This is a genomic window from Hydrogenophaga sp. (assembly GCF_019635465.1).
In the GTDB taxonomy this organism is placed as follows: Bacteria; Pseudomonadota; Gammaproteobacteria; order Burkholderiales; family Burkholderiaceae_C; genus Hydrogenophaga.
This window is the reverse complement of record NZ_JAHBZK010000021.1, coordinates 1-54,106: the sequence shown is the minus strand read 5'-3', so window position 1 is coordinate 54,106 and position 54,106 is coordinate 1. Positions and strand designations below refer to the sequence as shown.

At 68.3% G+C, this 54,106-nt stretch carries 59 protein-coding genes (1 of these 59 cut by a window edge); 29 read left to right on the top strand and 30 right to left on the bottom strand.

Going from position 1 to position 54,106, the window contains the following annotated elements; all coding sequences use genetic code 11:
* The 13 genes from KF871_RS17320 to KF871_RS17260 all read right to left on the bottom strand — a co-directional run.
* Window positions 1-803, bottom strand: the 5' portion of a protein-coding gene (locus tag KF871_RS17320; RefSeq protein ID WP_291145431.1) for a DegT/DnrJ/EryC1/StrS aminotransferase family protein. It extends 286 nt beyond the left edge of the window; 803 of the gene's 1,089 nt are visible here — the first part of the coding sequence; the start codon lies at window positions 801-803; the stop codon falls past the left edge of the window.
* A complete protein-coding gene (locus KF871_RS17315) occupies window positions 800-1,180 on the bottom strand; it encodes an FdtA/QdtA family cupin domain-containing protein (RefSeq protein WP_291145428.1) in 381 nt (126 codons plus the stop codon). The genes KF871_RS17320 and KF871_RS17315 overlap by 4 nt, the downstream gene beginning before the upstream one ends.
* Window positions 1,181-1,182: 2 nt before the next feature.
* Window positions 1,183-2,310, bottom strand: coding sequence for a GDP-mannose 4,6-dehydratase (gmd, locus tag KF871_RS17310; RefSeq protein WP_291145425.1), 1,128 nt, complete (start codon window positions 2,308-2,310; stop codon window positions 1,183-1,185).
* On the bottom strand, window positions 2,307-3,302 hold the full coding sequence (locus KF871_RS17305; RefSeq protein WP_291145423.1) for a GDP-L-fucose synthase: 996 nt from the start codon (window positions 3,300-3,302) through the stop codon (window positions 2,307-2,309). Before KF871_RS17305 ends, gmd begins: the two co-directional genes overlap by 4 nt.
* Window positions 3,299-3,856 carry a dTDP-4-dehydrorhamnose 3,5-epimerase gene (rfbC, locus tag KF871_RS17300; RefSeq protein ID WP_291145538.1) on the bottom strand — a complete coding sequence of 186 codons (558 nt, stop codon included), beginning with the start codon at window positions 3,854-3,856 and terminating at the stop codon, window positions 3,299-3,301. Before rfbC ends, KF871_RS17305 begins: the two co-directional genes overlap by 4 nt.
* A 4-nt stretch (window positions 3,857-3,860) precedes the next feature.
* Complete coding sequence (rfbA, locus tag KF871_RS17295; protein ID WP_291145421.1) at window positions 3,861-4,769, bottom strand: glucose-1-phosphate thymidylyltransferase RfbA; 909 nt, start codon at window positions 4,767-4,769, stop codon at window positions 3,861-3,863.
* A complete protein-coding gene (gene rfbD / locus KF871_RS17290; RefSeq protein WP_291145418.1) occupies window positions 4,766-5,662 on the bottom strand; it encodes a dTDP-4-dehydrorhamnose reductase in 897 nt (298 codons plus the stop codon). Before rfbD ends, rfbA begins: the two co-directional genes overlap by 4 nt.
* Entirely contained in the window at window positions 5,659-6,720 is a 1,062-nt protein-coding gene (rfbB, locus tag KF871_RS17285; RefSeq protein WP_291145415.1) for a dTDP-glucose 4,6-dehydratase, read from the bottom strand. The genes rfbD and rfbB overlap by 4 nt, the downstream gene beginning before the upstream one ends.
* 54 nt (window positions 6,721-6,774) lie before the next feature.
* On the bottom strand, window positions 6,775-6,981 hold the full coding sequence (locus tag KF871_RS17280) for a zinc-finger domain-containing protein (protein ID WP_291145412.1): 207 nt from the start codon (window positions 6,979-6,981) through the stop codon (window positions 6,775-6,777).
* Window positions 6,982-7,099: 118 nt separating this feature from the next.
* Window positions 7,100-8,038: a branched-chain amino acid transaminase gene (locus KF871_RS17275; RefSeq protein WP_291145409.1), complete on the bottom strand. Its 939-nt coding sequence runs from the start codon at window positions 8,036-8,038 to the stop codon at window positions 7,100-7,102.
* Window positions 8,039-8,081: 43 nt separating this feature from the next.
* Complete coding sequence (locus tag KF871_RS17270) at window positions 8,082-8,516, bottom strand: glycerate kinase (protein ID WP_291145406.1); 435 nt, start codon at window positions 8,514-8,516, stop codon at window positions 8,082-8,084.
* 13 nt (window positions 8,517-8,529) lie between these two features.
* Complete coding sequence (gene radA / locus KF871_RS17265; RefSeq protein ID WP_291145403.1) at window positions 8,530-9,909, bottom strand: DNA repair protein RadA; 1,380 nt, start codon at window positions 9,907-9,909, stop codon at window positions 8,530-8,532.
* A gap of 33 nt (window positions 9,910-9,942) precedes the next feature.
* Window positions 9,943-10,986 (bottom strand): nitronate monooxygenase, encoded by a 1,044-nt coding sequence (locus KF871_RS17260; protein ID WP_291145400.1) that lies wholly within the window; start codon window positions 10,984-10,986, stop codon window positions 9,943-9,945.
* Between the two features lie 100 nt (window positions 10,987-11,086).
* Between KF871_RS17260 and hpaR the strand changes: the two genes are divergently transcribed.
* The 13 genes from hpaR to KF871_RS17195 all read left to right on the top strand — a co-directional run bounded on the left by hpaR (window position 11,087) and on the right by KF871_RS17195 (window position 22,538).
* On the top strand, window positions 11,087-11,566 hold the full coding sequence (hpaR, locus tag KF871_RS17255; RefSeq protein WP_291145397.1) for a homoprotocatechuate degradation operon regulator HpaR: 480 nt from the start codon (window positions 11,087-11,089) through the stop codon (window positions 11,564-11,566).
* Entirely contained in the window at window positions 11,563-12,222 is a 660-nt protein-coding gene (locus KF871_RS17250; RefSeq protein WP_291145395.1) for a fumarylacetoacetate hydrolase family protein, read from the top strand. Before hpaR ends, KF871_RS17250 begins: the two co-directional genes overlap by 4 nt.
* Window positions 12,219-12,995, top strand: a complete 777-nt coding sequence (locus KF871_RS17245; protein WP_291145392.1) for a fumarylacetoacetate hydrolase family protein — start codon at window positions 12,219-12,221, stop codon at window positions 12,993-12,995. Before KF871_RS17250 ends, KF871_RS17245 begins: the two co-directional genes overlap by 4 nt.
* Complete coding sequence (gene hpaE / locus KF871_RS17240; protein ID WP_291145389.1) at window positions 12,992-14,464, top strand: 5-carboxymethyl-2-hydroxymuconate semialdehyde dehydrogenase; 1,473 nt, start codon at window positions 12,992-12,994, stop codon at window positions 14,462-14,464. Before KF871_RS17245 ends, hpaE begins: the two co-directional genes overlap by 4 nt.
* A 28-nt stretch (window positions 14,465-14,492) precedes the next feature.
* The gene (gene hpaD / locus KF871_RS17235) at window positions 14,493-15,416 is read left to right on the top strand and encodes a 3,4-dihydroxyphenylacetate 2,3-dioxygenase (protein WP_291145386.1); all 924 of its coding nucleotides are present in this window, start codon (window positions 14,493-14,495) and stop codon (window positions 15,414-15,416) included.
* 9 nt (window positions 15,417-15,425) lie between these two features.
* Entirely contained in the window at window positions 15,426-15,878 is a 453-nt protein-coding gene (locus KF871_RS17230) for a 5-carboxymethyl-2-hydroxymuconate isomerase (protein ID WP_291145383.1), read from the top strand.
* A 1-nt stretch (window position 15,879) separates the two neighbouring features.
* Window positions 15,880-16,704, top strand: a complete 825-nt coding sequence (gene hpaH, locus KF871_RS17225; RefSeq protein ID WP_291145380.1) for a 2-oxo-hept-4-ene-1,7-dioate hydratase — start codon at window positions 15,880-15,882, stop codon at window positions 16,702-16,704.
* A 19-nt stretch (window positions 16,705-16,723) separates the two neighbouring features.
* Window positions 16,724-17,551: an HpcH/HpaI aldolase/citrate lyase family protein gene (locus KF871_RS17220; protein ID WP_291145377.1), complete on the top strand. Its 828-nt coding sequence runs from the start codon at window positions 16,724-16,726 to the stop codon at window positions 17,549-17,551.
* Window positions 17,552-17,573: 22 nt separating this feature from the next.
* The gene (locus KF871_RS17215; protein WP_291145374.1) at window positions 17,574-18,368 is read left to right on the top strand and encodes a class II aldolase/adducin family protein; all 795 of its coding nucleotides are present in this window, start codon (window positions 17,574-17,576) and stop codon (window positions 18,366-18,368) included.
* Between the two features lie 42 nt (window positions 18,369-18,410).
* Window positions 18,411-19,418, top strand: a complete 1,008-nt coding sequence (locus KF871_RS17210) for a 2-dehydropantoate 2-reductase (RefSeq protein WP_291145370.1) — start codon at window positions 18,411-18,413, stop codon at window positions 19,416-19,418.
* Between the two features lie 41 nt (window positions 19,419-19,459).
* Complete coding sequence (locus tag KF871_RS17205) at window positions 19,460-20,281, top strand: LuxR C-terminal-related transcriptional regulator (RefSeq protein ID WP_291145367.1); 822 nt, start codon at window positions 19,460-19,462, stop codon at window positions 20,279-20,281.
* Window positions 20,282-20,398: 117 nt separating this feature from the next.
* The gene (locus tag KF871_RS17200) at window positions 20,399-21,484 is read left to right on the top strand and encodes an aromatic ring-hydroxylating dioxygenase subunit alpha (protein ID WP_291145364.1); all 1,086 of its coding nucleotides are present in this window, start codon (window positions 20,399-20,401) and stop codon (window positions 21,482-21,484) included.
* Between the two features lie 49 nt (window positions 21,485-21,533).
* On the top strand, window positions 21,534-22,538 hold the full coding sequence (locus tag KF871_RS17195; RefSeq protein ID WP_291145361.1) for a TRAP transporter substrate-binding protein: 1,005 nt from the start codon (window positions 21,534-21,536) through the stop codon (window positions 22,536-22,538).
* 9 nt (window positions 22,539-22,547) lie between these two features.
* Here the strand turns inward: KF871_RS17195 and KF871_RS17190 are convergent, their stop codons facing one another.
* From KF871_RS17190 to KF871_RS17180, 3 genes are all read right to left on the bottom strand, one after another.
* A complete protein-coding gene (locus KF871_RS17190; RefSeq protein ID WP_291145357.1) occupies window positions 22,548-23,168 on the bottom strand; it encodes a MarC family protein in 621 nt (206 codons plus the stop codon).
* Between the two features lie 139 nt (window positions 23,169-23,307).
* Window positions 23,308-23,787 carry a MaoC family dehydratase gene (locus KF871_RS17185; protein WP_291145354.1) on the bottom strand — a complete coding sequence of 160 codons (480 nt, stop codon included), beginning with the start codon at window positions 23,785-23,787 and terminating at the stop codon, window positions 23,308-23,310.
* Window positions 23,787-24,536: an SDR family oxidoreductase gene (locus KF871_RS17180; RefSeq protein ID WP_291145352.1), complete on the bottom strand. Its 750-nt coding sequence runs from the start codon at window positions 24,534-24,536 to the stop codon at window positions 23,787-23,789. The genes KF871_RS17185 and KF871_RS17180 overlap by 1 nt, the downstream gene beginning before the upstream one ends.
* A 106-nt stretch (window positions 24,537-24,642) precedes the next feature.
* Here KF871_RS17180 and KF871_RS17175 point away from each other — a divergent pair, with 106 nt between their 5' ends.
* The 4 genes from KF871_RS17175 to KF871_RS17160 are packed head-to-tail and all read left to right on the top strand — an operon-like array spanning window position 24,643 to window position 27,548.
* The gene (locus KF871_RS17175; protein WP_291145350.1) at window positions 24,643-25,245 is read left to right on the top strand and encodes a 2-hydroxychromene-2-carboxylate isomerase; all 603 of its coding nucleotides are present in this window, start codon (window positions 24,643-24,645) and stop codon (window positions 25,243-25,245) included.
* A gap of 41 nt (window positions 25,246-25,286) precedes the next feature.
* Window positions 25,287-25,973: a dienelactone hydrolase family protein gene (locus KF871_RS17170; RefSeq protein ID WP_291145346.1), complete on the top strand. Its 687-nt coding sequence runs from the start codon at window positions 25,287-25,289 to the stop codon at window positions 25,971-25,973.
* A gap of 4 nt (window positions 25,974-25,977) precedes the next feature.
* Window positions 25,978-26,901: an amidohydrolase gene (locus tag KF871_RS17165; RefSeq protein ID WP_291145343.1), complete on the top strand. Its 924-nt coding sequence runs from the start codon at window positions 25,978-25,980 to the stop codon at window positions 26,899-26,901.
* Window positions 26,898-27,548, top strand: coding sequence for a glutathione S-transferase family protein (locus KF871_RS17160; protein WP_291145340.1), 651 nt, complete (start codon window positions 26,898-26,900; stop codon window positions 27,546-27,548). The genes KF871_RS17165 and KF871_RS17160 overlap by 4 nt, the downstream gene beginning before the upstream one ends.
* Window positions 27,549-27,552: 4 nt before the next feature.
* Here KF871_RS17160 and KF871_RS17155 read toward each other — a convergent pair whose 3' ends face one another.
* The gene (locus KF871_RS17155; protein WP_291145337.1) at window positions 27,553-28,662 is read right to left on the bottom strand and encodes a magnesium transporter CorA family protein; all 1,110 of its coding nucleotides are present in this window, start codon (window positions 28,660-28,662) and stop codon (window positions 27,553-27,555) included.
* Window positions 28,663-28,678: 16 nt separating this feature from the next.
* A complete protein-coding gene (gene hemB / locus KF871_RS17150; protein ID WP_291145335.1) occupies window positions 28,679-29,680 on the bottom strand; it encodes a porphobilinogen synthase in 1,002 nt (333 codons plus the stop codon).
* A gap of 227 nt (window positions 29,681-29,907) precedes the next feature.
* Here hemB and KF871_RS17145 point away from each other — a divergent pair, with 227 nt between their 5' ends.
* Entirely contained in the window at window positions 29,908-31,032 is a 1,125-nt protein-coding gene (locus KF871_RS17145) for a hypothetical protein (protein ID WP_291145333.1), read from the top strand.
* A gap of 78 nt (window positions 31,033-31,110) precedes the next feature.
* Here the strand turns inward: KF871_RS17145 and KF871_RS17140 are convergent, their stop codons facing one another.
* From KF871_RS17140 to KF871_RS17130, 3 genes are all read right to left on the bottom strand, one after another.
* Window positions 31,111-31,404: a hypothetical protein gene (locus tag KF871_RS17140; RefSeq protein ID WP_291145330.1), complete on the bottom strand. Its 294-nt coding sequence runs from the start codon at window positions 31,402-31,404 to the stop codon at window positions 31,111-31,113.
* 80 nt (window positions 31,405-31,484) lie between these two features.
* A complete protein-coding gene (locus KF871_RS17135; RefSeq protein ID WP_291145327.1) occupies window positions 31,485-33,692 on the bottom strand; it encodes a malate synthase G in 2,208 nt (735 codons plus the stop codon).
* 38 nt (window positions 33,693-33,730) lie between these two features.
* On the bottom strand, window positions 33,731-34,426 hold the full coding sequence (locus KF871_RS17130; RefSeq protein WP_291145324.1) for a haloacid dehalogenase type II: 696 nt from the start codon (window positions 34,424-34,426) through the stop codon (window positions 33,731-33,733).
* A 121-nt stretch (window positions 34,427-34,547) separates the two neighbouring features.
* Here KF871_RS17130 and KF871_RS17125 point away from each other — a divergent pair, with 121 nt between their 5' ends.
* A complete protein-coding gene (locus KF871_RS17125; RefSeq protein ID WP_291145322.1) occupies window positions 34,548-35,753 on the top strand; it encodes a CaiB/BaiF CoA-transferase family protein in 1,206 nt (401 codons plus the stop codon).
* A gap of 15 nt (window positions 35,754-35,768) precedes the next feature.
* On the opposite strand, the gene KF871_RS17120 is transcribed toward KF871_RS17125, so the two are convergent.
* From KF871_RS17120 to KF871_RS17100, 5 genes are all read right to left on the bottom strand, one after another.
* The gene (locus KF871_RS17120) at window positions 35,769-37,319 is read right to left on the bottom strand and encodes a hypothetical protein (protein ID WP_291145319.1); all 1,551 of its coding nucleotides are present in this window, start codon (window positions 37,317-37,319) and stop codon (window positions 35,769-35,771) included.
* Window positions 37,320-37,332: 13 nt separating this feature from the next.
* Window positions 37,333-38,271, bottom strand: a complete 939-nt coding sequence (locus KF871_RS17115) for an OmpA family protein (protein ID WP_291145316.1) — start codon at window positions 38,269-38,271, stop codon at window positions 37,333-37,335.
* A complete protein-coding gene (locus tag KF871_RS17110) occupies window positions 38,268-39,323 on the bottom strand; it encodes a hypothetical protein (RefSeq protein WP_291145313.1) in 1,056 nt (351 codons plus the stop codon). The genes KF871_RS17115 and KF871_RS17110 overlap by 4 nt, the downstream gene beginning before the upstream one ends.
* Window positions 39,324-39,330: 7 nt before the next feature.
* A complete protein-coding gene (locus tag KF871_RS17105) occupies window positions 39,331-40,071 on the bottom strand; it encodes a hemerythrin domain-containing protein (RefSeq protein ID WP_291145311.1) in 741 nt (246 codons plus the stop codon).
* Window positions 40,072-40,180: 109 nt separating this feature from the next.
* The gene (locus tag KF871_RS17100) at window positions 40,181-41,161 is read right to left on the bottom strand and encodes a hypothetical protein (RefSeq protein ID WP_291145308.1); all 981 of its coding nucleotides are present in this window, start codon (window positions 41,159-41,161) and stop codon (window positions 40,181-40,183) included.
* A 101-nt stretch (window positions 41,162-41,262) separates the two neighbouring features.
* Here KF871_RS17100 and KF871_RS17095 point away from each other — a divergent pair, with 101 nt between their 5' ends.
* Window positions 41,263-41,700 carry an Lrp/AsnC family transcriptional regulator gene (locus tag KF871_RS17095; RefSeq protein ID WP_291145305.1) on the top strand — a complete coding sequence of 146 codons (438 nt, stop codon included), beginning with the start codon at window positions 41,263-41,265 and terminating at the stop codon, window positions 41,698-41,700.
* A 101-nt stretch (window positions 41,701-41,801) separates the two neighbouring features.
* The gene (locus KF871_RS17090; protein ID WP_291145302.1) at window positions 41,802-42,731 is read left to right on the top strand and encodes a LysR family transcriptional regulator; all 930 of its coding nucleotides are present in this window, start codon (window positions 41,802-41,804) and stop codon (window positions 42,729-42,731) included.
* Between the two features lie 41 nt (window positions 42,732-42,772).
* Here KF871_RS17090 and KF871_RS17085 read toward each other — a convergent pair whose 3' ends face one another.
* The 3 genes from KF871_RS17085 to KF871_RS17075 form a co-directional block, all read right to left on the bottom strand.
* Window positions 42,773-43,510 (bottom strand): nitrilase-related carbon-nitrogen hydrolase, encoded by a 738-nt coding sequence (locus tag KF871_RS17085; protein ID WP_291145299.1) that lies wholly within the window; start codon window positions 43,508-43,510, stop codon window positions 42,773-42,775.
* A gap of 5 nt (window positions 43,511-43,515) precedes the next feature.
* Window positions 43,516-45,177 (bottom strand): NAD(P)/FAD-dependent oxidoreductase, encoded by a 1,662-nt coding sequence (locus KF871_RS17080; RefSeq protein WP_291145296.1) that lies wholly within the window; start codon window positions 45,175-45,177, stop codon window positions 43,516-43,518.
* Window positions 45,178-45,355: 178 nt separating this feature from the next.
* On the bottom strand, window positions 45,356-45,985 hold the full coding sequence (locus KF871_RS17075; protein WP_291145293.1) for a LysE family transporter: 630 nt from the start codon (window positions 45,983-45,985) through the stop codon (window positions 45,356-45,358).
* Between the two features lie 152 nt (window positions 45,986-46,137).
* Here KF871_RS17075 and KF871_RS17070 point away from each other — a divergent pair, with 152 nt between their 5' ends.
* Window positions 46,138-47,046, top strand: coding sequence for an HTH-type transcriptional regulator ArgP (locus KF871_RS17070; protein ID WP_291145290.1), 909 nt, complete (start codon window positions 46,138-46,140; stop codon window positions 47,044-47,046).
* On the opposite strand, the gene KF871_RS17065 is transcribed toward KF871_RS17070, so the two are convergent.
* Window positions 47,043-47,258 (bottom strand): hypothetical protein, encoded by a 216-nt coding sequence (locus KF871_RS17065; protein ID WP_291145287.1) that lies wholly within the window; start codon window positions 47,256-47,258, stop codon window positions 47,043-47,045. The two genes, KF871_RS17070 and KF871_RS17065, sit on opposite strands and share 4 nt — an antisense overlap.
* 113 nt (window positions 47,259-47,371) lie before the next feature.
* Between KF871_RS17065 and KF871_RS17060 the strand changes: the two genes are divergently transcribed.
* The 7 genes from KF871_RS17060 to KF871_RS17030 all read left to right on the top strand — a co-directional run.
* Window positions 47,372-48,286 (top strand): LysR family transcriptional regulator, encoded by a 915-nt coding sequence (locus KF871_RS17060; RefSeq protein ID WP_291145284.1) that lies wholly within the window; start codon window positions 47,372-47,374, stop codon window positions 48,284-48,286.
* Between the two features lie 9 nt (window positions 48,287-48,295).
* Window positions 48,296-49,969 (top strand): arginine--tRNA ligase, encoded by a 1,674-nt coding sequence (gene argS, locus KF871_RS17055; protein ID WP_291145282.1) that lies wholly within the window; start codon window positions 48,296-48,298, stop codon window positions 49,967-49,969.
* A 23-nt stretch (window positions 49,970-49,992) separates the two neighbouring features.
* Window positions 49,993-50,682, top strand: coding sequence for an SPOR domain-containing protein (locus KF871_RS17050; RefSeq protein ID WP_291145279.1), 690 nt, complete (start codon window positions 49,993-49,995; stop codon window positions 50,680-50,682).
* A gap of 74 nt (window positions 50,683-50,756) precedes the next feature.
* Complete coding sequence (locus tag KF871_RS17045) at window positions 50,757-51,377, top strand: thiol:disulfide interchange protein DsbA/DsbL (RefSeq protein WP_291145276.1); 621 nt, start codon at window positions 50,757-50,759, stop codon at window positions 51,375-51,377.
* A 108-nt stretch (window positions 51,378-51,485) separates the two neighbouring features.
* Window positions 51,486-52,094, top strand: a complete 609-nt coding sequence (lptA, locus tag KF871_RS17040) for a lipopolysaccharide transport periplasmic protein LptA (protein WP_291145273.1) — start codon at window positions 51,486-51,488, stop codon at window positions 52,092-52,094.
* Window positions 52,095-52,135: 41 nt separating this feature from the next.
* Window positions 52,136-52,882 carry an LPS export ABC transporter ATP-binding protein gene (gene lptB, locus KF871_RS17035; RefSeq protein ID WP_291145535.1) on the top strand — a complete coding sequence of 249 codons (747 nt, stop codon included), beginning with the start codon at window positions 52,136-52,138 and terminating at the stop codon, window positions 52,880-52,882.
* Between the two features lie 15 nt (window positions 52,883-52,897).
* Window positions 52,898-54,106: RNA polymerase factor sigma-54 (locus KF871_RS17030; protein ID WP_291145271.1), on the top strand; the 1,209-nt coding region annotated here is incomplete at its 3' end.

The window sequence follows — 54,106 nt, the reverse complement described above, 5'->3', positions numbered from 1 at the left end:
TCCACCCAGTCGGGCAGTCTATCGAAGTAGATCTGCGCCAGCGCGCGCTTGTGCGAGGTCATGGCATCGAGATGGCGCAGCTTCACGCGCAACAGTGCGGCCTGCATCTCGTGCAGGCGTGAGTTCACCCCCACATACTTGAAGACGTATTTGCGCTCGGAACCGTAGTTTCGCGTCATGCGAAGCCGCTCGGCAAGCGAGTCGTCGTTAGTAACAATGGCGCCGCCTTCGCCGATGGCACCCAGGTTCTTGGTGGGATAAAAGCTGAAGCAGCCGGCGTCACCAAATGTGCCTGTGGTCTGACCGCCCAGGCGGGCACCGTGGGACTGGGCGCAATCCTCGATCAGGCTCAGTCCATGCTCTCGGGCAAATGCACCAATGGCATCCATGCGGCATGCCTTGCCGAACAGGTGCGTGACGCAGATGGCCCGGGTGTGGGGTGTGATGGCCGCTGCCAGGCGGCTTGGATCCATGTTGAAGGTCTCGAGCTCGGGCTCGACCAGCACTGGCCGATGGCCTGCGCGAACGATGGCGATGATGGTGGCGATGTAAGTGTTGGAGGCGACCAATATGTCGCTGCGAGCAGGGAGGTCCAGCGCCTCGATGGACAGGATGAGCGCGTCCAGTCCGTTGGCCACGCCGATGCAGTGACGTGCTCCCACCCAGGCAGCGAACTCCTCTTCGAACGCATTCACTTCGTTACCCAGCACATACCAGCCCGAGCGCAGGACGCGCGATGCGGCGGCCTCCAGCTCGCTCATGAAGGCAGCGTTGGATCGGGCCAGACTTTCGTACTCGATCACGACACTCTCCGGTCGTAGGGGTCGTCGATATAGTCACTGCGGTTGTAGGGATGCGACGACATCACCAACAGCACCGAGCCCGGGCCAAATGTCATGGTGTGCCAGTCCTTGGGCTCCACCAGCAGGCAGCGCGACGGGTGATCCAGCGCGATGTGCTCTTCGGTGATTCCGTCGTTCATATAGATGACGACCGTGCCGGCGACAGCGATGAGCGCCTGGCGGGTTTGGTGGTGACGGTGTCCGCCCCGAACCTGCCCGTCCGCACCACTGATCCAGTAGGTACGCACCGGCGCAAACGGCAGTGAGTTCTCCATCACCGTGAGCGACCCTCTCGGGTCGCTGAACGTCGGCAGCTCGATCAGGCTGAAGTGGGCCATGCTCATTCCCGGTTCAAGGTGACTGCAAACCCATGGCGCTGGAGCAGCGCCTTCTTTCGCGCTTGCGCGAGATCGTGCTCCACCATCTCGCGGCACATGGCCTGCGCACTGATCTCGGGCACCCAGCCCAGACGTTCCCTGGCTTTGGTCGGGTCTCCCAGCAAGGTCTCGACTTCGGTCGGCCTGAAATAGCGCGCATCGACACTCACCAGCACGTCGCCCGGCTTGACTGCCGGCGCGCGATCACCGTCGACCGAGGTCACGATCCCCCGCTCATCCACGCCATGTCCCTCGAAACGCAACCGAATGCCCAGTTCGGACGCAGACCATTCAATGAACTGCCGCACGCTGTACTGCTGACCGGTGGCAATGACGAAGTCTTCAGGTTGCTCCTGTTGCAGCATCAGCCACTGCATGCGGACGTAGTCCTTGGCATGACCCCAGTCGCGCAGCGCGTCCATGTTGCCCATATAGAGGCATTTCTCCAGCCCCAGCGCAATATTGGCAAGACCGCGGGTGATCTTGCGGGTGACGAAGGTCTCGCCTCGGCGCGGGCTCTCGTGGTTGAACAGGATGCCGTTGCATGCGTACATGCCATAGGCCTCGCGGTAGTTCACCGTGATCCAGTAGGCGTACAGCTTGGCTACTGCGTAGGGTGAGCGCGGGTAGAACGGCGTGGTCTCCTTCTGAGGAATCTCCTGGACCAAGCCGTAGAGCTCGCTGGTGCTGGCCTGATAGAAGCGCGTCTTCTTCTCAAGGCCAAGAATGCGGATGGCCTCAAGAATACGCAACGTGCCCACCGCGTCCACGTCGGCGGTGTACTCCGGGCTCTCGAAGCTCACGGCCACATGGCTCTGCGCGCCGAGGTTGTAAATCTCGTCGGGCTGCACTTGCTGGATGATGCGCACGAGATTGCTGGTGTCGGACAGATCGCCGTAGTGCAATACGAAGCGCTGATTGTCGACGTGGGGATCCTGGTAGATGTGATCCACCCTGTCGGTATTGAACAGACTGGCCCGGCGTTTGATGCCGTGGACGACATATCCCTTTTCAAGCAGAAACTCGGCAAGGTACGAGCCATCCTGCCCGGTGATGCCTGTGATGAGGGCGACCTTGGCTGTATGGGTCATTGGATCGACTTTCCGCGTACGTTGTGGTGCAGGAAGTCCTGGTAGGCCTTCACCAGGCCCTGCTCCAAGTCGACGGCCGGGCGCCATCCCATGTCACGCAGGCGCTGGCTGTCCATCAGCTTGCGCGGCGTGCCGTCGGGCTTGGTCGTGTCGAACTCGATGCGGCCGTTGTAGCCGGTGACCCGGGCAACCAGGTGGCCCAGGTCACCGATCGACACGTCGCTGCCATAGCCCACGTTGATGTGGTTCTGCATGGGGGAGGTCAGGCTGTCGTACGTGGACTTTGGCAGGTTCATCACGTGCACCGACGCAGCTGCCATGTCGTCCACATACAGGAATTCCCGCCGGGGTAGGCCGGTGCCCCAGATCTTCACTTCCGGCAATTGTTCCTCCTTTGCCCGGTGAAAGCGCTGGATCAGGCCCGGGATCACGTGGGAGTTGTCCGGGTGGTAGTTGTCACCGGGTCCGTACAGGTTGGTCGGCATGACGCTTCGGAAGTCGACCCCCTCTGCTGCGTACTGGCGGTTGTAGCTCTCGCAGAGCTTGATGCCGGCAATTTTGGCGATTGCGTAGGGTTCATTGGTGGCCTCGAGCGGGCCGGTCAGCAAGGCGTCTTCCCGCATGGGCTGGGGCGCCATGCGCGGGTAGATGCAACTTGAACCCAGGAACAGAAGCCGCTTAACGCCCCCGCGGTAGGCCTCGTGAATCACGTTGGCCTCGATCATCAAGTTCTCGTAGATGAACTGCGCCGGCTCCGTATTGTTGGCGTGAATGCCACCCACACGGGCCGCCGCCAAGTAGACCTCGTCCACCGGGGTGTCGGCAAAGAATGAGCGCACCGCCTGCTGGTTGGTGAGGTCGAGCTCGGCGTGGGTACGCGTGACGATCCGCTCCTGCGGGTGGCCGTTGGCCAGCAGAGCTCGCACGATGGCGGAGCCCACCATGCCGCGGTGGCCGGCCACATAGATCAAAGGCGGCATCGAAGATTTCATTGGGGTACTTGGCGCCCGGTAGCTGCATGAAAAGACCGTCCGGCGCGGTCTTTCGCGGACAAGACGGGCTCGATGCCGGCGGGCCAGCCGATGGCGAGATCGGGGTCGTTCCAGGCGATGCAGCGCTCGTGCGCCGCGTTGTAGTACTCGGTGGTCTTGTACTGGAAATCGGCGCTTTCGCTGGTGACGCAGAAACCATGCGCCAGTCCGGGTGGGATCCAGGCCTGCAACTGGTTGGATTCGGAGAGTTCCACGCCAATCCACTGGCCGAAGCTTGGCGAACGGGGACGAATGTCGACCACCACGTCAAACACGGCGCCTCGCGTGACACGCACCAGCTTGCCCTGGGCGTATGGCTCGTCCTGGTAGTGAAGCCCGCGCAGCACACCCTGGGCGCTGCGGCTATGGTTGTCTTGAACGAACTGGACGACTTGGCCTGTGGCCTCTTCAAATGTGCGCTGGTTGTAGCTCTCGAGAAAGAAGCCGCGTTCGTCGCCAAACACTCGAGGCTCCAGCAGGAGAACTCCGTCGATGGCGGTGGTTGTGACTTTCAGTTGGTTATTCATGTTCGCGATAGTCAATCAACCGATCCTTGAGCAACCGCATCAAATACTGCCCATACCCATTCTTCTTCATCGGCTCGGCCAATCGCTCAAGCTGCGCGCTGTCGATCCAGGCGCTGCGCCAGGCGATCTCTTCCGGGCAGGCGATCTTCAAGCCTTGCCGGTGCTCCAGCGTGGCGATGAACTGGCTGGCGTCAAGCAGGCTGTCGTGGGTGCCGGTGTCGAGCCAGGCGTAGCCGCGCTGCATGATCTGCACGTCGAGCTGACCGCGGTCGAGGTAGGCCTGGTTGACGGCGGTGATCTCGAGCTCACCGCGGGCGCTGGGCTTGATCGACTTCGCGATGTCGACCACCTGGGCGTCGTAGAAGTACAGACCGGTGACCGCGTAGTTGCTCTTGGGCAGTGTCGGCTTCTCTTCGATGCTGAGCGCCTTGCCGGTGGCGTCGAAGGCGACCACGCCGTAGCGCTCCGGGTCGGTCACGTGGTAGGCGAACACCGTGGCGCCGTCGCTTTTGCGGTCGGCCTGGCCCAGCAGGCTGGCGAAGTCGTGCCCGTAGTAGATGTTGTCGCCCAGCACCAGCGCGCTGGGCCCGTTGCCCACGAAGTCGGCGCCGATGATGAAGGCCTGCGCCAGGCCGTCGGGGCTGGGCTGCACCGCGTATTGCAGGTTCATGCCCCACTGGCTGCCGTCACCCAGCAGTTGCTGAAAGCGCGGGGTGTCTTGCGGGGTGCTGATGATCAGCACGTCGCGGATGCCAGCCAGCATCAGGGTGCTGAGCGGGTAGTAGACCATGGGCTTGTCGTAGACCGGCAGCAACTGTTTGCTGATGGCCAGCGTGGCCGGGTGCAGGCGTGTGCCCGATCCGCCGGCCAGGACGATGCCTTTGCGTTGCGTGGTGCTCATGATGGGGTGAGGAACTCCGCGAGCATACGCCGCACGCCGGGCTCCCAGCGCGGCAGCGCCAGGCCGAAAGCGGCTTGCAATCTGGCTGTGTTCAGGCGCGAGTTGAGCGGCCGGCGCGCCGGCGTCGGGTAGTCGGTGCTGGGGATGGCGTCCAGGCGCTGCAGCTGCCAACGCAAGTCCGGGCGCAGCTCGCGGGCCGTATCGATGCAATACCGTGCGAAGCCGTGCCAGCTCACCTCGCCCTGCGGGGCCACGTGGTAGGTGCCGCCCAGGCGGGCATCGCCCAGTGTGGCGCGCACCGTGTGCGCGGTTACGTCGGCCAGCAGGTCGGCGCCGGTCGGGGCGCCCACCTGGTCGTCGACGATGCGCAGCACCTCGCGCTCTTGCGCCAGGCGCAGCATGGTCTTGGGGAAGTTCTGGCCGCGCGTGCCGTAGACCCAGCTGGTGCGCAGGATGAGGTGGCGCCCGCCGCTGGCCCGGATGGCCTGCTCGCCAGCGAGCTTGGTGCGGCCGTACACGCTCAGCGGGCCGGTGGGTGCGTCTTCGCTGCGCGCTTGCTCACCGCTGCCATCGAACACGTAGTCGGTCGAGTAATGCACCAGCAGCGCGCCGCGCCCGGCGGCCGCCTGTGCCAGCATGCCGGGCGCAGTGGCGTTGAGGGTGTGGGCGAGCTCGGGCTCGCTCTCGGCCTTGTCGACGGCGGTGTGGGCGGCCGCGTTGACGATCACGTCCGGCGCGTGCCGCGCGACCAACGCGGGCAAGGTGTCCGGGCGCGAGAAATCGGCCGTCTCGGCGGTGTCGCGGTCGAGCGCCACCACCTCACCCAGCGGCGCCAGGCTGCGCTGCAGCTCCCAACCCACCTGCCCCATGGCGCCCAGCAGCAGGATCTTCATGCCGCGGCCCCGTACTGCGTCTGTACCCAGTCGCGGTAGCTGCCGCTCTGCACCTCGGCCACCCAGTCGGCATGGTCCAGGTACCACTGCACCGTCTTGCGGATGCCGGTCTCGAAGGTCTCTGCCGGGCGCCATCCCAGTTCGCGCTCGATCTTGCGCGCGTCGATGGCGTAGCGTCGGTCGTGGCCGGGGCGGTCTTTCACGTGCGTGACCAGGCGCGCGTACGAACCCTCGGCGCTGGGCCGCAGCTCGTCGAGCAGCCGGCAGATGGTGTGCACGATGGCCAGGTTGGGCTGCTCGTTCCAGCCGCCGACGTTGTAGGTCTCGCCCACGCGACCTGCCTCGAGCACGCGGCGGATGGCGCTGCAGTGGTCGCCCACGTAGAGCCAGTCACGCACCTGTTGACCATCGCCATAGACCGGCAGCGGCTTGCCGGCCAGCGCGTTGACGATCATCAGCGGGATGAGCTTCTCGGGAAAGTGGTACGGCCCGTAGTTGTTGCTGCAGTTGGTGGTCAGTACCGGCAGGCCGTGGGTGTGGTGCCAGGCGCGCACCAGGTGGTCGCTGGCGGCCTTGCTGGCGCTGTACGGGCTGTTGGGCTCGTAGACGTGGTCTTCGGTGAAGGCCGGCGCGTCGGGTGCCAGGCTGCCGTAGACCTCGTCGGTGCTCACGTGCAGGAAGCGAAATGACGCCCGTTCGGCTGCGGGCAGGTGCCCCCAATGGGCCCGCACCGCTTCGAGCAGGTGGAAGGTGCCGACCACGTTGGTCTGGATGAAATCGTCGGCGCCGTGGATGGAGCGGTCCACATGGCTCTCGGCCGCGAAGTTGATCACCGCGCGCGGGCGGTACTCGGCCAACAGCCGCGCCACCAGCGCAGAGTCGCCGATGTCGCCCTGCACGAACACGTGGCGCGCATCGCCGTCCAGGCTGGCCAGGTTGCGGCGGTTGCCGGCGTAGGTCAGTTTGTCGAGGTTGACCACCGGCTCGTTGCTTTGCGCGAGCCAGTCCAGCACGAAGTTGCTGCCGATGAAGCCGGCGCCGCCGGTGACCAGGATCATTCGAATCGTCTCCCTCTGCGGTGTCGGTTCATGGCCGCCCGCCTCACTGCGCGTTCAGTGGCCGTGGGCCACGTGCTCGCCCGCAGCGAGCTTGTAGACCGTGCCGCAGTACGGGCACATGGCTTCGCCGGTCTTGGCCACGTCCAGGTAGACCTTGGGGTGGCTGTTCCAGAGTTTCATGTCGGCCAGCGGGCTGGGGCAGAACACACCGCCCTGGGCGTTGAGGTCCTTGGCCTTGAGTTCGATCGCTGCGTTCTTCAATCGGATTCTCCTGATCGCTCTGCCTGCACGGGCCTGATCCAGGGACACCGCGGAACCGGCTTTGCCGGGCCGCTGGTGTTGCCCCCTGGGGGGTGGCGCCGAAGGCGACGCGGGGGGGTCAAACTTTGGTGAGCCAGTGGGCGTACTTGGGATTGCGGCCATTGACGATGTCAAAGAAGGCCGTCTGGATTTTCTCGGTGATCGGCCCTCGACTGCCGGCGCCGATCTGCACCCGATCGAGTTCGCGGATCGGGGTGACCTCGGCCGCGGTGCCGGTGAAGAAGGCCTCGTCGGCGATATAGACCTCGTCGCGGGTGATGCGCTTTTGCACGATCTCCAGGCCCAGGTCCTTGGCGATGTGGAACACCGTGTTGCGGGTGATGCCGTTGAGGGCGCCGGCCGACAGGTCGGGCGTGTAGATCACGCCACCCTTGATGATGAACAGGTTCTCACCCGCGCCTTCGCTCACGAAGCCGGTGGCGTCCAGCAGCAGGGCCTCGTCGTAGCCGTCTTCGGTGGCTTCAAGGTTGGCCAGGATGCTGTTGCTGTAGTTGCTCACCGCCTTGGCCTGCGTCATGGTGATGTTGACGTGGTGGCGGGTGTAGCTGCTGGTCTTGACGCGGATGCCGCGCTTGAGGCCTTCGTCACCCAGGTAGGCGCCCCAGGCCCAGGCCGCGACCATCAGGTGAATGGTGTTGCCCTTGGGGCTCACGCCCAGCTTCTTGTCGCCGATCCAGGTCAGCGGGCGGATGTAGCAGCTCTCGAGCTGGTTGACCCGCACCACTTCCTTCTGGGCCTCGTTCACCTGGTCCATGGTGAAGGGGATCTGCATTCGCAGGATCTTGGCGCTGTTGAACAGGCGCTCGGTGTGCTCCTGCAGGCGGAAGATGGCCGTGCCGTTGACCGTGTTGTAGGCCCGCACGCCCTCGAAGGCGCCGCAGCCGTAGTGCAGGGTGTGCGTGAGCACGTGGATCTTGGCGTCGCGCCAATCCACCAGCTGGCCGTCCATCCAGATCTTGCCGTCGCGGTCGGACATCGAGGGAACGATGGAACTCATGGAAATCCTTGGGGGGTGAGGGTGTTCGGGACAGCCGGCGATTTTACGGCGCGTCGGCACCCGATCCTTCCGCCGGTTCGGCCGGCGTGGCCTCAGGTCGGTGCATCGCCCAATCGGCCAGTTTCCCGCCCTGAAAGCGCGCCTGCACCCAGGAGCCGCCGTTGTCCGTCCAGCGATAGACCTCGGGCTGTTCTCCTTCGGCCGACTGGCGCTCGCCCAGGGCGCGCGTGAGCGCCACCACATGGAACAGGCTCTGGCCCGCACGCAGCTTCGCGTTGAGCATGACGGCGCTGTCCACATAGCCGATGGGCCGGCGCGCTGCGCGCTGCATCACCGTCATCAAACGGGTCACGTGCAGCATCAGCCACAGAAAGAGCGCGCCGCTCACCCCGGCCACGCCACCCCAGCCGAACTGGCGGTAGCCCCAGAACAGCAAGAAGGCGGCCACCAGCACGATGCCGATGCGTTGAAAAGTCATGGTCCGATCGTCCTCAATCCAGTCGGCGAGCCAGCTCGAGCGCCTGCTCGATGCGTTCCACGCCATGCACTTGCAGGCCCTCGAAGGCCTTGTCGTTCTTCTTGGGCAGGTTGGCCTTGGGCACCACCGCCACCGAAAACCCCAGCTTGGCCGCCTCGCGCAGCCGTTCCTGCCCACGCGGCGCGGGGCGCACCTCGCCGGCCAGCCCCACCTCGCCAAAGGCAATGAAGCCCTTGGGCAAGGGCTTGCCGCGCAGGCTGCTGGTGATGGCCAGCATCACGCCCAGGTCGGCCGCGGGCTCGCTGATGCGCACCCCGCCGACGGCGTTGACGAACACGTCCTGGTCCATGCAGGCCACGCCGGCGTGGCGGTGCAGCACCGCCAGCAGCATGGCCAGGCGGTCCCGCTCCAGGCCCACCGACAGGCGCCTCGGGCTGGGCCCCCCGGTGTCGACCAGGGCCTGCAGCTCCACCAGCAGCGGGCGGGTGCCTTCGAGCGTGACCATCACGCAGCTGCCGGGCACCGGCTCGGCGTGCTGCGACAGGAAGATCGCGCTTGGGTTGCTCACACCCTTGAGACCCTTGTCGGTCATGGCGAACACGCCGATCTCGTTGACCGCGCCAAATCGGTTCTTGATGGCGCGCACCAGCCGGAAGCTGCTGTGCGTGTCGCCCTCGAAGTACAGCACGGTGTCGACCATGTGCTCCAGCACGCGCGGTCCGGCCAGTGCGCCTTCTTTGGTGACGTGGCCGACCAGCACGATGGCGGTGCCCGAGGCCTTGGCCGCGCGCGTCAAATGCGCCGCGCATTCGCGCACCTGGGCCACCGAGCCGGGCGCGCTCGTGAGCTGCTCCGAATACACGGTCTGGATCGAGTCGATCACCGCGATGGCCGGTTTGGTCGCTTCCAGCGTGGCCAGGATCTGCTCCAGCTGGATCTCGGCCAGCACCTGCACCTGCGAGCCTTCGATGCCCAGCCGGCGTGCGCGCAGCGCCACCTGGGCACCGCTTTCTTCGCCGGTGACGTAGAGCGCCGCCATGCCCGCGCGTTGCAGGCTGTCCAGCGCCTGCAGGAGGAGGGTCGATTTGCCGATGCCCGGATCGCCGCCGATCAGCACCACGCCGCCTTCGACGATGCCCCCGCCCAGCACGCGGTCCAACTCTTCGTGGCCGGTGGGCGTGCGCTGCACGTCGCGCGCTTCAATGCTGGCCAGCGGCGTGACAGCGCTGGTGCGGGCCAGGGCCGCGAACCGGTTTTTGGCGGGCGCGCCGCTCCCCTCGGCCACACCTTCGATGAGCGTGTTCCAGGCGTTGCAATGCGGGCACTTGCCCAGCCAGCGCGGGCTGGTGCCGCCGCATTCGCTGCAGGTGTAGACGGTCTTGTCCTTGGCCATGAGGGCGCGACTATAGAGGAGCGGCCGGGGCCCTCAGGCCGTGAAACCGCGTACCAGTTCGCGCGTGATGTCCGCCGCTGGCGCCGCCTTGCAAGCGCTGGCGTTCTGCCCCGACCACAAGGGCGAAAAGTCGCCGCTGCCCAGCTTCTCCCAGTGCGCGCGCAAGGGCGCGATGGCCGCCGTGGCCAGCGGAAAGGCCGGCGCGGCCGGATTCAGCGGGCCCAGTTCGCGCATGACCCGGTTGGGCATGCCGCGCGCGGGCCGGCCCGAGAACAGGGTGGTCAGTTGCGTGTGGCGCGCGGCCTCGCTCAGCAAGGCCGCGCGGTGCACCGCGCTGGTCGTGGCTTCGTGGCTGCACAGGTAGGCGGTGCCCACCTGCACGCCGTCGGCGCCCAGGGCCATGGCGGCGCGCACGCCGGCCGCATCGGCAATGCCCCCGGCCGCGATCACCGGCACACGCACGGCCGCCTTGATCTGCGGCAGCAGGGCGAAGGTGCCGCTCTGGCGCGTCAGGTCGTCGCTGAGGAAGTGGCCGCGGTGGCCGCCGGCCTCCAGGCCCTGGGCGATCACCGCGTCGGCGCCGTGGGCCTGCAGCCAGAGCGCCTCGTCCACCGTGGTGGCCGACGACAGCACCACCGCACCCCAGGCCTTCACGCGCGCCAGCAGCTCGGCCGACGGCAGACCAAAGTGAAAGCTCACCACGCGGGGTTTGAAGGGCGCGACAACGTCGGCCACGGCATCGCTGAAAGGCTGGCGACCCGCGCCCGCAGGCACGGTGGCCGGGTCCTGGCCGATCTCTGCGTAATACGGCGCCAGCGCCTGGCGCCAGGCGGCCTCGCGTGCAGCGTCCGCGTCGGGCGAGGTGTGCGCAAAGAAGTTGAGGTTGTAGGGCCGTCCGGCGTCAGTGAGGAGGTGCAGCTCGCTTTGCAGCACCTCGGCGCCCAGCATCGCGCAGGGCAGGGAGCCCAATGCGCCGGCCTCGCCCGCGGCCAGCGCCAGCGCGGCGCCCTGTGAGCCCGCCATCGGGGCCTGGATCAAGGGCCATGGGGTGCCCAGCAGTTTGATCAGTCGGTTCATGGGGCGATTGTGGTGGCGCGAGGCGGGTGAGGGAAAACACCCATGCGCGGCAGGGTCGGTGGGCTTGCCGAATTATTTAACTTATTAAATAATTCGCCGCATGCAAGAGACCGCCTTCGTTCACCGCAACTTGCCGCGCCTGCTGCTGCAGGCGCGCGAAGCCGTGATGCAGCACACCCGCCCCAGCCTGCGCGAGCACGGCCTGAGCGACCAGCAATGGCGCGTGCTTCGGGTGCTGGGCGAACACGCGCGCGATCCGGCCGGTATCGAAACCGGTCGCATTGCGCGCGAGGCCTTTCTGCTCGGCCCAAGCCTCACCGGCGTGCTGGCGCGCATGGAGCGCGACGGCCTCATCACCCGCGAACGTTGCACCCAGGACGCGCGGCGCACGGTGGTCCGCGCGACCCCGGCAGGGCTCAAGCTGGTGCGCAAGCTCTCGGCCACCATCGAGGCGCACTACGCCTGGCTGGAGGAGCGCCTGAGCAAGGCGCGGCTGGCGCAGCTCTATGCGCTGCTGGACGAGGTGATTGCGCTGGAAGGCGGCGTCGACGACAACAACCTGAGCGAGGAAGCCGCTTGATCTCACATCCCTATTGGGCCCCCCGCGGCACCGTCTACGGCACGCTGCTCAACTTCCGCGGCGAGTGGGCCTTGTGGCAACCGCGCATGGACGACAAGCCTTATGGCGGGGCGCCCAAGGCGCCGGTGCTCTACGTCAAGACAGCCAACACCTTTGCACCGCACGGCGCCAGCGTGGCGCTGCCGCCCGGCGAGGCGATCGAGGTGGCGGCCAGCCTGGGCCTGCTCATCGGTGACGATGGCCAGCCCTCGCATGTCCTGCTGGTCAACGACGTGAGCGTGGCGCACGACAGCTACTACCGCCCGGCCATCAAGTTCCGCAATCGCGACGGCTTTCTCGGCCTGCCGCTGGAGCCCACGCCGCTGAGCGTACTGGGCGGGCTCGACGGTCTGGCCGGACTCGAGATCGAGCTGCGCATCCACGGCGTGCACAAACAGACCACCGCCCTGCGCGACCTGGTGCGCGATATGCCCACGCTGCTGCGTGACGTGGCCGGGTTCATGACGCTGCGCCCGGGCGATGTGCTGCTGCTGGGGAGCGAATGCCTGGCGGATGGATCGCGCCCTCGCGTGAGCGATGGCGACGTGGTGGAAATCAGCGCGGCCGGGCTCAAACCCGTCGTGCAGCGTTTTGAAGCGGAAGAGGTGTCGGCATGAAGCGCGCCCGCATCGCCTGGGCCGGCGCGGTCCACGACGCCATCGAGATCGACGGCCAGCTCGAGTTGCAGACGGCCGCCTTCAGGGGCCGGCGCGTGGCGTTTGACGACGTGGTCTGGTTGCCGCCGCTGGCACCGGTGCCGCACGCGCGCACCGTGCTCGCGCTGGGCCTGAACTACGCCGACCACGCCAAGGAGCTGGCCTTCAAACCCCCCACCGAGCCGCTGGCCTTCGCCAAGGGCGAGGCCTCGCTCATCGGCCACCGCGCGCACACCGTGCGACCGGCCGGCGTGCAGTTCATGCACTACGAATGCGAGCTGGCGGTGGTCATCGGCCGCGCGGCCAGGCGCGTCAAGCGCGACGACGCCTATGACTTCGTGGCCGGCTACACCGTCGCCAACGACTACGCGATCCGCGACTACCTCGAGAACTGGTACCGCCCCAACCTGCGCGTGAAGAACCGCGACACCTGCACCCCCATCGGCCCCTGGCTGGTGGACGCCGCCGACGTGGCCGACCCCATGAACCTCGCGTTGCAGACCACCGTCAACGGCGCGGTCACCCAGCGCGGCAACACGGGCGACATGGTGTTCGACATCCCCGCACTCATCGCGTACTTCTCTTCCTTCATGACCCTGCAGCCCGGGGATCTCATCCTCACCGGCACGCCCGACGGCGTGGTCGACTGCCAACCCGGCGACGTGGTGATCACGTCCATCGACGGCATCGGCGATCTGCACAACACCATTACCGCCCCGGCGAGTTCCGCATGACCACCATCCAGCACCTCATCAACGGCAAGTCCGTCGGCAGCCACGCCACCTTCGAGACCGTCAACCCCGCCACGCAGGCCACGCTGGCCGAAGTCGCCGCCGGTGGCGAGGCCGAAGTCAACGCTGCGGTACAGGCCGCGAAGGACGCCTTCCCCGCCTGGGCCGGCCGGCCCGCCACCGAGCGCGCCAAGATCGTGCGCAAGCTCGGCGAGCTGATCGCGGCCCACGTGCCCGAAATCGCACGCACCGAGACCGACGACACCGGTCAGACCATCTCGCAGACCGGCAAACAGCTGGTGCCGCGCGCGGCCGACAACTTCAGCTACTTCGCCGAGATGTGCGTGCGCGTGGACGGCCACACCTACCCCACACCCACGCACCTCAACTACACCCTGTTCCACCCGGTGGGTGTGTGCGCACTCATCAGCCCCTGGAACGTGCCCTTCATGACGGCGACCTGGAAGGTCGCGCCCTGCCTGGCCTTTGGCAACACCGCGGTGCTCAAGATGAGCGAGCTCTCGCCGCTGACCGCCGCGCGCCTGGGCGAGCTGGCGCTGGAGGCCGGTGTGCCGGCCGGCGTGCTCAACGTGGTGCACGGCTTCGGCAAGGAAGCCGGCGAGCCGCTGTGCGCGCACCCCGACGTGCGCGCCATCAGCTTCACCGGTTCCACCGCCACCGGCAATCGCATCGTCAAGACCGCCGGCCTCAAGAAATTCAGCATGGAGCTCGGTGGCAAGAGTCCGTTCGTGATCTTCGAGGACGCCGACCTTGACCGCGCGCTCGACGCCGCGGTGTTCATGATCTTCAGCAACAACGGCGAGCGCTGCACCGCGGGCAGCCGCATCCTGGTGCAGCAAAGCATCTACGCCGACTTTGCGCAGAAGTTCGCCGAGCGTGCGAAGAAGATCGTGGTGGGCGACCCGCAGGACGAGCAGACCATCATCGGCCCGATGATCAGCCAGGGCCACCTGGCCAAGGTGCGCAGCTACATTGAGCTGGGCCCGAAGGAGGGCGCCACGCTGCTGTGCGGCGGCCTGGACCGCCCCAGCTATGCGCCCGAGTTGTCGGCGCGTGTGCAGAAGGGCAACTACGTGTGGCCCACGGTGTTTGCCGATGTCGACAACCGCATGCGCATCGCGCAGGAGGAAATCTTCGGCCCGGTGGCCTGCCTGATCCCGTTCAAGGACGAGGCACACGCCATCGCGCTGGCCAACGACATTCAATACGGCCTCTCCAGCTACGTCTGGACCGAGAACCTGGGCAAGGCGCACCGCGTGGCCGCGGCCATCGAAGCCGGCATGTGCTTCGTCAACTCGCAGAACGTGCGCGACCTGCGCCAGCCCTTTGGCGGCACCAAGGCCTCGGGCACAGGGCGCGAGGGCGGCACCTGGAGCTATGAGGTGTTCCTCGAACCCAAGAACGTTGCAGTGTCGCTGGGCGGCCACCACATCCCCCACTGGGGCGTGTGAGCGCAACGGATCACAGGAGACAAAACCCATGGGCAAGCTCGCACTGGTGGCCAAGATCACCCACGTCCCCTCCATCGTCATGAGCGAGTTCGATGGTCCGCGCAAGGGCACGCGCCAGGACGCCATCGATGGTTTGAAGGCCATCGGCCAACGCTGCCGTGACCTGGGTGTCGACAGCATCGTCATCTTCGACACCCACTGGCTCGTCAACGCCAGCTACCACATCAACTGCGCGCGCCACTGGGCGGGCAACTACACCAGCAACGAGCTGCCGCACTTCATCAGCAACATGCCCTACGCCATTCCGGGCAACCCCGGGCTGGGCAAGTTGCTGGCCAAGGTGGCCAACGGCATGGGTGTGGACACGCTGGCGCACGACGCCACGACGCTGGCGCCGGAGTACGGCACCATCGTTCCCATGCGCTACATGAACGCCGACGAACACTTCAAGGTGGTGTCGGTCTCGGCCTTGTGCATGGCGCACTACCTCAACGACAGCGCGCGCCTGGGCTGGGCCATCCGCCGTGCCATCGAAGACGAATACGACGGCACCGTCGCCATCCTGGCCAGCGGCTCGCTCAGCCACCGCTTTGCGCAGAACGGCCTGGCGCCCGAGTTCGCCTTCAAGATCTGGAGCCCCTTCCTCGAAACCATGGACCACGAGGTGGTGCGCATGTGGCAGGCCGGCGAGTGGAAGGCCTTCTGCGAGATGCTGCCCGAGTACGCGGTCAAGGGCCACGGCGAAGGCTTCATGCACGATACGGCCATGATGCTGGGCGCGCTCGGCTGGAGCGAGTACAGCGGCCAGGCCGAGGTCATCACGCCGTACTTCGGCGCCTCCGGCACCGGGCAGATCAACGTGGTGTTTCCGGTCACTGAGGTCAGCGGCGAGGCCATCCCCAAGGCGCAGGCGTCGTCGGCGCAGGGCTTTCAGGCCGTGTCGCGGCTGTAGGAGCTCGCCATGCCCCACCTCGTCATCCTCTACAGCGGCAACCTCGACCGGCACCCCAACGACGGCGGCACCGACATGGGCGCGCTGTGCCGCCGACTGTGCGACGCCATGCTGACGGTGCGCGACGAGCAGGACCGTCAGGTCTTCCCCACCGGTGGCACGCGCGTACTGGCCTACCCGGCCGCGCACTGGGCCATTGCCGACGGCGGTGCGGCCGGTGAGGCTGCCGGCCGCGGTGGCGACTACGCCTTCGTCTACCTCAACGTGCGCATGGCCAAGGGCCGCAGCGCGCTGGTGCACCTGCGCGTGGGCGAAACCATCGAGACCGTGGCCAAGGCGCACTTCGCCACGCACCTGGCCACGCGCGCCATCGGCATCACCGCGCAGGTGGACGAAGGCCACGAGGTGTTCGACGCCAAGAACAGTTCCATCCACCCCTTGTTCACGTCTCCCAAGGGCTGACATGCTCGACGACACCACCATCGAACAGCTCGCGGCCGAACTCGACCGCTCCGCGCAGTCGCGCCAGCCGCTGCGCCACTTCTCGCAACGCCACCCCGGCATGACCATAGCCGACGGCTACCGCGTGGGCCGCGCCTGGGTGGCCCTGCAGCGCGGCCGGGGCGACCCGGTCATCGGTCACAAGATCGGCCTCACCAGCCGCGCCATGCAACTCTCCAGCCAGATCGATGAGCCCGACTTCGGCACGCTGCTGGGCTCGATGAAGCTGGTGGTGCCCGCGGGGCAGGAACTCGAGATTCCCGTCACGCGCTTCCTCTCGCCGCGCGTCGAGGTGGAGCTGGCCTTTGTGCTCAAGCGTGCGCTCAGCGGCAAGGTCTCGGTGGACGAGGTGCTGGCCGCCACCGACTACGTGACGCCCGCCATCGAAATCATCGACGCGCGCATCGAGCAGTTCGACCGCGACACCAAGGCGCCGCGCAAGGTGTTCGACACCATCAGCGACAACGCCGCCAACGCCGCCATCGTGATCGGCGAGGGCGATCCGCGGTTTCGCGCCGACCCGCTCACCACCGACCTGCCCTGGTGCGGTGCCGTGCTCAAGCTCAACGGTGTGGTCGAGGAGACCGGCCTGGCCGCTGGTGTGCAGGGTCACCCCGCCATCGGCATCGCCTGGCTGGCCGAGAAGCTCGCCCCCTGGGGCGAGTCGCTGCAGCCCGGGCAGATCGTGCTCGCCGGCTCGTTCACCCGCCCGGTGCCCGCGAAAGCCGGCGACCGCTTCGAGGCCGACTACGGCCCGCTCGGTGTGCTGCGCTTCCGTTTTGTCTGATGTGTCCGATGGCCGTCCCATGCAAATCCCTGTCAACTCCTTCAAGCAATCGCTGAGCGAAGGCCGCGCGCAGATCGGCCTGTGGGCCGCGCTGGCCAGCCCGTACAGCACCGAACTCATCGCCAGCACCGGCTACGACTGGTTGCTCATCGACGGCGAGCACGCCCCCAACGACGTGCGCAGCACGCTGGCACAGCTGCAGGCCGTGGCCAGCGCGCAGCAGGCCTTTGGCGACGCGCGTTCGCACCCGGTGGTGCGCGTGCCCGTGGGCATTGGTGAGGTCGGCACGGCGCTCATCAAGCAGTACCTCGATATCGGCACGCAGACCCTCCTGGTGCCCATGATCGACACCGCCGAACAGGCCGCCCAGGTGGTGGCCGCCACGCGCTACGCGCCGGTGGGCGTGCGCGGCATGGGCAGTGCACTGGCCCGCGCTTCGCGCTGGCAGGCCCACGCGCGCTACGTGCACGAGGCCGACGACCAGGTCTGCGTGCTGGTGCAGGCCGAGACGGTGACGGCGATGCAGAACCTCGACGCCATCGCCGCCACACCGGGTGTCGACGGCGTCTTCATCGGCCCGGCCGACCTGAGCGCCAGCATGGGCCACCGCGGCAACGCCGCGCACCCCGAGGTGCAGGCGGTCATCGCCGATGGCATCCGCCGCATCCGCGCCGCGGGCAAGGCGCCCGGCATTCTGGCCACCACCGAAGCCGGTGCACGCCAATGGCTGGACGCGGGGGCGTTGTTCGTGGCCGTGGGCGCCGACACCATGTTGCTGGCCTCGGGTGCGGCGCAGCTGCTCGGCCAGTTCAAGCGTGCCAGCCCGCAAGGCCCGAACACCTACTGATCATTCGAGAGGAGACAAGACCATGAACGCCCCCCTGCAAAACACCACGGTGCTGCCACCCGGCATGCACGCGGACGAATGGGCCGCGCGCCTGGAGCTGGCCGCCTGCTACCGCGTCTTCGCCATGCTGGGCTGGACGGAGATGATCTACAACCACATCACGCTGCGCCTGCCCGACAGCGTCACCGGTGGCGCCAAGCAGTTCCTCATCAATCCCTTCGGCCTGCACTACAGCGAAGTGACCGCGAGCAACCTCGTCAAGATCGATCTGCAGGGCAAGGTGCTCGACGGCTCGGCGCACCGCGTCAACCCGGCGGGCTTCACGGTGCACGCGGCCATTCACGACGGCCTGGAGGGCGCGCACTGCGTCATGCACACGCACACCACGGCCGGCGTGTCGGTGGCCTGCCTCAAGGACGGTCTGCAGCAAACCAACTTCTACACCGCGCAGCTGCACGGCATGGTGGCGTACCACGACTTCGAGGGCATCACCATCCACGCCGACGAGGGCCCGCGCCTGCTGCAAAGCATGGGCGGCAAGCCGGCGGTGATCCTGCGCAATCACGGCCTGCTGGCCTGGGGTGCCACCCTGCCGCAGACCTTCGCCATTCTCTGGACGCTGCAGCGCGCCTGCGAGATCCAGCTCGCCACCTTCAGCATGGGCGGTGCGCAGGCGGCCATTCCGGTGCCCGAAGACATCGCGGCCAAATGCACGCGCGACGCCCTGCAGTTCAACCCCAACCACGGGGCCGGGCGCGACGTGTTCGACGCCCTGGTGCGCCAGGTCGATCGCATCGACAGCAGCTACCGGGCCTGAGCGTCATCCCGGCACCCAGGGCCCGCGGTTAAGCTCGCGCGCATGACCCAACCCACCATCCAGAGCGTGGCCATCGTCGGCGCCGGCGCCATCGGCGGCTGGCTCGGCGTGCGCCTGGGCCGCGCCGGCTGCCAGCTCAGTGCGCTTGCGCGCGGCGACACGCTCAACGCACTGCGCCAACACGGATTGCGCCTGCACCAGGGCGGCGAACTGCTGCAGTGCCCGGTCGAGGCCTCCGACCGCGCCTACCAGCTGGGCGCGCACGACCTCGTCATCCTGGCGGTCAAGGCGCCCGCGCTGCCCAGCATCGCGCCCATCGTCGAACCCCTGATCGGCCGTCACACCACGGTGCTCACCGCCATGAACGGCGTGCCCTGGTGGTTCTTCGAAGGTTTTGGCGGGGCGCTGAAAGGCACGCCGCTGCCGGTGGTGGACCCCGGCGGTGCCATGGCACGCGCCGTGCCGGCGCGCCACATCCTCGGCGGGGTGGTGCATGCCAGCTGCTCGGTGGATGCCCCGGGCCTGGTGCGCCATCACTTTGGCAACGGCCTGCTGGTGGGCGAACCCTCGGGCGAGCAAAGCCCGCGCGCGCAGGCCGTGGTGGCGCTGCTGCGCCAGGCGGGCGTCGACGCCACGCTGTCGCCGCAGATCCAGCGCGACATCTGGTACAAGCTTTGGGGCAACATGACGGTCAACCCGGTCAGCGCCATCACCGGCGCCACCACCGACCGCATCCTGGCCGACCCGCAGGTGCGCGGCTTCATCAGTGCGGTGATGCTCGAGGCCAAGGCCATCGGCGCGAAGATCGGCATCCCCATCGACCAGCAACCCGAAGACCGCCACGCCATGACGCTCAAGCTCGGCGCCTTCAAGACCTCGATGCTGCAGGACGTGGAAGCGCTGCGCCCGGTCGAGCTTGACGCACTGGTGGGCGTGGTCGCCGAGCTCGGTCGCCTCACCCAGGTGCCCACGCCGTTCACCGATGCGCTCATGGGCCTGGCGCGGCTGAAGGCGCGCACGCTGGGGCTGTACCCCGAGGCACAGGGTTAGTCCGCTGGCAGCGCAGGCGGTGTGCTTTCGAGAATGAGGCCATGCCCGCCATCTGGTCGTTCGACAGCGCCCCCACCGCCAACAGTCCTGCTCTGAACCCGCAGGCCGTCTCGGCCCTGCTCGACTGCGCCAGCGCGCCGCCCAGCGCATCGCGCCTGCTGCGCGCCATCGATGCGGTGGTGCCGGTTGAGTACCTCTCGCTGGTGCACTTTCGTCGCGACACGCCCGAACTCATCGAAGGCAGCTCGCGCCACACGCACGACCGCGACGTGGTGGCCGAGTGCTTTGCCATCTACCGCCGCAGCTACTGGCGCAGCGACGCCGTGATGCGGCTGGCCGACCGGGTGGCCGAGCGCCCGGCGCACGAGGTGGCGGTGCTGCATTGCCGCGCCGACGAACTGCCCGTGGCCGGCTGGCGCAACGACATCTACACCCGCGAGCGCCTGACCGAGCGCTTCACCCTGTTGCACGCACCCGCGCCCGGCGCGGTGCAGGCCATTCACCTCTACCGCGACCACCACCAGGGCCAGTTCAGCGAAGGCGATATCCACCGCCTGCTCGGCCTCGCCCCGCTGCTGCGCCAGGCCCACCAGGCTGCCCTGGGCGCGCAAGCCGTGGCCGCCGACCGCTGCGCCGAGATCGTCCGCTCGCGCCACCAGTTGCAGCGGCTGCTGCCCACGCTGTCGCCGCGCGAAGCCGAGGTGGTCGCCCGCATCGCCAGCGGCATGAGCGCCGACGGCATCGCCACCGAGCTCGACGTCGCGCCGTCGACCGTGGTGACCCTGCGCAAGCGCGCCTACGCCAAGCTGGCCGAAGCGGGCTTACCGGCGGACCGGGTGCGGCTGGCGCGCTGGCTGGGCTGACGGCACGATCATGCCGCGGCGGGTTGGATGTCCCCGTCCATCCCCCCCGAAGGGGACAAGCCCTCACCCACCCCCGCCTAGCATGGCCGCTCCACCCCCAGAGGAGGAGACAAGGCCATGTGGCTTCGCAATTGCTGGTACGTGATCGCCTGGGATCACGAAATTCCGTCGGCCGATTCGCCGACGCTGTTCACGCGCACCGTGCTCGGCGAGCCGGTGCTGGTCTACCGCACCCAGGCGGGTGATCTGGTCGCGCTGGAAGACCGCTGCTGCCATCGGCACGCACCCCTGTCGGTGGGGCGGCGCGAGGGCGACTGCGTGCGCTGCGGCTACCACGGGCTCAAGTTCGACCCCCGCGGCCAGTGTGTGGAGGCACCGGGCATCGAGATCGTGCCGGCCAAGGCGCGCGTCAAGCGCTACCCGATGGTGCTCAGGAACAAGTGGGTGTTCGTGTGGATGGGCGACCCGGCGCTGGCCGACGACGCGCTGCTGCCCGACAACTTCAGCTGCGATTCGCCGGACTGGCAGAACAAGCCCGGCTACCTGCACTACGACACACCGTACCTGCTGATCTGCGACAACCTGCTCGACTTCTCGCACCTGAGCTATGTGCACGAGAAGTCGCTGGGCGGCTCCACGCGCATCGCGCAGGCGCGGCCGACGATCGAGCCCGTGGCCGGGGCCCATGCCGACTGGCCGCAGATGGGCATCAAGGTGTCGCGCCAGGTCAGTGACGTGCCGCCGCCGCCGTTCTACCAACGCTTTCGCAGCTTCGACACCAACCTGGACCGCTGGTTCGTCTACGAATTCCTGTTGCCGGGCACGCTGCTGATGCACTCTGGCGGGCGTCCGACCGGGCAGGCACCCGACGCCGCCGGTCCCTCGGTGCGTCTGCACTCGTGCCAGACCCTGACGCCCGAGACGGCCACCACCACGCACTACTTCTTCCAGCAGTCGCACCCCACGGGCGAGGGCGACGCCAGCGTGACCGAGAGCATCTACAACAGCCTGATCGGCGCCTTCAACGAAGACCGCGACATGATCACCGCGCAGCACCGCAACATTCAGCACAACCCCACGCTGCCGATGTTGCCGCTGGCGATGGACGCGGCGCTGATCCAGTTCCGTCGCCTGCTCGAAGCGCGCGTGCGCGCCGAGCAGGAGGCGCAACGCCTGTCTGCGCAGCCCGCCCCGGTGGCCTGAGCCGCTTTTCCGTTCCCGTCCCACCACAACACATCCCGGAGACAAGCCCATGACCCGCAACCCCATCACCCTGGCCGCCCTGATGGCCATCGGCACCGCCGCCAGCGCGCAGACCGTGCTCAACGTGTCGACCTGGCTGCCACCGGCGCACGGCGCCACCGTGGCCCAGAACCAGTGGTGCGAAGCCGTCGAGAAAGAAACCAAGGGCAGCGTCAAGTGCAACCTGTTGCCCAAGGCGGTGTCGGCGCCCCCCGGCACCTTCGATGCGGTGCGCGATGGCCTGGCCGACGTGTCGTTCACGGTGGACGGTTACACGCCCGGCCGCTTCGTCTTCACCCAGGTGGCCGAGTTCCCCTTCCTGGGCGACAGCTCCACCGCCACCACGGTGGCCTACCAGCGCATCTACAACAAGTACTTCGCGCCGCTGGGCGAGCACAAGGGCGTGAAGACGCTGGCCGTGTTCACGCACGGCCCAGGCATCATCTTCACCGTCAAGCAGCCGGTGGGCAGCGCGGCCGACGCGGCCAAACTCAAGTTCCGCATCGGTGGCGGCAACATCAACGAGTTGTCCAAGCTGATGGGCTGGAACACCACGCTCAAGCCCGCCACCGAATCCTTCGAGCTGCTGTCCACCGGCGTGATGGACGGCACCTTCTTCCCCGACGAGTCGCTGCAGTCCATGCGGCTGAGCATGGTCAAGTACGCCACCACCTTCCCCGGCGGCCTCTACAACACCAGCTTCGTATTCATGATGAATCAGGGCAAGTACGACGCCCTCAAGCCCGAAGAGAAGGCCGCCATCGACAAGGTCTCGGGCGAGGCCGCGGCGCGCCTGTTTGCCGCCGGCTGGGACCGCACCGACGCCGCCTCGCGCGAGATCCAGAAGACCACCGGCGTGCAACGCCAGATGGCCAACGAGGCCTTCATCAACGATGTGAAGGCCAAGCAGTCGCAGCTGGAAGACAAGTGGGTGGCGGCAGCGGAAGCGCGCGGCCTCAAGAACGCGCGCGCGGTGCTGGCCGAGTTCCGCGCCGAGACGCAGAAGATGAAGTGAGGCGGGGGCTTACCCGGCCAGCGCCGGGAACAGCTTGATCAGCCCGTTGGCCATGACCTCGACCGCCAGCGCGGCGAGGATCAGGCCCATCAGCCGGGTCATGACGTTGATGCCGGTCTGGCCGAGCCCGCGTGCAATGGGTTCGGCCAGCGCAAAGCACAGCGCCGTGGCCAGCGCCACCACCACGCCGTAGCCCACCAGCGCGGCGTGCTGCAGAAAGGTCTTGGCCTGGTCGGCGTAGATCACCACAGTGGACATGCTGGCCGGCCCCGTGAGCAAGGGAATCGTCAGCGGCACCACCGCAATGCTGGTGCGCGACGAGGCGTCGCTCACCTCCTGCTCGGTGGCCTTGGCCTCGGCCGGTCGCGCATTGAGCATGGACAGCGCCGAGGTGAGCAGCAGCATGCCGCCGCCGACCTGGAAGCTGGCCAGCGAGATCGAGAAGAACTCGAGGATCTGCAGCCCGATGAGCGCGCAGGTGGCGATGACCGCGAACGCGCTGATCGAGGAGATCAGCACCGTGCGCTGGCGCTGCTTGCGGCTGAAGCCCTGCGTGTAATGGATGAAGAAGGGCACGATCGCCAACGGGTTGACGATCGCCAGCAGGGTGATGAGGGGTTTGAAGTCCACGGCGTCGGGCGAGCTGCGTTGTGCGTTGTGCGTTGTGCGTTGGGCGTTGTGCGTTGTGCGTTGGGCGTTGGGCGTTGGGCGTTGGGCGTGGATTTTGCGCCCGCCAACATGCGCACGCTCAACGAGAAACGCACAACGCTCAACTGGGATGTTCCGGTGCCCGAAGGCGGAACATCCCATGCCCTTCCATGCGCAGTACCGGCTCGCCGTGCTGGTTGACCATCTCCCAGCTGGTGCGCACCAGGCCCACGTCGGGGCGGCGGGCCATCACGCGTTTCTCGTGAATGGTGTGGCGCAGCGTGAGCGTGTCGCCGGGGAACACCGGCTTGAGCCACTTCAGGCTGTCCAGGCCGGGCGAGCCCAGGCTGGAGGTCTCGTGCAGGAAGTTGGTCACCATCAGGCGCATGGCCATGGCGCAGGTGTGCCAGCCACTGGCGCACAGCGCGCCAAACACCGAGTCCTTGGCGGCCTCGGGGTCGAGGTGAAACGGTTGCGGGTCCCATTGGCTGGCAAAGGCCACGATCTCCTCGGCCGTGGGGGTGATGCTGCCGAGCTCGCGCACCTCGCCGGTCTGCAGATCTTCCCACCAGATGCGGGGTTCCTTCTTGGTGACACCCATCAGCGGCCTCCCGAGACGTCGACCAGGCTCATGGTCGTGTAGCTGGCCGCGTCCGACAGCAGCCAGACGATCGCCTCGGCCACTTCCTCCGGGCGGCCGCCGCGCTGCATCGGCACCAGGTGCTGCAGGTCGCGCACGCGGTTGGGCAGGCCGCCGCTGGCGTGGATGTCGGTTTCGATCAGGCCCGGGCGCACCGCATTGACGCGCACACCCTCGTCGGCCACCTCGCGCGCCAGGCCGACGGTGAACACGTCGATGGCACCCTTGGCCGCGGCGTAGTCCACGTACTGACCGGCCGAGCCCAGGCGCGACGCGGCGCTGGAGACGTTGACGATCGCGCCGCCGCTGCCGCCGTGCTTCGTGCTCATGCGGCGCACCGCCTCGCGGGCACACAGCATGCTGCCGATGACGTTGATGTCGAACATGCGGCGCCAGCGCGCCACGCTCATCTCGTCGATGCGGGCGGTGACGTCGACCACGCCGGCGTTGTTGACCAGCCCGCTGAGCCGACCGAACTTGGCGTCGATGTGCTCGAACATGCGCAGCACCTGCGCCTCGTCGGCGACGTCGGCCTGCACCGCCATGGCCTGGCCACCGTTGGCGCGGGTGGCGCGCACCACCTCATCGGCGGCCAGCGAGTTGGCGGTGTAGTTCACCGCCACTGCCCAGCCTTGGCGCGCCGCCAGGTGGCAGGTGGCCGCTCCGATGCCGCGCGAGCCGCCCGTCACCAGCAAAACCTTGTTGTCCATACCCGATCTCCTGCAACTGTCGCGCGCATCGCGTACAAGATCGCCTTCGCGGCCCCTGCCAGCGCGCCAATGTCGGGCGCCATTACAACAGCCACCGGAGACTTCGATGCGTCACAAGGTCGACTACTACTTCGCCACCATGAGCCCCTGGGCTTACCTGGGCCACGAGCGCTTCGTGCGCATGGCCCGCGCCACCAACGCCGAGGTGCGCGTGCGCCCCATGGACCTGGGCAAGATCTTTCCGCTCTCGGGGGGCTTGCCGCTGGGCAAGCGCGCCCCGCAGCGCCAGGCCTATCGCCTGGTCGAGCTGCAGCGCTACCGCGACTGGCTGCAGTTGCCGCTGAACCTGCACCCCAAGCACTTTCCGGTGGCGGGCGACCCGTCCGCGCGCCTGATCAGCGTCGTGGCCGAGCAGGACGGCGCCGAGGCCGCGCTGCGTCTGAGTGGCGCGGTGATGTCGGCCGTGTGGGCGCAGGAGCGCGACATCGCCGACACCGCCACGCTGGCGGCCTTGCTTGGCGAGGCTGGCCTGGACGCCGCGCGGCTCGCACAATCGCAGACCGACGCGGCGCAGGCGCTGGCCGATGCCCACACTCAGGCCGCCATCGACGTGAGCGTGTTCGGCTCACCGAGCTACGTGGTCGATGGCGAGATGTTCTGGGGCCAGGACCGGCTCGACTTCGTCGAACGTGCGCTGCAGAAGAACTGAGCGAGACCGAACAAACAAGCAGACAGACAGAGGACACCACCATGAGCGAAACCATCACCCTCACCGCGGCCGACGGCCACAGCTGCCCCGCCTATGTGGCCCGCCCAGCCGGCACGCCCAAGGGCGGCATCGTCGTCGTGCAGGAGATCTTCGGCGTCAACTCCCACATCCGCTCGGTGGCCGACGGCTATGCCGCCGCGGGCTACCTGGCGGTGGCGCCCAGCACCTTCTCGCGTGCCGGCCAGGCATCGCTGGAGCTGGGCTATGCCGAGGCCGACATGAAGCAGGGCTTCGGCCTCAAGACCGCGGTCGAGGAACTGCCCGCGCCGGGCGTGCTGGCCGACCTGCAGGCCGCGATCCAGTGGGCGGCACAGGCCGGCAAGGTCGGCATCGTTGGCTATTGCTGGGGTGGTCTGCTGACCTGGCGCGCCGCCTGCACGCTCAAGGGCCTGAGCGCGGCCGCGCCCTATTACGGCGGTGGCATGACCACGCCCGACGAGGCGGCGCGCAAGCCCCAGGTGCCGGTGCTGGCGCACTTCGGCGACCAGGACCACTGGATCCCGCTCGACACGGTCGAGGCCTTCAAGAAGGCCCAACCCGGTGTCACGGTGCACGTCTACCAGGCCAACCACGGCTTCAACTGCGACCAGCGCGGCGCGTACAACGAGGCCGCGGCCAAACTGGCCCGCGAACGCACGCTGGCCTTCTTTGCCCAGCACGTGGGCTGAGGCCATGTGGCGCGCCTGGCTGGGTGGGTTGCTCGGCGGGGCGCTGGCGCTGGCCGCCACCGGTGCGGCGGCCGAGCCCTACCGCGGGCCGCTGTTCGATGCCCACCTGCACTACAACGTCGAGGCCTGCGCCCACAGCAGCGAGCGCAGCGCCGATTGCCCCTACCCCCTGAGCGACGTGCTGGCGCGCATGCAGCGCAACGGTGTGCGCGCCATCGTCGCCAACTCGCGCCCCAACGAGGGCACGCGGGCGCTGGCGGCGGCCCAGGACGCCGCGCGCGCGGCGGGTGTGGCCGTGGTGCCTTTCGTGCGGCTCTACCGCAACCGGGCCGACTACAACAATTGGTTCCGCGACCCGAGCATCGCAACCATGGTCGACACCGAGCTGGCGCGCGGCACGGCCATGGGGCCGTACCGCGGCCTGGGTGAATTCCACCTCTACGACAGCGCCAACGCCGACGGTCCGATCGCGAAACAACTCATGGCGCTGGCCGACCGGCAAGGCCTGGCCGTGCTCGCGCATGTGGACGACGACGCCATCGACAAGCTCATGGCACACGGGGCATCCAAAGGGCGGGACACCCGCCTGATTTGGGCGCATACCGGCATTGGCGGCTCGCCCGTGGCACGGGTGGACCAACTGCTCGCGCGCTACCCGCAGCTGATGGGCGAGCTGTCCTACCGCCCGGGGCTCACCTGTGGCGACGGCCAGCTGTGCCCCGAGTGGCGCGCGCTGCTGCTCAAGTACCCCGACCGCTTCCTGATCGGCTCCGATACCTGGGTCAACCAGCGCTGGGAAGCCTACGACAGCCTGATGCAGGGCTACCGCGCCTGGCTGGGCACGCTGCCCTCCGACGTGGCCCAACGCATCGCCTGGGGCAACGGCGCACGACTCTTTGGCCTGCCCGAACCCACACCGCTTCGATGATCAAGCTGCACTACTCCCCCAGCACCGCGGCCATGGTGCCGCACATCCTGCTCGAAGAACTCGGCGTGCCCTATGAACGTGTGCTCATCGACCGCGAGCACGGCGGACTCGACTCGGCCGCCTACCGCGCGCTCAACCCCAATGGCCTGATCCCGGTGCTGGTCGACGGCGATCTGGTGCTGTACGAGACGGCCGCCATCGCGTTGCACCTGGCCGACACCCACCCCGAGGCCGGGTTGATGCCGCCGCTGGCGTCGGCCGGGCGCGCGCACGCCTACAAATGGCTGCTGTCGCTGGCCACCACGTTGCAGATGACGCTGATCGTCTACTTCTACCCGCACCGCTGGGTGAACGACGGCAACGTGGCCGGTGCCGAGGAAGTCAAGGCCGTGGCGCAGCGCCGCATCGCGCCGCTGCTGGACCAGCTCGATGCCGAGCTCGCGCGCCACGGTGGCCTGTGGTTCCTGGGCGATCGCTATTCGGTGCTCGACGCCTATGTGTTCACACTGTGCCGCTGGACACGCCACTTTGCGCAGGGCGCGGCGCGCGAGCGGCTGCACCTGGGCGCCTTGTTGCAGCGGGTGCTGGCGCGCCCGGCGGTGCAGCGCGTGATGGCCAACGAAGGCCTGGGCCCGCCCTACGTCTGAAGGCTCAGCGGCCCGACGAGCGCAGGTAGCGCTTGCGCCAGAAATACGCGCTCAGGCCCACGGCCACAAACACCATCGAGCCCATGGCCCACCAGAAGCCGGTGCGGTCGTGCAGGAAGGGAATGAACTCGAAGTTCATGCCGAAGATGCCCGCGATGAGGTTGAGCGGCAGGAAGACGGCGGTGAGCGCCGTCAGCGTGCGCATGATGTCGTTGGTGCGGTTGCTTTGCGCCGAGAAGTGCATCTGCACCGCGGTCTCGGCGTTTTGCTCCAGCCGGCGCACGTGGTGCACCACGCGCTCGATGTGCTCGAGCACGTCGCGGCTGCGCACCTTGAGCAGCTCCAGCCCGCGCTGGCCGCCGATGGGCTCGATCGGGTCCCAGTCTTCCAGCGCTTCGATCCAGTCCTGCACGGCGCTGCGCTGGTCTTCGCAGATTTCGTCGAGCTGGTGCAGCGAAATGCGCGCGTCCAGCAGTGAGCCCCAGTTGGTGAAGCGCTGGCGCGGGCTGAGCAGTTCGGACTGCCAGTGGTCGAGCTGGCGGGTGAGTTCGCGGCGCAGGTCCAGATAGCCGTCGACCATCAGGTTGACGATGCGCAGCATGGTGTCGGCCGGGCTCACCGGCAGGCTCACACCGGCGGTGCGCGAGGCGCTGGTCGCGCTGGCCAGCAGGCGGTTCGAGTAGTGATCGAGCACGCCGCAGCCGGCCGGGTGCACCGTCAGCAGCACACGGTCGAACACCGCAAAGCCCACCGGGCTGGTGTCGATGCGGCGCAGCACCGGCGGGCCGCTGCGCTTGACGTGTTCGGTGAGGATGGTGCCCGGCTCGCTGATGTCGGTCTCGGCCTGACCCGCGGCCAGGCGGCGAAACACCAGGATGTCGTAGCGCGAGGTGTAGTCGTAGTGCGAGGGCAGCTGGTTGTTGAGCAGGTCGTTGACGTGCAGGTCCACCAGCGTGGTGCCGCACATGACCTGCAACGTGGCCTGCACGTGGCCGTGCTCCAACTCGAACTCGCGCCGGCCGCAGGCCACCCAGATGAAGCCGCGCGGCGGCAGCACCATGGGCAGCGTGCCGGTCTCGCTGACGGCGCCGGGCTGGACATGAAAGACACGCATCCCGACGGTGCTCCGTTCAGCCGCGCAGCAGGCGCGCCGCGTCGCGCGCGAAGTAGGTGAGGATGCCGTCGGCGCCGGCGCGCTTGAAGGCCAGCAGGCTCTCCATCATCACGGCGTCGTGGTCGAGCCAGCCGTTCTGGGCCGCGGCCTTGAGCATGGCGTACTCGCCGCTGACCTGGTAGGCGAAGGTCGGCATGGCGAACTCGTACTTCACGCGGCGCACGATGTCCAGGTAAGGCATGCCGGGCTTGACCATCACCATGTCGGCGCCCTCGGCGATGTCCATCGCCACCTCGCGCAGGGCTTCGTTGGTGTTGCCGGGGTCCATCTGGTAGACCTTCTTGTCGGCCTTGCCCAGGTTGGCGGCCGAGCCCACCGCGTCGCGGAACGGGCCATAGAAGGCGCTGGCGTACTTGGCGCTGTAGGCCATGATGCGTGTGTGCACCTGGCCAGCGCTTTCGAGTGCGCTGCGGATGGCGCCGATGCGCCCGTCCATCATGTCGCTGGGTGCGACGATGTCCACGCCCGCAGCCGCCTGCGCCAGCGCCTGCTTCACCAGGATCGCCACCGTCGGGTCGTTGAGGATGTAGTTGTGCGCGTCGAGCACGCCGTCCTGGCCGTGGCTGGTGTAAGGGTCCAGCGCCACATCGGTCATCACGCCCAGCTGCGGAAAGCGCTGCTTGAGCGCGGCCACCACGCGCGGGATCAGACCGTCGGGGTTCATCGCCTCCTGGCCATCCGGCGTTTTCAACGACGGATCGATCACCGGGAACAAGGCCATCACCGGGATGCCCAGGTTCACGCAGTCTTCGGCCACCGGCAGCAAGAGGTCCAGGCTCAGGCGTTCCACGCCAGGCATGGAGCCCACGGCCTCGCGCCGGTTCTGGCCGTCGAGCACGAAGACCGGGTAGATCAGGTCCGAAGGATGCAGGCGGTGCTCGCGCACCAGCTCACGGGTGAAGGCGTCGCGCCGCAAGCGGCGCGGCCGGGTGGCGGGATAGGGGGCAGGGGTGTGCATGCCGCCATTGTGGCAAAAGGCCCGCGACCCCGGCATGACGCGCCCAAGGCCTGATTTCAGTGGCCCACAACGTGCGGCAATACACGAAAACTAAAACTTCCCGCTTCGTTCGGTGGTTCGAAATCCCCAGGGGGTAGCGACAATTTCATCAACGCGCACCGCCCGGCCTTCGGCAACGACCTTCGGTCCCGGGCGCCGCGATCGATGGACACACTGTGAAACTCCAAATGGCCTCGCTCAAAAAGGACCTCCCAGGCGCCCCCGGGGCAGCGGGGAAGGCGCGCGAACCCGCGCCCTGGTCCTTGTCGGAACACGGCCCGGCGCTGCTGGCGTCGGCGGCCGAACAGATTGGCGATGCGCTGCAAGCCCTGCAGGCGGGCATCGACCAGCTCGATGCCGAGCAGCGCCTCGGCCCCAAACACCAGTGGACGCTGGGCGTGCCCATGGCGCGTATCAAGCGGCTGTCGGTGGTGATGCAGCAGCTGCAGCGCTTCCATTCGGGGCGCATCCGTCAGTCCCACGAGAAGGTCGATCTGGCGCAGCTGGCCGAGGGCTTGCTGCAGGAGCGGCGCAAGGAGTTCACGCTGATGGGCGTGGAAATGCGGCGCAAGCTCAAGCCGGTGGACGTGCTGATCGACCCGACCATTGCGCACGCCTTCCTGACCGCGATGCTCGACTGGGCCTTGCCCCTGGGGCGACGCATCGATGTGCGCGTGGACATCAACAACTGGCCGCCCCACGCACGGATTCAAGTGCGCATTCATGGCGACGAAGCGCCGCCGTCGAGCCATACGGGGTCGCTGGACAACCTGGACTGGGCCCTGGTGCGCCAGATCGCGATGACCGCTGGCGGCATCGACATCACACGCGATGTGTCGGGCGAAGGCATCACCGCCACCGCACTGTTCCAGCGCACGGCACAGGCGGTTGACGGCATCTCCGCCATCGACATCAGCGACGACCACTCGTCGATGTTCAAGTCGCTGCAGACCGTCTACGCCCTGGTGGTCTCGCCTTCGCTGCAGGTGCGCGCCGACGTGCGCGACGCGCTGCGCGAGATCGGCGTCAGTGCCGACAGCGTGATCGATCTGCAGCAGGCGCGCGATGCGATCGCGCACCGCACGCCCGGCATCGTCGTCATCGACGCGGACCTCAAGGGCCCCGAGTTCGACCAATTCCGCCGTGACGTGCTGCGCGAGTTGCTCGACATGCCGTTCGTGGAAATCTCACCCGACGACAGCTCGTTTGCGATGTCGGGCTTCAGCGAAAACTCCATGGCCCGTGTGGGCCGCGGCAACATCCGCGACGCGCTGGGCACCGCGGTGATGTTCGAACTCGCCAAGTCCATGTGAGGGCAGGCACCAGTTGAGGAGCGGCGAAGCGTCGCACCAGAGGGGGGTCACTTCGGGGCCCCCCTCGCCATTTGGGGCTCACTGATCGTGGGTGCAGCGCCCGGCCAGCAAGGCTTCGCCCCAATGCCACGGGCCGGTGAGCGTGAGCGTGATCTCGACCCACTCGCCGTCCTTGCGTTGCTGCAGGTCGGCGTCCCACGCGCCACCGTCGTCGAGTGCACCGCGGGGGCCTGGCGCCCGCGCGTCGGCCTGTGCCAGCACCGTTTGCGCCTCGGTCAGCACCGCCGCCACTTCGTGTGCGCGCACGCTGGCCATGGCTTCCCAGGTGCCGGTGTCGTCGCCGTTGTCGATGGCGTCAAAGATCAGGTACATCGCGCGATGGTACGAACCGACCCGTCCGGCCAAAAAACAAGGCGCCCTTGGGCGCCTTGCGCTGGGTCAGGTCGGTGTGCTCAGCCGGCTGCCTTCACCTTCAGGCGCCAGGCGTGCAGCAGCGGCTCGGTGTAGCCGCTGGGTTGCTCCTTGCCCTTGAAGACCAGGTCCAGCGCGGCCTTGTACGCCATGCTGGTCTTGGCGTTGCCGGCCATGGGCTTGTAGAGCTTGTCGCCCGCGTTCTGCTTGTCGACCTTGGCGGCCATGCGCTCGAAGGTGTCGCGCACCTGCTTCTCGCTCACCACGCCGTGGTGCAGCCAGTTGGCGATGTGCTGGCTGCTGATGCGCAGCGTGGCGCGGTCTTCCATCAGGCCGACGTCGTTGATGTCGGGCACCTTGGAGCAGCCCACGCCCTGGTCGACCCAGCGCACCACGTAGCCCAGGATGCCTTGTGCGTTGTTGTCGAGCTCGGCCTGCTTCTCTTCCGCGCTCCAGTTCGGGTTCGCACTCACCGGCACGGTGAGCAGGCCCGTCAGCAGGTTGTCGCGTTCCTTGTCGGCGTCGATCTTCTCGAGCTGCTTTTGCACGTCGCGCACCAGCACCTGGTGGTAGTGCATGGCGTGCAGCGTGGCACCGGTGGGGCTGGGCACCCAGGCGGTGTTGGCACCGGCCTTGGGGTGGCCGATCTTTTGTTCGAGCATGGCCTTCATCAGGTCGGGCATGGCCCACATGCCCTTGCCGATCTGCGCCTTGCCACGCAGGCCGCAACCCAGGCCGACCAGCACGTTGTTGCGTTCGTAGGCCTGGATCCAGGCGCTGGTCTTCATGTCGCCCTTGCGGACCATGGGGCCGGCCAGCATGGCGGTGTGCATCTCGTCACCAGTGCGGTCCAGGAAGCCGGTGTTGATGAAGGCCACGCGGTCCGCCGCAGCGGCGATGCAGGCCTTGAGGTTGACCGAGGTGCGGCGCTCCTCGTCCATGATGCCCAGCTTGACGGTGGCGGCGGGCAGGCCCAGCAGCTGTTCGACGCGGCCGAAGAGTTCGCTCGCGAAGGCCACTTCCTTGGGGCCGTGCATCTTGGGCTTGACGATGTAGACCGAGCCCTTGCGCGAGTTGCGGTAGGCGTGCTGCTTGTGCTTCTTGATGTCGTGGATGGCGATGGCCGTGGTGATGACCGCGTCCATGATGCCTTCGGGGATCTCCTTGCCCTCGGGGCCCCAGAGGATCGCGGGGTTGGTCATCAGGTGGCCGACGTTGCGCACGAACAGCAGCGAGCGGCCATGCAGGCGCACCGTCTTCTTGCCGTTGGGCGCGGTGTATTCGCGGTCCAGGCTCAAGCCGCGGGTGAGCGTCTTGCCGCCCTTTTCGAACGACTCGGTCAGCGTGCCTTGCAGAATGCCGAGCCAGTTGCGGTAGGCCAGCAGCTTGTCTTCGGCGTCGACGGCGGCCACCGAGTCCTCCAGGTCGAGGATGGTGGAGAGTGCGGCTTCGACCACCAGGTCGCTCATGCCGGCCGGATCGGTCTTGCCGATCGGGCTGTCGGGGCGGATCTGGATCTCCAGGTGCAGGCCGTTGTGCTCGAGCAGCACCGCCTTGGGCGCCTTGGCATCACCCTGGTAGCCCACGAACTGCGACTTGTGCTCGAGCTTGCTGGTCTTGCCGTCGGCCAGCGTCACCACCAGCTCACCGTCCTTGACGCGGTAGCCGCGCGAGCCCACGTGCGAGCCCTTCTTGAGCGGAGCGGTGCGGTCGAGCACGTAGCGCGCCCACTCGATCACCTTGGCGCCGCGCTTGGGGTTGTAGCCGCCCTTGGGACCCACCTTGCCGCAGCCTTTGTCTTCGCTGATCACGTCGGTGCCGTACAGCGCGTCGTAGAGCGAGCCCCAGCGCGCGTTGGCGGCGTTCAGTGCGTAGCGGGCGTTGAGGATGGGCACCACCAGCTGCGGGCCGGCCTGCACCGCCAGTTCGTCGTCCACGTTCTTGGTGGTGGCTTTGACCTTGCCCGCATCGGGCACGAGGTAGCCGATGGTCTCCAGGAACTTGCGGTAGCCCGCCATGTCGCGCACCGGGCCGGGGTTGGCGCTGTGCCACTTGTCCAGCTCGGTCTGCAGGCGATCGCGCTCGGCCAGCAGGGCGGCGTTCTTGGGGGCGAGCGCGTTGACCAGGGTGTCAAAGCCTTGCCAGAAGGCCGCGGGCGCCACGCCGGTGCCGGGCAGCACCTGGCCGTTGATGAAATCGTGCAGGGCGGTGTCGACTTGCAGGCTGTGGACTTGGGTTCTGGCGCTCATGGGTGGGCTCCGGATGGGTTGCTGAAAGAGAAGGGAAATCAGAAGAGGTCGAGCACCGCGCGCAGCGAGCTACCGATGGCCTCGGGCCGGTTGCCGAGCTGCTCGAACGGCATGGCGTTGCGGTTGATCCACAGCGTGCGGTAGCCGAACCAGGCGGCGCCGGCGGCGTCCCAGGCATTGCTGCTGACAAACAGGATCTGCCCGCGCGACAGGCCGGTGGCGCGTTCGCCGAGTTCGTACACCGCGGGTGCCACCTTGTACTGGCGCACCGCGTCTGCACTGATGACGTGGTCAAGCAGGCCGTCCAAACCGGCGCTGCGCAGCGCAATGCCGAGCATGTCCGGGTCGCCGTTGGAGAGGATGCCGGTGACCACGCCGCGCGCGCGCAGCGCCTGCAGCACCTCGCGGTTCTCGGGAAAGGCCGAGAGGTGGCGGTACTCGTTCATCAGGCTGGCCACCGCGTCCTCGTGCGGCGCGAAGTCGTCGATTGCCTGCGGCACGATGACCTGAATGGCGTAGCGCAGCGCGCTTTCGGTGATGTCCCAGAACGGGCGGTAGCGCGCCGGGTCACCGCTCATGGTGATGAGGCGGGTGTAGTCGATCTGGCGGTCGCGCCAGAGCACCGCCAGGCGCGCACCGCGTCCGGGGTACAACTGCTCGGCGCGCAGGCCGACGCTGTAAACGTCGAACAGCGTGCCATAGGCGTCAAAGAGCACGGCCAAAGGTTTGTCCATGGGGTCAGACTGTATTGCTGACTTTGGCAATGATTGATGGCCGTGTGCGCGTTTTATCCATGACTTTTTTGGGTGTAATCTGCGCCCCTTCTTGCGAATACCGATCAGACAGGAGTCCCGCGTGTCCGCTGCGTCCCCCGCCTCCCACCTGCCGCTGCAGGGCCTGCGCGTCGTCGAATTCACCCACATGGTCATGGGCCCCACCTGCGGCATGGTGCTGGGCGACCTGGGCGCCGACGTCATCAAGGTCGAACCCATCGAGGGCGATCGCACCCGCCACCTGCTGGGCGCCGGCGCGGGCTTCTTTCCCATGTTCAACCGCAACAAGCGCAGCATCGCCATCGACCTGCACCAGCCCGAGGGCGCGGCGCTGGCGCGCCGCCTGGCCGGCACCGCCGACATCGTGGCGGAGAACTTCAAGCCCGGCACCATGGCCAAGTACGGGCTCGACTACGCCAGCCTGTCGGCCGAGAACCCGCGGCTCATCTACGTCACCCACAAGGGTTTTCTGCCAGGGCCGTACGAGCACCGCACCGCGCTCGACGAGGTGGTGCAGATGATGGGCGGGCTGGCCTACATGACCGGGCGCCCCGGCGACCCACTGCGCGCGGGCACCAGCGTCAACGACATCATGGGCGGCATGTTCGGCGCCATCGGCGCGCTGGGCGCGTTGATCCAGCGCGGCATCAGCGGGCGCGGCCAGGAGGTGCAGAGCGCGCTGTTCGAGAACAACATCTTCCTGGTGGGCCAGCACATGCTGCAGTACGCCATGACCGGCGTGCCGGCCGCGCCCATGCCGGCGCGCATCAGCCCCTGGGCCATCTACGACGTGTTCACCGTCAAGGACGGCGAGCAGATCTTTCTGAGCGCGGTCAGCGATGCGCAGTGGGTCACCTTCTGCGATGCGCTGGGCTACGACGACCTCAAGGCCGACCCGCGCTACGGCAGCAACAACCACCGCGTGCGCGAGCGCCCGACCTTGCTGCCCGTGCTGCGCGAGCGCCTGGCCAGCTGGCGGGCGGCCGACCTGGCCGCGCTGTTCGAGCGCGTGGGCCTGCCGTATGCGCCCATCCGCAAACCCGAAGAGCTGCTCGACGACGAGCACCTGCTGGCCACCGGCGGACTGGCCGACATGACCTTGCCCGACGGGCCACGCGCGGGCCAGACGGCCAAGGCCACGCTGCTGCCCTTCACGCTCGACGGCGAGCGCCTGGGTGTGCGACACAGCCCGCCGACGCTGGGCGACGCGACCACCGAGTTGCTCGCCGAACTGGGCCTGGACGCCGCCGAGCAGGACGCCTTGCGCCAGGCCCGCGTGGTGGCCTGAACGCCCGGCGCAGCCTCAGGGCGGGGTGACGCGACTGAAGCGCCAGCGCAGCTTGAGCGTGCCGGTGATGGTCTGGCCTTCGAACACCAGTGGCACGTTCTCCAGCGTGGACTCACCGGCCCAGGTCGGCACCGCTTCGCCGCTCACACGCTGGCCTTCGAGCGTGCTGGGCAGTTCGGCCAGCGGGGCGCCCGTGATCGGGTGGCGGGCCCAGACGCCCGTGGGGATGCCACTGAGGTCGGGGCCGCTGTGCACCGGGTCGTGCAGGGCGAAACGCTGCACCGTGGTCTGCCCGTTGGTGCCGTCGTACGAGGACTCGGTGCGCTGGCCGCGCATGTCCATGAAGGCCTGCAGGCTGGCGAAGCCGAACTGCAGCGTGCCGTCGCTGTAGCCGGTGAGCGCAATCACCGGGTTCCAGCCCAGTCCGTCGTACACCTCGGGCGCCACGCGGCGGCTCTCGAGCTCGGTCAGGGTCTCGTAGCCCGGCTCCTTGTAGCCGTACTGGTAGCGATAGTCCACCGTGGGCGCCGAGGTCAGCAGTGAGGCGCTGAAGGCGCCGTCGTCGCCCATGGCATCGGTCACCTCGCCATGCACCTGGTAGCTGCTGTCGAACAGCACCTGGTGGCGGCCCAGCGATTGGCCGCCGCGGTCAGTGCGCAGGCCGAAGAAGCTCAGATGAACCTCCCCCTGCCAATGCGACTCGGCGGGCAGCACCCGGATGTGGGCGACGAGCTGGATCACGCCACCGCGCGGGTTGGCCAGGGTGGCGGTCACGGCAACGGGGTTGTCCGCCGGTGGAGAAGCCGGTGCGGTGTAGACCACCTCGCCGCCACGGGTGGCCGACAAGGTGCCGCTGCCCGCGCTGCCGCCGGGCACGCCGTTGACGGTCCAGCGCAGCACGTCGGCGTTGCCCGCGAGGGGCGTGAGCATGTCGCACTGGGCGTCGGCCGACGGATCGCAGCCCAGGTCGAAGGCCTTGAGCACCACCGTCTCGCCCGCTCGCGCGGTGGTGGTCTCCGGGCTCATGTACCAACGCTCATAGAAGCCCCAGTCACTGAAGTGCGGCATGGCGAACAACAGCTCGCCGGCCGCGCCCGGCTGCGGCGCGTCCATGGCGATCCACTGTCCGCTGGCGTCCTGGGTGGCCAGTCGCAAACGCTCGGCTTCGCTGGCCGACAGGCCTTTGACACGCAGCGTGGCGGGCTGCTGGAACACCAGGCCGTGCGGCTCGAAGCGCCACGCGCCCACGCGACCGGAGGGCAGCTGGCGGGTGATCGGCGTGAGCGTGATGTCCACCGTTTCGCCGAGCGCGCCGGGCGGCACCTCCAGCACGACCTGGCCGTCGCCGGAACTGACGGTGCCGCCCGCCGGGCCGATGCGCGCCATGCTGGGCATGCCCAGGGCGTCGCCCACGGCGGTGATGGTGGGCGTGCTGACGCCGGGGGATTCGGTGGGGGTGGTGCCGGGCGTGGTGGGGGCCGCGGCATCGTCGCCGCCGCCACCGCCGCAGGCGAACAAGGCGGCGCCGAGCAAGGTGGCGCCGATCAGCAGTGCAAGTCGTTTCATGGGGCTGGATGAATCAGGGTTGTCGGGAAGGCGCGTCCGCGCGCACCACGCTCACGCGGCGGTTGCGGGCGCGAGCGCTGTCGCTGTCGTTGGGGGCCACGGGCTGTCGGGCGCCGTGGCCGATGGCCTGCAGGGCGTCGGTACGCGCGCCCCGCGCAACCAGTGCGCTGACCACGGCCTGCGCACGCGCCAGCGACAAGGCATCGTTGGCGCTGGCCGCACCGATGGCGTCGGTGTGGCCCTCGATGCGCAGGCGCACCTGGGGGTGCGCGCGGTGCCAGGCCAGGATCTGCGCTAGCACCGCTTCGCTTTCGGGGCGCAGGCTGGCGCGGGCGAAGTCGAAGTACAGGCCGTACACGTCGACGTGGCCCTGGCGGTCGAGCGCCTGGGCCAGATCGGCCGGTCGGCTGCCGTCGTCGTGCGCGGCGGCGGGGTTCATCTCGGTCCAGGCCGGGTGCCCCCAGTTGCTGGTCACAACAAACTTGAGCCAGCGCGCCTCGGTGGGCTCGATGCGCACGGCCTGGTGGGCGCGGCCACGCTCAAGTTCGAACGAGGCCACCCGCTGCAGCCGATCGCGCGACTCGCGGCCCAGCCAGACCTCGACGCCGCGCGCCGAGATGCCGGGGTAGGCCGGCTCGTCCTTGAGCGCGTTGTTGAACACCAGCGTGGTGATCCATTGCGGGCGCTGCAGGTCGAGCAAGGCCCAGTGCGGAAAGGGCGCGTTGTCCTCGGTGCACCAGATGAAGTCCTGCAGGGTCACGCCGGGCTCGGCCAGGCGCTGCAGCGAAGGCACGAGGTTGTCGGCCTCGCTGCCGCCGTAGGACGAGCTGGCTGCGACCACCGCGACGCCGCGCTCGCGCACCAGCAGGTTGTGGGGGGGGTGGGGCTCGGGCGCGGCATGGCTGCGCCAGGGCATGCCAGCGATGCCCAGCAACAGGGTTCGTCGTTTCATGGGGTGAGCAGGTCGGCGTAGATCGCCGGGTCCACGCGGGAGAGCCAGCCGCGCGCGGCGGCCTGCAAGGGGGTGTCGGGGTGATCGAAGGCCTCGGAGCGGTTGAGGTAGACCTCCAGGGCCACCACGCGCACATCACCGGGCCGGGCGCCTTGCCAGAGCGCGGGGTTCACGCGCACCAGGGCCTGGGCGCCGGGTTCGTCGGCGCGGGCAATGCCAAAGCGCTGCCGCTCCATGGCGGCCGAGCTCACGTACGCCGGGCTGGCCAGGCGCGCGGCGCTCAGCGACTGGCGCAGGGCGCGCAGCGCGGCGCGCTCGCCCAGCGGGTCGCTGGCGCCTTCGCCGCGGGCCGTTGCGCGCGCTTCGGCCAGGGTGCGGCGCATGTCGGCCGCGGCGGCTGGGTCGCTGCGTTCGAGTTGCGCCAGGGCTTCGCGCCATTGCGCCTCGTCGGCCTGCAGGGCCTGCGCGTCCTGGCGTGTGGTCGTCTGCTCGTGGTCGAGCTGGCGCTGCCAGGCCTGCAGGTACTCGCCCACGCTCACGGGCACGAAGGCCGGCAGCCGGCCGACGGTGAGCACCAGCAAACGCCCGTCGTAGACCGGGTGGCCGGCGCGGCGGCCGGTTTCGGTGGGCGCGACAAAGAACGGTGGCTGCGCGTCGCCGCCGATGTCGAGCGGGTTCAGCACGGCGCGCAGGTTGTTCAGGTGCACGCTCAGGCTGGCGCCGTGCAGGCGGTCGGCTTCGGGCTTGAGGCCGCAAGCGCCTTGCCAGGTGTCGGGGCCGTGCAGCATCACATGGGCCTCGGCGGCCGCCGGCGCACCGCTGTGCTGCGGCACGCTGACGGAGCGGTGCAGGCGGTAGCGCACACGATCGATGGCCTGGATGGCGGGGTCGCGCCGCATGCGTTCGCCGGCGTGGTTGAGTGCTCGCGCCCACACGCCTGGCGGCGTGGCCGTGGCCGCGTCGGGCGCCCAGCAGTCGCCCGCCAGCGCCGCCATGGGCGCAGCCAGCCCCAGCGCCACCGCCAGGGCGGCGTGTCGAATCCGTCGGTGCATGGCCGACTCAGGCGGTGGCGAGGCCGGGCACGGCCTGCACGCCGAGCGTGCGCGACAGGCGGGCCCAGCGGTTCTGCGGCAGCGCGTCGCGCACCAGATCGCACAGCTCGGCGAAGGCGGCCGCCGGCATGCCGGCGCGCGCGCCCTGCATCAGCGTGGCGAGCTCGGCGTGGTTGAGGCTGCGCGCCATCCAGCGCAGGTAGTAGGCGCTTTCCTGCGGCGCGAAGCTGGCTTGCAGCCGGCCCTCCAGCGCATGGATCTCGTCGTCGCTGAAGTGCTGCCACAGCGTGCGCGTGAGCGTGGTTTCCTCCTCGGCCATGTGCTCGAGGTTTTCGCCGACGAAACGGGTGAGGCCCAGGTAGAGCGCATAGGCGTGCTGCGCGGCGGCCGAGCCGCCCATGGCCACCTGGTCGAGCTGGTGGCGCAGTTGCGCGATGGTGCCGACGTGATCGTCGTGGTCGTCGTCGAAGGGCATCACGGCGCGCGGCGCGCGTTCGCGAAGCGCGCTGTGGAAGAAGCGGTTCTCGTGGTCGAGGTGGTCGCTGCAGACCTGCAGCAGCTCTTCGACCTGCGCCACCATGGTGGTGCGCTCGCCGGCGTCGTCGGCGTCCAGGCTGGCCACCTGTTGCAGGGTGCGAAACATCAGCGCGCGCAGCGCCTTGTGGATGAAGCGATAGCTCTGCACGCGTGCGCTGTGGCAGACGAACTGCGTGTTCTCGCTCTGGTGGTTGTCGGGGGTCATCAGCATCTAGGGCTCCGGTGGGTGGGGTGTGCCCGGATTCTTCGAGACCTGGCCTGCGCGGCCCAGACCACAAAAAGGGTAGTGACCTATTAGGGGTGGTCGACCCTCGTGTGGCTCAGGGCCAGGGACGCAGTTCTTCGGGGTGCTGGCGCAGGTACTGCAACAGGTGGCGGCGTTTCTCCGGCCCGCGGGTGCCGGCGGCGGCGTCGGTACTGGGCGGGCCGAACATGTCGGGCAGGGCGTCGGTGGCGCGCTCGAACACCGAGCGCCACACCTTCTTGAGCGTGTGCGAGGTCACGCCCACTTCATCGGCGATGTCGTCGTCGGTCAGGTCGCACACCGCCAGACGCAGCACCCGGCGTTCGGCGGCGGTAAAGCCCATCACCGGCGGCACGAACTGGAAGACGTCGCGCGCCGGCGGCCCGGGGAACATGCGCATGGCTTCGTCGCGGGCCAGGCCGAACAGGTCGGGCTGGCCCGGACCGCGCTGCGTGCGGCGCCGAAACCCCATGCCCAGCAGGTAGTCGCCGCCGTCGGCCAGCGCCTCCTGCCACACGTCGCGCAGATGCAGACCACCGTGCGCGTGGCGAAACAGCTGCATGGCCGCCAGCAGCACCTGTTGCACCTCCGGGCGTGCCGGGTCGATGGCGTCCTGGGCGTAGTGCAGCACCAGCATGCCGACCTCGCCGCGCGCATTGGCCTGGGCCAGCGTGCGGTCGTCCATGGGGGCGGTGCGCCCGTCCATGAAGTCGCGGTACCAGACCGCCCCGGCGTGCGCAGGCGGCGCCTCGCGCAGGCGCGCCTGCCAGTCGGCGCTGAGGGCCACTGTCATGCCCAGGCCGACCAGGCGCTGGCCGGGTGGGCGCGACAGGTCCTCGATCACGTCGGCGCTGAAGCCGGGCTGACCGAGCAGTCGCGTCCACAGCACCGGCAGGGCGGCGCGCAGTTCGGCGTCCAGCACCAGCCAGCCGGGCAGCAGCTGCCGCAGCTCGGCCAGGTCGGCGTGGCGCACCGGGCGGCCGCGCACGGGGCGGCCGTTGCCGGCGTTCAGGGGCACAGGGGTCGTCGGGGGTGCGGGCAGGTCGATCTGGTACATGGTGTGTCGGTCCGGTGGCGCGCAGAGCTTAGTGCGACATGGGCTGCATTTGGCGCTGATTAGTTCTTACAAAGTTCTTAAGTACGGAGACAATCGCGGTCATGGATCAAATCGACCGGGAAATCGTCCGTCTTCTGGCCCAGGACGGGCGCATCAGCTTTCGCGACCTGGGCGAGGCGGTGCACCTGAGCGCCAACGCCGTGGCCGAGCGCTTTCGCCGCCTGTGCGGCAGTGGTGTGGTGCAGCACATCCGCGCCACTGTCGACCCGAGTGCCCTCGGTCGCGACCTGCACGCGCAGATCGAGGTGAAGATGGCGCCCGGCACCAGCGCGATGGATTTCGAGACCGCCCTGCGCCACCTGCCGCAGGTGCTGGGCGCCACGCTGATGACGGGCTCGTTCGACTACGCGGTGCGCGTGGCCTGCGCCGATCGCGACGACCTGATGCAGCTCACCGAAACCCTACGCCAGCACCCCGGCGTGCGCGAGACCTACACCCGGCTCATCCTGCGCGAAGTGGCGCTGCCACCCTCGCTGTGAGCGCCCGACTGGGGCTCTGGCACGCAGATTGCAAACCAATTCAGCGGTAAAAATCGCGCCGACGCGTTGATTTGTGTGTGCCGTTTGAATAATCTGCCCGCGTGGACAAACTCAAGCAACTGGAAACCTTTGTGGCCGTGGCCACGCGCGGCAGCCTCACCGCCGCGGCCCGTGCCGAATCGGTGGCGCCGGCCATCATCGGGCGCCGGCTCGACGCGCTGGAGTCGCGCCTGGGCGTGAAGCTGCTGGTGCGCACCACGCGGCGCATCTCGCTCACCCACGAGGGCAGTGCCTTTCTCGAGGACTGCCAGCGCCTGCTGACCGATCTGTCCAACGCCGAGGCCAGCGTCAGTGCCGGCGGTGTCAAGGCCAGCGGGCATCTGCGCATCACCGCGCCGGCCGGCTTCGGGCGCCGCCACGTGGCCCCGCTGGTGCCGCGTTTTCGCGACCTGCACCCGGAGGTCAGCGTCTCGCTCAACCTGTCGGACCGCGTGGTCGACGTGGCCGGCGAGGGTTACGACTGCGCGGTGCGGGTGGGCGATCTGCCCGATTCGTCGCTGGTGAGCGTGCGACTGGCCGACAACCGCCGGCTGTGTGTGGCGGCGCCAGGTTACCTGCAGCGCCGCGGTGCGCCGGTCACGCCGGCCGAGCTGGCCAAACACGATTGCCTGACGCTCTCCAGCGACGCGTCGCAGACGCGTGGCTGGGCCTTCTCGCTGCCGGTGGACGGCTCACCCGAGGAGCGCGAGGTGCACTACCTGCGCCCGGGCGGCCCCATGGATTGCAGCGACGGCCAGGTGCTGCACGAATGGTGTCTGGACGGGCATGGCATTGCCTGGCGCAGCACCTGGGAGGTCGAGGCCGACATCCAGGCGGGTCGGCTGCAAAGCGTGCTCGACGAATTCGCCGCGCCGCCCAACGGCATCTACGCGCTGTTTCCGCAACGCAAGCACCTGGCGCTGCGGGTGCGCCTGTGGATCGACCTGCTCAAGCACGAGTACGGCCGCGCCGACTACTGGCGCGCGAACTAGGGCCTGTTCGCACTTGGAAAAATAGTGTGAACAGGCCCTGGTCACGCGGCCGGCAGATCGGCCAGCAGCAGCGTGGGCCCGGATCCGGCGTCGGCGATGCAGGTGCCGTCGCGGTCCACCAGCATGGTGTGCGCGTTGTAGACCGTGTTGCCCTCGCGCCCGCAGGCATTGGCGTAGGCGATCGCCAAGCCGAAGCGCCTGGCCGCGTCCGGCAGGCGAAGCTGTTGCACCTCGTCGTAGCCGACCATGTTGGCCGTGGGCACCAGCACGGCCTGCACACCCGCGTCGGCCAGCGCTTGCAGCGGCGGGTCGTGTTCCACGTCGAAGCAGATCAGCAGGCCCAGATGCCAGCCCTGCCAGCGAAAGTGCGCGGGTGCGTCGGTGCCGGGCGAAAAGCGCTGCGCGTCGCCGTCGCCGAAGAGGTGGATCTTGCGGTGCACCGCGAGCAGCGCGCCGGTTTCATCGATGGCGGCGACGCTGTTGAAGGGCAGGGCCTGCGCCCGCGCCTCGGGCCAGCCGGTGACGATGCCGATGCCATGGCGGCGCGCGCAGTTGCGCACGGCCTGCAGCAAGGGCCCGTCGGCGGCTTCGGCACGCGCGGCGATCAGGGTTGGCCCGATCAGGTAGCCGGTGAGGAACATCTCGGGTGTGACCAGCCAGTGCGCACCCTGGGCCGCCGCTTCGGCCGCGGCGGCATCAAGCCGCGATAGCGCCTCGGCGGGGTGAGACAGATCGGCCGGGTGGGGCGTTTGCCACAAGGCCAGGCGCAGCGGCGACATGGCACTCAATCGGCCAGCGCCACCGGGCCCAGCCGCGGGTAGGCCTCGCAAGGGCCGGGGTTGTCGTCGTGGCTGTGGCCGCCCAGGTGGCGCACGATGCCGGCCACTGCATTGAGTGCGGTCTGCACCGCGCCTTCGACCCAGGCCGGCGTGAAGGACACGTCGTCGCCCGCGAGGAACAGGCCGCGTTCCTGCGCGGGAAGCGCGTCCTGCATGAAGTGGCCGTACATGCGGTGGTTGTAGCGGTAGTGGCCGGGCAGCGCGCCCTTGAAGGCGCCCAGGAAGTGCGGGTCGGCCTCCCACGAGATGCTGATCGGGTCGCCGATGACGTGGCTGGCGATGTCGACGTCGGGGTAGATCTTCTTCAGCGCCGACAGGGCCAGTTGCACCCGCTTTTCGGTCGGGTGCGGCAGCATCTTGAGCGCGTCGCTCATCCACGCGTAGCTCAGGCAGATGACGCCGGGCTGGTCGGGCCCGTTGTCGAACAGGTAGGTGCCGCGCGTGAGGCGGTCGGTGAGCGTCATGCCCATCACCGGCCAGCCGTCGTCGCGCAGGTCGTTCCAGAACGGGCGATCGACCATGACGAAGGTCTTGGACGACTGCATGTAGCGCGTGCGGTCCAGCGCCATCCAGAGCTTGTGCGAGCACAGCGACTCTTCCACCGCGATCTGCGTGGTCAGCAACCAGCTCTGGCAGGTGGTCAGCACCGCGGCGTAGCGGCGCGTGTTGCCGAGCACATCGGTCACGGCCAGGCGCCCGTCGGGCGCGCGGGCAATGGCGGCCACGCCCGGGCGCGGCGCGCCTCCGTGCAGTTGCGCAAGCGACGTGCCGGCGCCCCAGTACCGCAGCGTGCGGGCGTCGGGCGCGTGCTGCCAAAGCCCTTGCGGCACCTGCTGCACGCCGCCCACCACCAGGTGCTGGTTCTCGTCGCACCCGGTCAGCACCACACGCAGGATCTCGAGCATGGAATTGGGAAAGTCCGAATCCCAGCCGCCGGTGCCGAAGCCCACTTGGCCGAACACCTCGCGGTGGTGGAAGGACAGGCGCTTGAACGCGTCCGACTGCGCCACGAAGTCGTAGAAGGTGCGATCGTCCCAGAGCGGCACCAATGCGTCCCACAGCGCCTTCAGGCGGCGCACGTCGCGTTCGCGCAGGGCATCCTGCAGTTCGCCGAAGCCGGCCCCTTCTTCCAGCGCCTCGGCCCAGGCCTGGGCCACCTCGGCGAACAGGGGCGGCAGGTCGGCCAGCGTGCGCGCGCGGTGGGTGCGCCCTTCCAGATCGATGACGGTGCAGCCGGCCGCGGGCGTGAGCGGGTTGGGAAACGGGCGCGTGCCCAGCCCCAGCCGGTCAACGTAGTGAAAGAACGCCGTGCCCGAACGTGGAAAGCGCATGCCGCCCAGCTCGGCCACCACCCCCCGCGCACCTTCGAAAGCCTGCGAGCGCAGCCGCCCGCCCAGGCGCGAGGCCTCGTACACGACCGGCTTCAGGCCCAGCTTCATCAGCTCGTGCGCGGCCGTCATGCCCGCCATGCCCGCACCCACGATGGCCACCTCGGTGCCGAGCATGTCGCGCGGCAGCGCGCCCAGCCCCGCGGGGTGGCGCAGCCAGTCGTCGTAGGCGAAGGGGAAGTCAGGGCCGAAGACGGTGATGGGTTGGGTGGATGGCATGGGGTTTTCGGTCAGTGACGCGATGACGAATGATGGCGGCTGCGCCGAAGATGACTTGCTGCGCATGACGAATGACAGATGACGAATGACTGCGCTGCCGCTTCAATGACCCGGACGGCACGCACGCCCGTCATTTGTCACGTGCGGCGCAGCCGCCATCATTTGTCATCGCAAGCGATCACCCGCGCAGCGACCACAGCAGCCACAGCGCGGTGCCCCACATCATGAGCGCCACCAGGCCGTCCAGCACGCGCCAGATGTGCAGCGAGTTCAGGCGCCGGCCGAGCCAGAAGGCTGCGCTGCCCAGGCCGATGAACCAGACCACCGAGCCGGTGACGGCGCCCAGGCCGAACACCTTGCTGGCCGAGCCGTAGGCCAGTGAGGCGGTGCCGATCAGCACGGCCGTGTCCAGCCAGGCGTGCGGGTTGAGCCAGGAAAAGGCCAGGGCCGACAGCACGGCCTGCTTGCGCGAGGTGGGCGGCGGGGCCAGGGGCTGGCCATCGGGCGTGCGTTGGGCTGGCGCGCGAAAGCGTTGAAAGGCCTGCCAGCCATAGACCAGCAGAAACAGCACGCCGGCGCCGATCAGGGCGCCTTGCAGCTTGTCGGACAGGCCACCCAGTTGCGCCAGGCCCAGCACGCCGAGTGCGATCAGCACGATGTCGGCCAGCGCGCAGATGGCGACGGTCAGCCACAGGTGCTGGCGCTGCAGGCCCATGCGCAGCACGTGTGCGTTTTGCGGGCCGATGGCCATGATCAGGGACAGGCTCAGCACCATGCCGGCGGAGAAAACGGGGAAGCTCAAGGTCATGGTATCGGGCGTTGAGGGTTGGGCGTTGGGCGTGAAGACAGGGCTTCGCTCAACGCTCACCCCTCAACGCCCAACCGGCTGCGCATGGTGCCTGAGAATGGATTGATGTTTAATCGTGTTGATTCGAACTCAATTTGATTAAGCACAACTCAATGATTGACCCCCGGCAACTCGATGCCCTGGCGGCGGTGGCCGAGCACGGCGGCTTCGGCCCGGCGGCGCAGTCGCTGAAGATCACGCTGGCCGCGGTCTCGCTGCGCATCAAGGCGCTGGAGGACCAGCTGGGCCAGCGTCTGTTGGTGCGTGGCAAGCGGGTGCGGGCCACGCCGGCCGGTCAGGCCTTGCTGGGCCATGTGAAGCAGGTGCGCATGATGGAGGCCGATCTCCTGGCGGGCCTGCGCGGAGGTGAGGCCCGCGCTGGCGAACGCTGGCAGAGCCTGTCGGTGGCCATCAACGCCGACTCGGTGGCGGGTTGGTTCCTGCCCGGGGTGGCGCCCTTGCTGGCGCGCCACCACCTGCTGCTGGAGGTGGTGATCGACGACCAGGACCACACCCACGACGCGCTCAAGAGCGGTGATGTGCTGGGCTGCGTGACGGCGCGCGCCGACGCCATGCGCGGGTGCGTGGCCGAGCCGCTGGGGGTGATGCGTTACCGCTGCGTGGCGGCGCCGGCGGTGGCGGCGAGCTGCCGTTCAGCGCGGCGTGCGGTGTCGCCGCACAAGCTGCTGGCCTTGCCGGCCGTGATCTTCAACCGCAAGGACGCGCTGCAGGACGCGTTTCTGGCACAGCACTTCGGGCTCGACCAGCCGGCCTATCCGCGCCACTACGTGCCGGCGGTGGAAGCCTTCGAGACCGCGATCGAGCTGGGCATGGGCTGGGGCATGGTGCCCGAGCAGCACCTGGCTAAGCGACCGGGTCTGGTGGAGGTGTTGCCCGGCGCCACGGTGGACGTGGCCCTGTACTGGCAGCACTGGGCGCACGAGCCGCCGTCGGCGCAACGGCTGACCCGGGCGGTGCGCGAGGCGGCTGCGGCGCAACTGGCACCGATGCCCGACCCCTAGCCGCAGACCAGGCGGGTGCGCTCGCGCCGCGCGCGGTGCGCCGCCAGGCGCACGCGCCAGCGGTTGCCGCTGCGCGCCAGCCGTTCGGCGGCGTCGTGGCTGACGCGGGCCCAGACGGCGTCGGCGTCGCGCCAGAGTTCCTGCCAGGCTTCTTGGCGCAGTTGTTCCGCGGTGGCCCGGGCGAGGGCGTAATCGTGCGGCTGGATGGACATGGCGTGCTCCTTGGTGACGGTGGGCGAACTCTAGGTGCAACACCAAACATCGGAAACGCCTTGAAACGCGAAATGGCTTTGCAAAAAGTGCAAATCAAAGCGATGCTCGCGCCATGAACATCGACCTCGACGACGCCGAGCTGTTTGTGCGCGTGAGCGAGCTGGGTTCGCTGTCGGCCGCGGCCCGCGAGCGGCATGTGCTGGTGAGCCAGGTCTCGCGTGCGCTGGCCCGGCTGGAGGCGCGCTGCGGGGCGCGGCTGATGCACCGCAACACACACGGGCTCTCGCTCACCGATGAGGGCGACACCTTTGTGGCGCACGCGCGCCGCCTGGTGGACACCCGCAACGAGCTGGCGGCCGAGTTCAGCCGCCACCGCGGCGGGCCGGCCGGCCAGGTCCGCCTGGGGGTGAGCCCGGTGTTGGCCGAGACGGTGATCGGGCCCAGCCTGCCCAGCCTCTACGAACGCTACCCACAGCTGCGCCTGGAGGTCATGGCCGACGACCGCATCAGCGACATGGCGCGCGATGGCATCGACATCGCGGTGCGCACCGGGGCCACGCAGAACGACCAGTTGATCGCCATGCCACTGGCCGAACACGGGCGGCGACTGTGTGCCTCGCCGGCCTACCTTGCGCGCCACGGCACGCCGCAGCACCCCGACGACCTGGCCCACCACCGCCTGATCAGCCACAGCGTGAGCGCGGGCCTCAACCGCTGGCCCTATGCGCCGGGCAAAGCGCCGTCGCCCGGCGCGGTGTTCGTGGCCCAGGGCCACACCCGCAGCGACAACTCCGCGGTGACCATGGCATTGGCCGTGCAGGGCGTGGGCATTGCGCGCGTCAACGATCTGCTGTCGCGTGCGCACATCGCCAGTGGCGCGCTGGTGCCGGTGCTCGACGACTGGTTCGACCGCAGCCGGGTGCCGATCTACGCCGTCATGCTGCCCGAGCGCCACCGCCTGCCCAAGCTGCGTGCCTGCATTGACCATTGGCGCGAGTGGCTGGGGCAGGCGCACACGGCCACCTAAAATCGCGCGATGCTCCACATCCAACAAGACCTGCTCGCGGCACTGCGCGACGAGCTGGACAAACTGAGCCCCGGCGCGGGCGACAAGGCCGCCTTCGAATCCCCCAAGGTGGCGGCCCATGGCGACTTCGCCATTACCGCGGCCATGCAGCTGGCCAAACCGCTGAAGCTGAACCCGCGTGCCGTGGGCGAGCAGTTGCGCGACGCCTTGCTGGCGCAACCGGCCTACCAGCGCTGGGTCGACGCCATCGAGATTGCCGGCCCCGGCTTCATCAACATCCGCCTCAAGGCCGAAGCCAGGCAGCAGGTGGTGCGCGACGTGCTGGCCGAAGGCGAGCGCTACGGCAGCCAGCCCGACAACGGTCAGCGCCTCATGGTGGAGTTCGTCTCGGCCAACCCGACCGGCCCGCTGCACGTGGGCCACGGTCGTCAGGCCGCGCTCGGTGACGCCATCTGCAACCTGTACCAGACCCAGGGCTGGGCCGTGCACCGCGAGTTCTATTACAACGACGCGGGCGTGCAGATCAACACGCTGGCCACGTCCACCCAGTTGCGGGTCAAAGGCGCGAAGCCGGGCGACGCGAACTGGCCCGAGGCCGCCTACAACGGCGACTACATCCAGGACATCGCCAACGATTTCCTCGCCAAACAGACGGTGAAAGCGGACGACCGCAGCTTCACCGCCAGCGGTGACGCCGACGACCTCGATGGCATTCGCCAGTTCGCTGTCGCCTACCTGCGCCACGAGCAGGACCTCGACCTGCAGGCCTTTGCCGTCAAGTTCGACCACTACTACCTGGAGTCGAGCCTGTACACCAGCGGCCGCGTGGAGGCGGCGGTGAACAAGCTGATCGCCAACGGCAAGACCTACGAGCAGGACGGCGCGCTGTGGTTGCGCAGCACCGACTACGGCGACGACAAGGACCGCGTGATGCGCAAGTCCGACGGCAGCTACACCTACTTCGTGCCCGACGTGGCGTACCACATCGCCAAGTGGGAGCGCGGCTTCACCAAGGTCATCAACATCCAGGGCACCGATCACCACGGCACCATCGCCCGCGTGCGCGCTGGCCTGCAGGCGGCCGACGTCGGCATCCCCGCGGGCTACCCCGACTACGTGTTGCACACCATGGTGCGCGTCGTGCGCGGTGGCCAGGAGGTCAAGATCAGCAAACGGGCCGGCAGCTACGTGACGCTGCGTGACCTGATCGAGTGGACCAGCAAGGACGCGGTGCGCTTCTTCCTGCTCAGCCGCAAGCCCGACACCGAGTACACCTTCGACGTCGATCTGGCCGTGCAGCAGAACAACGACAACCCGGTCTATTACGTGCAGTACGCACACGCGCGCATCTGCTCGGTGCTCAACGGCTGGGGCGGCGACGCCGCCACGCTGGCCGACGCCGATCTGTCGCCACTGGACACGCCGGCCGCGCAAGCACTGATGCGCCAGCTGGCCAAGTACCCCGAGATGCTCACCGCGGCCGCGCGCGATTTCGCGCCCCACGACGTCACCTTCTACCTGCGCGAGCTTGCCGCCAGTTACCACAGTTACTACGACGCCGAGCGCATCCTGGTCGATGATGAGCGGCTCAAGCGCGCGCGTCTGGCGCTGGTCGCCGCGACCGCCCGCGTGCTGCACAATGGCCTCGCCGTGCTGGGCGTGAGTGCCCCGCAGAAGATGTGAAGGCCCGAGGGCCATCGAGAGACATGAAGAAATCCCCTTCCCACAAGTCCCGCAGCAGCCTTGGCGGCACGCTCATCGGCTTCGTCATCGGCCTGCTCGTGGGCCTGGCCGCCGCGCTGGCCGTAGCGGTCTACGTCACGCGGGTGCCGGTGCCCTTTGTCGATCGCGGCCTCACGCGCAGCGCCGAAGAAGACGCCAAGGAAGCCGAGCGCAACAAGGGCTGGAACCCCAACCGGGCCATCAGCGGTGCGCCCACCGCCGCCCCTGCCACCCCCGCCAGCGGGGCCGAGGGCGCCATTTCGGTGCCGCCAGCCGATGGGCGCAACCTGCCGGCAGCGGGCACTACCAGCAAGGACCCGCTGGGTGACCTGGTGAATTCGCGCCTGAGCCAGAACAACAACAACGCGTCCGGTGCCAAGCCAGTGACCGAAACCGCCAAGGCAGCGCCGGCCACCGAACTGCCGCCTGGCGCCGACCCGTTCACCTACTTCGTGCAGGCGGGCGCCTTCCGCAACCCCGACGAGGCCGAAGCCCAGCGTGCGCGGCTGGCCATGCTGGGCATCACCGCCGGCATCGACGAGCGCGAGCAGAACGGTCGCACGGTCTACCGCGTACGCGTCGGCCCCTTCGCCCAGAAGGCGCTGGCCGATCTGACCATCGAGCAACTGCAGGTCAATCGCGTTGACGCGGCGCTGGTGCGCGTTCAGCGCTGAAGCCGGCCCACGCGGGAACTTTCGCGCCGCTGCGCCGCTCAAGCCGGCGATTCAATGACCGGAGAACCCAGTTCATGCTCAGACGCGACTTCACCCTGTCCCTGATCGCCAGCGGCGCCACGCTGCCAGCGTTTGCCCAGCGCGTCGCGCCCAAAGAAGGGGTTGAGTACCAGCGCCTGCCCAAGCAGGTGCCGGTCCAGGCGCCGGCCGGCAAGATCGAGGTGGTCGAGTTCTTCGCCTACTCGTGCATCCATTGCTTCAACTTCGAGCCGCTGCTGGAAGACTGGGAAAAGCGGCGTCCGGCCGATGTGGTGTTGCGCCGCGCGCCGGTGGCCTTCTCCCCGGCTTTCGAGCCCATGCAGCGCCTGTACTACACGCTGGAATCGATGAACCTGCTGGGCTCGCTGCACGCCAAGGTGTTCAAGGCGATCCACGAAGAGCGGCTGCCCCTGACGACGCCCGGGCCGATCACCGAATGGGTGGTGCGCCAGGGGGTCGACCGCGCGAAGTTCACGCAGGTTTACAACGAAGGCTCCACCCGCGCCAAAGCCGCTGGCGCGGCGATGCTGCAAGAGGCCTATGCCATCGAAGGCACGCCGGCACTGGGCGTGGCGGGTCGGTTCATGGTGCCTGGGCAGGGGCCGAACACGCTCGTGGTGGCCAACGCGCTGATCGCCGAAGTCCGCAAGGGCTGACGATCCGTCGGCGCGCTCGCCGAACAAAAAGTCTCAGGATGAGAGCCCCAAGGCGGTGCGCGCCACGCTGGGGTGATTAGAATCGCATGCAAGTTTCGTGCCCTTGCCATGCGTCACCTCATCCTTTCCTCCACGTTTGTGCTTGCCGCGTTTGTCGCCGCGCCGGTCCTGGCCGAGCAGGCCGACCGCCTCAAACCGCTCAATGCCGAAGCCGACAACCTGCGCTACGACGACGCACGCCAGGTCAGTGTCTTCACCGGCAACGTGGTGATCACCAAGGGGACGATCGTCATCCGTGGCGCGCAGGTGGAGGTCCGTCAGGACCCGCAGGGCAACCAGTTCGGGGTGGTGCAGGGCAGCCCGGGCTACTTCAAGCAAAAGCGCGAAGGCCTCGACGAGTACATCGAGGGCCTGGCCAAACGCATCGAGTACGACAGCAAGGCCGACACGGTGCGCTTCATCGGCGAGGCCGTGCTGCGGCGCTACCTGGGCACGCAGCTCAACGATGAAACCCGCGGCAGCCTGATCGTCTACGACAACCGCACCGAGGTCTTCACCGTGGACGGCAATCCGGCCGCTGGCAACGCGGGCAACCCCGGCGGCCGAGTGCGCGCCACCCTGACCCCGGTGCCGCGTGACGGCAGCACCCCACCCTCCAACGGCGCCGCCAACACGCCGCTGCGGCCTTCCACGCAACTCGAGGGTCAGCGCCAGTGAGACAGATGCCGGCAGCGGCCGATTTCGCGGTCACCCAGGCCATGGGCGTGAGCCGCCTGGTGGCGCGCGGGCTCAAAAAGTCCTACGGCAGCCGTCAGGTGGTCAAGGACGTCTCCCTGGCCGTCGACAAGGGTGAAGTGGTGGGGCTGCTTGGTCCCAACGGGGCCGGCAAGACCACCTCGTTCTACATGCTGGTGGGGCTGCTGCGCGCCGATGGCGGGCAGATCATGCTCGATGGCCGCTCGATCGAGGGCCTGCCCATTCACCGGCGGGCGCGCCTGGGACTGGGCTACCTGCCGCAGGAGGCGTCGATCTTTCGCAAGCTCAACGTGGCGCAGAACGTGCGCGCCGTGCTCGAGCTGCAGGAAGACGAGCGCGGGCGACCGTTGAGCAACGCCGTCATCGAGCGGCGCCTGGACGAGCTGCTGCGCGACCTGCATGTGGAGCACCTGCGCGATTCGCCCGCGCCCGCGCTGTCTGGTGGCGAGCGACGCCGGGTGGAGATCGCCCGCGCACTGGCCACCAGTCCGCGCTTCATCCTGCTTGACGAGCCGTTTGCGGGCATCGACCCGATCGCCGTGATCGAGATCCAGCGCATCATCGGCTTTCTCAAGTCGCGCGGCATTGGCGTGCTGATCACCGACCACAACGTGCGCGAGACGCTGGGCATCTGTGACCGGGGCTACATCATCAACGACGGTCACGTGCTCACCAGCGGCACGCCCTCGGAAATTGTTGAAAACGCGGACGTGCGTCGGGTGTACCTCGGCGAGCACTTCCGCATGTGAGCGCGGCAGGTCGGCATGAAACAAAGCCTGTCGCTGCGGGTCTCACAACATCTGGCGCTCACGCCCCAGCTGCAGCAGTCCATTCGTCTGCTGCAGTTGTCCACGCTGGAGATGGCGCAGGAAGTCGAGCAGATGCTCGACGAGAACCCGTTTCTCGAACGCGCCGAAGAGGGCAGCGAACGCGAAGACTTCGGTCTGGCCGATGGCGCCGACGCGCCCGTGCAGGCGGGTGAGCAGATCGCCGAGTTCGCGGGCACGTCGTCCGCCACCGAGTCCAGCACAGAGACCGTCAGCGATGGCGGCGACGCCGACGCGCTGGAGGCACGGCTGGAGGGCGCCAGTGCCATCGAAGAAAGCTGGGATGGCGATGGCTCGGTCGAAGTCACACCCGACGACAGCGAATGGGGTGGCGACGCACCCGCGCGCAACAGCGGCAGTGGCGACGACGAGGACACCGCATCGGCGGCGGACCTGGCGCGCGTACCCGTGTCGCTGCAGGACCACCTGCACGAGCAGGCGCGTTGCCTGCGCCTGTCGGACGACGATCGCGCGGCGCTGCTGTTTCTGATCGAGTCGCTCAACGACGATGGCTACCTCGACGAACCGATCGAGGTGCTGGCCGAGGCCCTGTTGCGCCTGCAAGGGGTGTCGACCACCGGCGATCCGGAACACCTGCAGGCACTGCAGGAACTGGCCGAGCAACGGCTGCGCACCGCCTTGCAGTGGTTGCAGCACATGGAGCCTGCGGGTGTCGGCGCCCGCGACCTGGCCGAATGTCTGCGGCTGCAGATCCTGGAGTTGCGCAACACCGTCGAAGCGCGTGCCGCGCTGGCCTTGTGTGGGCAGCCCATGGAGCTGATCGCCAAACGCGACGTCCGCAAGCTGTCCAGCAGTTGCCGACTCGACGACGAGACCGTGCGCGCTGCCCTTGCGCTGATCGCGCGCCTGGAGCCCAAGCCCGGACGCCAGTTCGTCGACGTCGAGCGCAACGTGGTGGTGCCCGACGTGATCGTCACGCGTGCCGGTCGCGGCTTCAAGGTCATCCTCAACCCGGACGTGATGCCCCGGTTGCGGGTGCACGACGTGTACGCCAACGCGCTGCGCCAGAACCGCGGCGCGCGCGATGGCGGAGAAGGTGGGCAGGCGGCCATGCAGCAACGCCTGCAGGAAGCGCGCTGGTTCATCAAGAACATCCAGCAGCGCTTTGACACCATCCTGCGGGTA

What these genes read in the sequence shown, in the direction of transcription:
- KF871_RS17315 (WP_291145428.1), bottom strand. Translation starts at nt 1,180, where the DNA reads ATGGCCCACTTCAGCCTGATCGAGCTGCCGACGTTCAGCGACCCGAGA.
- gmd (WP_291145425.1), bottom strand. Translation starts at nt 2,310, where the DNA reads ATGACCCATACAGCCAAGGTCGCCCTCATCACAGGCATCACCGGGCAG.
- KF871_RS17305 (WP_291145423.1), bottom strand. Translation starts at nt 3,302, where the DNA reads ATGAAATCTTCGATGCCGCCTTTGATCTATGTGGCCGGCCACCGCGGC.
- rfbA (WP_291145421.1), bottom strand. Translation starts at nt 4,769, where the DNA reads ATGAGCACCACGCAACGCAAAGGCATCGTCCTGGCCGGCGGATCGGGC.
- rfbD (WP_291145418.1), bottom strand. Translation starts at nt 5,662, where the DNA reads ATGAAGATCCTGCTGCTGGGCGCCATGGGGCAGGTGGGTTGGGAGCTG.
- rfbB (WP_291145415.1), bottom strand. Translation starts at nt 6,720, where the DNA reads ATGATCCTGGTCACCGGCGGCGCCGGCTTCATCGGCAGCAACTTCGTG.
- KF871_RS17275 (WP_291145409.1), bottom strand. Translation starts at nt 8,038, where the DNA reads ATGAGTTCCATCGTTCCCTCGATGTCCGACCGCGACGGCAAGATCTGG.
- KF871_RS17270 (WP_291145406.1), bottom strand. Translation starts at nt 8,516, where the DNA reads ATGACTTTTCAACGCATCGGCATCGTGCTGGTGGCCGCCTTCTTGCTG.
- radA (WP_291145403.1), bottom strand. Translation starts at nt 9,909, where the DNA reads ATGGCCAAGGACAAGACCGTCTACACCTGCAGCGAATGCGGCGGCACC.
- KF871_RS17260 (WP_291145400.1), bottom strand. Translation starts at nt 10,986, where the DNA reads ATGAACCGACTGATCAAACTGCTGGGCACCCCATGGCCCTTGATCCAG.
- hpaR (WP_291145397.1), top strand. Translation starts at nt 11,087, where the DNA reads ATGCAAGAGACCGCCTTCGTTCACCGCAACTTGCCGCGCCTGCTGCTG.
- KF871_RS17245 (WP_291145392.1), top strand. Translation starts at nt 12,219, where the DNA reads ATGAAGCGCGCCCGCATCGCCTGGGCCGGCGCGGTCCACGACGCCATC.
- hpaE (WP_291145389.1), top strand. Translation starts at nt 12,992, where the DNA reads ATGACCACCATCCAGCACCTCATCAACGGCAAGTCCGTCGGCAGCCAC.
- hpaD (WP_291145386.1), top strand. Translation starts at nt 14,493, where the DNA reads ATGGGCAAGCTCGCACTGGTGGCCAAGATCACCCACGTCCCCTCCATC.
- KF871_RS17230 (WP_291145383.1), top strand. Translation starts at nt 15,426, where the DNA reads ATGCCCCACCTCGTCATCCTCTACAGCGGCAACCTCGACCGGCACCCC.
- hpaH (WP_291145380.1), top strand. Translation starts at nt 15,880, where the DNA reads ATGCTCGACGACACCACCATCGAACAGCTCGCGGCCGAACTCGACCGC.
- KF871_RS17220 (WP_291145377.1), top strand. Translation starts at nt 16,724, where the DNA reads ATGCAAATCCCTGTCAACTCCTTCAAGCAATCGCTGAGCGAAGGCCGC.
- KF871_RS17215 (WP_291145374.1), top strand. Translation starts at nt 17,574, where the DNA reads ATGAACGCCCCCCTGCAAAACACCACGGTGCTGCCACCCGGCATGCAC.
- KF871_RS17210 (WP_291145370.1), top strand. Translation starts at nt 18,411, where the DNA reads ATGACCCAACCCACCATCCAGAGCGTGGCCATCGTCGGCGCCGGCGCC.
- KF871_RS17205 (WP_291145367.1), top strand. Translation starts at nt 19,460, where the DNA reads ATGCCCGCCATCTGGTCGTTCGACAGCGCCCCCACCGCCAACAGTCCT.
- KF871_RS17200 (WP_291145364.1), top strand. Translation starts at nt 20,399, where the DNA reads ATGTGGCTTCGCAATTGCTGGTACGTGATCGCCTGGGATCACGAAATT.
- KF871_RS17195 (WP_291145361.1), top strand. Translation starts at nt 21,534, where the DNA reads ATGACCCGCAACCCCATCACCCTGGCCGCCCTGATGGCCATCGGCACC.
- KF871_RS17185 (WP_291145354.1), bottom strand. Translation starts at nt 23,787, where the DNA reads ATGGGTGTCACCAAGAAGGAACCCCGCATCTGGTGGGAAGATCTGCAG.
- KF871_RS17180 (WP_291145352.1), bottom strand. Translation starts at nt 24,536, where the DNA reads ATGGACAACAAGGTTTTGCTGGTGACGGGCGGCTCGCGCGGCATCGGA.
- KF871_RS17175 (WP_291145350.1), top strand. Translation starts at nt 24,643, where the DNA reads ATGCGTCACAAGGTCGACTACTACTTCGCCACCATGAGCCCCTGGGCT.
- KF871_RS17170 (WP_291145346.1), top strand. Translation starts at nt 25,287, where the DNA reads ATGAGCGAAACCATCACCCTCACCGCGGCCGACGGCCACAGCTGCCCC.
- KF871_RS17165 (WP_291145343.1), top strand. Translation starts at nt 25,978, where the DNA reads ATGTGGCGCGCCTGGCTGGGTGGGTTGCTCGGCGGGGCGCTGGCGCTG.
- KF871_RS17160 (WP_291145340.1), top strand. Translation starts at nt 26,898, where the DNA reads ATGATCAAGCTGCACTACTCCCCCAGCACCGCGGCCATGGTGCCGCAC.
- KF871_RS17155 (WP_291145337.1), bottom strand. Translation starts at nt 28,662, where the DNA reads ATGCGTGTCTTTCATGTCCAGCCCGGCGCCGTCAGCGAGACCGGCACG.
- hemB (WP_291145335.1), bottom strand. Translation starts at nt 29,680, where the DNA reads ATGCACACCCCTGCCCCCTATCCCGCCACCCGGCCGCGCCGCTTGCGG.
- KF871_RS17145 (WP_291145333.1), top strand. Translation starts at nt 29,908, where the DNA reads ATGGCCTCGCTCAAAAAGGACCTCCCAGGCGCCCCCGGGGCAGCGGGG.
- KF871_RS17140 (WP_291145330.1), bottom strand. Translation starts at nt 31,404, where the DNA reads ATGTACCTGATCTTTGACGCCATCGACAACGGCGACGACACCGGCACC.
- KF871_RS17135 (WP_291145327.1), bottom strand. Translation starts at nt 33,692, where the DNA reads ATGAGCGCCAGAACCCAAGTCCACAGCCTGCAAGTCGACACCGCCCTG.
- KF871_RS17130 (WP_291145324.1), bottom strand. Translation starts at nt 34,426, where the DNA reads ATGGACAAACCTTTGGCCGTGCTCTTTGACGCCTATGGCACGCTGTTC.
- KF871_RS17120 (WP_291145319.1), bottom strand. Translation starts at nt 37,319, where the DNA reads ATGAAACGACTTGCACTGCTGATCGGCGCCACCTTGCTCGGCGCCGCC.
- KF871_RS17115 (WP_291145316.1), bottom strand. Translation starts at nt 38,271, where the DNA reads ATGAAACGACGAACCCTGTTGCTGGGCATCGCTGGCATGCCCTGGCGC.
- KF871_RS17110 (WP_291145313.1), bottom strand. Translation starts at nt 39,323, where the DNA reads ATGCACCGACGGATTCGACACGCCGCCCTGGCGGTGGCGCTGGGGCTG.
- KF871_RS17105 (WP_291145311.1), bottom strand. Translation starts at nt 40,071, where the DNA reads ATGCTGATGACCCCCGACAACCACCAGAGCGAGAACACGCAGTTCGTC.
- KF871_RS17100 (WP_291145308.1), bottom strand. Translation starts at nt 41,161, where the DNA reads ATGTACCAGATCGACCTGCCCGCACCCCCGACGACCCCTGTGCCCCTG.
- KF871_RS17095 (WP_291145305.1), top strand. Translation starts at nt 41,263, where the DNA reads ATGGATCAAATCGACCGGGAAATCGTCCGTCTTCTGGCCCAGGACGGG.
- KF871_RS17085 (WP_291145299.1), bottom strand. Translation starts at nt 43,510, where the DNA reads ATGTCGCCGCTGCGCCTGGCCTTGTGGCAAACGCCCCACCCGGCCGAT.
- KF871_RS17080 (WP_291145296.1), bottom strand. Translation starts at nt 45,177, where the DNA reads ATGCCATCCACCCAACCCATCACCGTCTTCGGCCCTGACTTCCCCTTC.
- KF871_RS17075 (WP_291145293.1), bottom strand. Translation starts at nt 45,985, where the DNA reads ATGACCTTGAGCTTCCCCGTTTTCTCCGCCGGCATGGTGCTGAGCCTG.
- KF871_RS17070 (WP_291145290.1), top strand. Translation starts at nt 46,138, where the DNA reads ATGATTGACCCCCGGCAACTCGATGCCCTGGCGGCGGTGGCCGAGCAC.
- KF871_RS17065 (WP_291145287.1), bottom strand. Translation starts at nt 47,258, where the DNA reads ATGTCCATCCAGCCGCACGATTACGCCCTCGCCCGGGCCACCGCGGAA.
- KF871_RS17060 (WP_291145284.1), top strand. Translation starts at nt 47,372, where the DNA reads ATGAACATCGACCTCGACGACGCCGAGCTGTTTGTGCGCGTGAGCGAG.
- argS (WP_291145282.1), top strand. Translation starts at nt 48,296, where the DNA reads ATGCTCCACATCCAACAAGACCTGCTCGCGGCACTGCGCGACGAGCTG.
- KF871_RS17050 (WP_291145279.1), top strand. Translation starts at nt 49,993, where the DNA reads ATGAAGAAATCCCCTTCCCACAAGTCCCGCAGCAGCCTTGGCGGCACG.
- KF871_RS17045 (WP_291145276.1), top strand. Translation starts at nt 50,757, where the DNA reads ATGCTCAGACGCGACTTCACCCTGTCCCTGATCGCCAGCGGCGCCACG.
- lptA (WP_291145273.1), top strand. Translation starts at nt 51,486, where the DNA reads ATGCGTCACCTCATCCTTTCCTCCACGTTTGTGCTTGCCGCGTTTGTC.
- lptB (WP_291145535.1), top strand. Translation starts at nt 52,136, where the DNA reads ATGGGCGTGAGCCGCCTGGTGGCGCGCGGGCTCAAAAAGTCCTACGGC.